37 protein-coding genes and 1 other annotated feature (1 of these 38 running past the window's edge) are annotated in these 47,146 nt (G+C 57.9%); of the genes, 24 read left to right on the forward strand and 13 right to left on the reverse strand.

From position 1 onward, the window contains the following. Nucleotides 1-1,861, forward strand: the 3' portion of a protein-coding gene (locus NRS07_RS20085; protein ID WP_259213853.1) for a hypothetical protein. Its footprint begins 8 nt before the window's first position; the window shows 1,861 of its 1,869 coding nt (coding positions 9-1,869); the start codon falls outside the window, past its left edge; the stop codon is at nucleotides 1,859-1,861. A gap of 82 nt (nucleotides 1,862-1,943) precedes the next feature. On the opposite strand, the gene NRS07_RS20090 is transcribed toward NRS07_RS20085, so the two are convergent. Further along, a complete protein-coding gene (locus NRS07_RS20090; protein WP_259213855.1) occupies nucleotides 1,944-4,202 on the reverse strand; it encodes a VIT and VWA domain-containing protein in 2,259 nt (752 codons plus the stop codon). Continuing rightward, complete coding sequence (locus NRS07_RS20095) at nucleotides 4,199-4,621, reverse strand: MerR family transcriptional regulator (RefSeq protein WP_259213857.1); 423 nt, start codon at nucleotides 4,619-4,621, stop codon at nucleotides 4,199-4,201. The genes NRS07_RS20090 and NRS07_RS20095 overlap by 4 nt, the downstream gene beginning before the upstream one ends. Nucleotides 4,622-4,918: 297 nt before the next feature. Between NRS07_RS20095 and NRS07_RS20100 the strand changes: the two genes are divergently transcribed. Beyond that, nucleotides 4,919-5,662 (forward strand): hypothetical protein, encoded by a 744-nt coding sequence (locus NRS07_RS20100; protein WP_259213859.1) that lies wholly within the window; start codon nucleotides 4,919-4,921, stop codon nucleotides 5,660-5,662. 62 nt (nucleotides 5,663-5,724) lie between these two features. After that, on the forward strand, nucleotides 5,725-5,973 hold the full coding sequence (locus tag NRS07_RS20105) for an Imm74 family immunity protein (RefSeq protein WP_259213860.1): 249 nt from the start codon (nucleotides 5,725-5,727) through the stop codon (nucleotides 5,971-5,973). A 415-nt stretch (nucleotides 5,974-6,388) separates the two neighbouring features. Here the strand turns inward: NRS07_RS20105 and NRS07_RS20110 are convergent, their stop codons facing one another. Both NRS07_RS20110 and NRS07_RS20115 read right to left on the reverse strand, forming a co-directional pair. After that, entirely contained in the window at nucleotides 6,389-6,544 is a 156-nt protein-coding gene (locus NRS07_RS20110) for a hypothetical protein (protein ID WP_259213861.1), read from the reverse strand. Between the two features lie 362 nt (nucleotides 6,545-6,906). Next, nucleotides 6,907-7,308 (reverse strand): relaxase/mobilization nuclease domain-containing protein, encoded by a 402-nt coding sequence (locus NRS07_RS20115; RefSeq protein WP_307729958.1) that lies wholly within the window; start codon nucleotides 7,306-7,308, stop codon nucleotides 6,907-6,909. A gap of 808 nt (nucleotides 7,309-8,116) precedes the next feature. Here NRS07_RS20115 and NRS07_RS20120 point away from each other — a divergent pair. From NRS07_RS20120 to NRS07_RS20130, 3 genes are all read left to right on the forward strand, one after another. Beyond that, nucleotides 8,117-9,267 (forward strand): IS3 family transposase gene (locus NRS07_RS20120; RefSeq protein ID WP_259211202.1). Its coding sequence is split into 2 segments (ribosomal slippage): nucleotides 8,117-8,363 and nucleotides 8,363-9,267, totalling 1,152 coding nucleotides; the frame shifts between segments, so codons are not numbered across the junction. Nucleotides 9,268-9,274: 7 nt separating this feature from the next. Further along, nucleotides 9,275-9,757 (forward strand): hypothetical protein, encoded by a 483-nt coding sequence (locus tag NRS07_RS20125; RefSeq protein WP_259213863.1) that lies wholly within the window; start codon nucleotides 9,275-9,277, stop codon nucleotides 9,755-9,757. Next, nucleotides 9,754-10,221, forward strand: a complete 468-nt coding sequence (locus NRS07_RS20130) for a hypothetical protein (RefSeq protein WP_259213865.1) — start codon at nucleotides 9,754-9,756, stop codon at nucleotides 10,219-10,221. The genes NRS07_RS20125 and NRS07_RS20130 overlap by 4 nt, the downstream gene beginning before the upstream one ends. A gap of 3,040 nt (nucleotides 10,222-13,261) precedes the next feature. Here NRS07_RS20130 and NRS07_RS20135 read toward each other — a convergent pair. After that, nucleotides 13,262-14,320, reverse strand: coding sequence for a ParB/RepB/Spo0J family partition protein (locus tag NRS07_RS20135; RefSeq protein WP_259213867.1), 1,059 nt, complete (start codon nucleotides 14,318-14,320; stop codon nucleotides 13,262-13,264). A gap of 33 nt (nucleotides 14,321-14,353) precedes the next feature. Then, a complete protein-coding gene (locus NRS07_RS20140; protein ID WP_259213868.1) occupies nucleotides 14,354-15,469 on the reverse strand; it encodes a ParA family protein in 1,116 nt (371 codons plus the stop codon). A gap of 2,429 nt (nucleotides 15,470-17,898) precedes the next feature. Here NRS07_RS20140 and NRS07_RS20145 point away from each other — a divergent pair. After that, the gene (locus NRS07_RS20145; RefSeq protein WP_259213869.1) at nucleotides 17,899-19,266 is read left to right on the forward strand and encodes a replication initiation protein; all 1,368 of its coding nucleotides are present in this window, start codon (nucleotides 17,899-17,901) and stop codon (nucleotides 19,264-19,266) included. A 271-nt stretch (nucleotides 19,267-19,537) separates the two neighbouring features. Here NRS07_RS20145 and NRS07_RS20150 read toward each other — a convergent pair whose 3' ends face one another. After that, on the reverse strand, nucleotides 19,538-19,792 hold the full coding sequence (locus tag NRS07_RS20150) for a hypothetical protein (protein WP_259213870.1): 255 nt from the start codon (nucleotides 19,790-19,792) through the stop codon (nucleotides 19,538-19,540). A gap of 528 nt (nucleotides 19,793-20,320) precedes the next feature. Between NRS07_RS20150 and NRS07_RS20160 the strand changes: the two genes are divergently transcribed. From NRS07_RS20160 to NRS07_RS20245, 17 genes are all read left to right on the forward strand, one after another. Further along, nucleotides 20,321-21,882 (forward strand): IS3 family transposase gene (locus tag NRS07_RS20160; protein ID WP_259213846.1). Its coding sequence is split into 2 segments (ribosomal slippage): nucleotides 20,321-20,777 and nucleotides 20,777-21,882, totalling 1,563 coding nucleotides; the frame shifts between segments, so codons are not numbered across the junction. 198 nt (nucleotides 21,883-22,080) lie between these two features. Continuing rightward, nucleotides 22,081-22,193, reverse strand: a sequence feature (AL1L pseudoknot). A gap of 579 nt (nucleotides 22,194-22,772) precedes the next feature. Continuing rightward, on the forward strand, nucleotides 22,773-23,342 hold the full coding sequence (locus tag NRS07_RS20170; protein WP_259213871.1) for a hypothetical protein: 570 nt from the start codon (nucleotides 22,773-22,775) through the stop codon (nucleotides 23,340-23,342). A gap of 8 nt (nucleotides 23,343-23,350) precedes the next feature. Then, a complete protein-coding gene (locus tag NRS07_RS20175) occupies nucleotides 23,351-23,998 on the forward strand; it encodes a lytic transglycosylase domain-containing protein (protein ID WP_373889886.1) in 648 nt (215 codons plus the stop codon). A 712-nt stretch (nucleotides 23,999-24,710) separates the two neighbouring features. Beyond that, complete coding sequence (locus NRS07_RS20180; protein WP_259213872.1) at nucleotides 24,711-25,088, forward strand: TrbC/VirB2 family protein; 378 nt, start codon at nucleotides 24,711-24,713, stop codon at nucleotides 25,086-25,088. Between the two features lie 3 nt (nucleotides 25,089-25,091). Then, entirely contained in the window at nucleotides 25,092-25,412 is a 321-nt protein-coding gene (locus NRS07_RS20185) for a type IV secretion system protein VirB3 (protein ID WP_259213873.1), read from the forward strand. Nucleotides 25,413-25,444: 32 nt separating this feature from the next. Further along, a complete protein-coding gene (locus NRS07_RS20190) occupies nucleotides 25,445-27,970 on the forward strand; it encodes a VirB4 family type IV secretion/conjugal transfer ATPase (RefSeq protein WP_259213876.1) in 2,526 nt (841 codons plus the stop codon). Between the two features lie 9 nt (nucleotides 27,971-27,979). After that, complete coding sequence (gene virB5, locus NRS07_RS20195) at nucleotides 27,980-28,702, forward strand: P-type DNA transfer protein VirB5 (protein WP_259213878.1); 723 nt, start codon at nucleotides 27,980-27,982, stop codon at nucleotides 28,700-28,702. Nucleotides 28,703-28,749: 47 nt separating this feature from the next. Further along, complete coding sequence (locus NRS07_RS20200) at nucleotides 28,750-28,986, forward strand: hypothetical protein (RefSeq protein ID WP_259213879.1); 237 nt, start codon at nucleotides 28,750-28,752, stop codon at nucleotides 28,984-28,986. A gap of 12 nt (nucleotides 28,987-28,998) precedes the next feature. Next, the gene (locus NRS07_RS20205) at nucleotides 28,999-30,051 is read left to right on the forward strand and encodes a type IV secretion system protein (protein ID WP_259213880.1); all 1,053 of its coding nucleotides are present in this window, start codon (nucleotides 28,999-29,001) and stop codon (nucleotides 30,049-30,051) included. A gap of 318 nt (nucleotides 30,052-30,369) precedes the next feature. Then, nucleotides 30,370-31,197 (forward strand): virB8 family protein, encoded by an 828-nt coding sequence (locus NRS07_RS20210; RefSeq protein WP_259213881.1) that lies wholly within the window; start codon nucleotides 30,370-30,372, stop codon nucleotides 31,195-31,197. Between the two features lie 11 nt (nucleotides 31,198-31,208). Further along, entirely contained in the window at nucleotides 31,209-32,045 is an 837-nt protein-coding gene (virB9, locus tag NRS07_RS20215; protein ID WP_259213882.1) for a P-type conjugative transfer protein VirB9, read from the forward strand. Beyond that, nucleotides 32,042-33,418, forward strand: a complete 1,377-nt coding sequence (gene virB10 / locus NRS07_RS20220) for a type IV secretion system protein VirB10 (RefSeq protein WP_259213884.1) — start codon at nucleotides 32,042-32,044, stop codon at nucleotides 33,416-33,418. The genes virB9 and virB10 overlap by 4 nt, the downstream gene beginning before the upstream one ends. Next, nucleotides 33,415-34,455: a P-type DNA transfer ATPase VirB11 gene (gene virB11 / locus NRS07_RS20225; protein ID WP_259213885.1), complete on the forward strand. Its 1,041-nt coding sequence runs from the start codon at nucleotides 33,415-33,417 to the stop codon at nucleotides 34,453-34,455. The genes virB10 and virB11 overlap by 4 nt, the downstream gene beginning before the upstream one ends. Further along, entirely contained in the window at nucleotides 34,421-36,685 is a 2,265-nt protein-coding gene (locus tag NRS07_RS20230; RefSeq protein ID WP_259213886.1) for a type IV secretory system conjugative DNA transfer family protein, read from the forward strand. The genes virB11 and NRS07_RS20230 overlap by 35 nt, the downstream gene beginning before the upstream one ends. Nucleotides 36,686-36,833: 148 nt before the next feature. Further along, nucleotides 36,834-38,276 (forward strand): LPD7 domain-containing protein, encoded by a 1,443-nt coding sequence (locus NRS07_RS20235; RefSeq protein ID WP_259213887.1) that lies wholly within the window; start codon nucleotides 36,834-36,836, stop codon nucleotides 38,274-38,276. Continuing rightward, nucleotides 38,273-39,244: an OmpA family protein gene (locus tag NRS07_RS20240; RefSeq protein ID WP_259213888.1), complete on the forward strand. Its 972-nt coding sequence runs from the start codon at nucleotides 38,273-38,275 to the stop codon at nucleotides 39,242-39,244. Before NRS07_RS20235 ends, NRS07_RS20240 begins: the two co-directional genes overlap by 4 nt. A 110-nt stretch (nucleotides 39,245-39,354) precedes the next feature. Beyond that, nucleotides 39,355-39,993: a TraX family protein gene (locus NRS07_RS20245; protein WP_259213937.1), complete on the forward strand. Its 639-nt coding sequence runs from the start codon at nucleotides 39,355-39,357 to the stop codon at nucleotides 39,991-39,993. 58 nt (nucleotides 39,994-40,051) lie between these two features. Here the strand turns inward: NRS07_RS20245 and NRS07_RS20250 are convergent, their stop codons facing one another. From NRS07_RS20250 to NRS07_RS20275, 6 genes are all read right to left on the reverse strand, one after another. Beyond that, nucleotides 40,052-40,366 (reverse strand): YkgJ family cysteine cluster protein, encoded by a 315-nt coding sequence (locus tag NRS07_RS20250; RefSeq protein ID WP_259213889.1) that lies wholly within the window; start codon nucleotides 40,364-40,366, stop codon nucleotides 40,052-40,054. Continuing rightward, a complete protein-coding gene (locus tag NRS07_RS20255; protein WP_259213890.1) occupies nucleotides 40,363-40,758 on the reverse strand; it encodes a hypothetical protein in 396 nt (131 codons plus the stop codon). Before NRS07_RS20255 ends, NRS07_RS20250 begins: the two co-directional genes overlap by 4 nt. A gap of 10 nt (nucleotides 40,759-40,768) precedes the next feature. Further along, nucleotides 40,769-41,701 (reverse strand): hypothetical protein, encoded by a 933-nt coding sequence (locus NRS07_RS20260; RefSeq protein ID WP_259213891.1) that lies wholly within the window; start codon nucleotides 41,699-41,701, stop codon nucleotides 40,769-40,771. A gap of 363 nt (nucleotides 41,702-42,064) precedes the next feature. Next, complete coding sequence (locus NRS07_RS20265) at nucleotides 42,065-42,433, reverse strand: hypothetical protein (protein WP_259213892.1); 369 nt, start codon at nucleotides 42,431-42,433, stop codon at nucleotides 42,065-42,067. 186 nt (nucleotides 42,434-42,619) lie between these two features. Beyond that, the gene (locus tag NRS07_RS20270; protein ID WP_259213893.1) at nucleotides 42,620-45,238 is read right to left on the reverse strand and encodes a DNA phosphorothioation-associated putative methyltransferase; all 2,619 of its coding nucleotides are present in this window, start codon (nucleotides 45,236-45,238) and stop codon (nucleotides 42,620-42,622) included. Nucleotides 45,239-45,527: 289 nt separating this feature from the next. Then, a protein-coding gene (locus NRS07_RS20275; RefSeq protein ID WP_259213846.1) for an IS3 family transposase occupies nucleotides 45,528-47,089 on the reverse strand; the annotation gives its coding sequence in 2 pieces (ribosomal slippage) (nucleotides 45,528-46,633 and nucleotides 46,633-47,089; 1,563 coding nt in all). Nucleotides 47,090-47,146: the final 57 nt, after the last annotated feature.

Genomic DNA, 47,146 nt, shown 5'->3' on the forward strand with positions numbered 1-47,146 from the left:
AAAAAAATCGATGGACGGTGTCGTGGCGACGATCGAGCGACTGACCAATGAGACGCCCTGCCCGCTGCATCTTCGAAACACATTAAACAAGTATCTGTATCAGGAACACCTATTTGAGGGTGCGAGACCAGGAGGGCGCAGCGGTAAAGCCAGAAAACTTGGGCAGCTCCGCGGCCCGGACACAGACAACCTCGTACGCAACTTGCTCGATCTCGACGCGCTCTTCTTTGGAGAGACAAACACGGTGATCGACATCGTGACCGGAGAGATGAAGGCGAGCGACCTACATGACAAGCTCGATAACGTCGAGCGGAGCATGCGGCAACGCCTTGCGATATACGGATACTGGCTGGACCGTATCTCATCTGCGCGGGCCGCCTTGGCCGATCCTACAACGAACCTGCGGGTCGACAGACTCGACGAGAAATTGTCGGTTGCCAGCCGCGCCGGCGCGCAGAACATTCCCCCTTTCGCGCTGCAGGCGCTGCGGGTGCAAGAAGCAAGCGAAGCGCAAGCGCGGCGGGGGCCCCCAAGCGCGAGCGATTATGTCGAACGCGCCGACGCCTATCTGGCCTTGGGCGACCTGGTGAACGCGGACCGAAACGCCTGTCTGGCCATCGAGGTCGACCCTGCCTCATCACGCGCCTGGTTTATTCGCGTGGCGGTCGGACTTCGACGCCGGCGATCTGCAATGCGATCCTTTCATCAGAAGCGGATGGAAGCTCAGGAATGCGCTGAACCCCTATCGGCGCATGAACAATGGGCGCTCGAGGAAGCCGACGAGGCGGCCGGTGATGCGTGGGAACATCAGCGCGCTCTGGATGCAATCCTTCCCCAAGCCATCTTGCATTGGCCAATGGAAGGGACGCGACGCGCGCACAACAATCTATGGAGACAGGTGCGGGATTTATTCGTCGCGCGAATGTTCTCCATCGCTGTGCATGATGTCCTGCGCGCCGGCGCGTGGCGCCAGTGGGCGTCTCTGAATGGACTGGAGCCGGAGTGGGAACTCGAGCAACAGAAGCACCCCTATCTGCCAAGCACTGAATCCACAGAAAACAGCCCATTCACCGCAGAGGACACACATGCCATTTCTAACCTTCTAGTTGCCTACGATGACAAGCCGCGCGAGTTCTTCGAGTTTCTCGAGGACGGCCGCATCGCCACTGATTTCCGTCTATTCCACCTTCGCTACGTCCTGCGAATGGGAGGCTGCGACGCGCATTGGGCCAGGCTGCGGACGTCCGTTGCGCAAAGCCCATTGGAGTGGCAGGCGGATCATCTGATGAACGATCCGTCGATTGCTAAACTGTGGCAGTTGCATTGGTGCCGACAGGGCGACTCGCCGGCGCTGATGCAGTCCTACACAAACTGGTTTCGAAAAACGCAAGCACATAACGATGGTCGCTCCCGTCATCTCTTGTTGCGACAGTACGCGTATCTCTTTCACTATCAATTCGCGCGTCGACAGTTTGATCTGTGCGGCGAGGCCGCCGCGAGCGCACTGGCCCTGTACGAGGGCGCTGAGAAGCTGGACGCGTGGTTTGGTGACGTTCGGCATCCCTACGACGCCTCAATCGGCATGCCGCTTCATCATGTCGTGTATTGGGAATATCTCGCAGCGATCGCCGCGGTCGAGCAGCGCAGGCAGGGGGGTGCATTGTCGCAGCAAGCGCAAGCGATACTGGCTCATGCCGACCGTTGGCGAGCTAGATTTTCGAAACACCCCCAATGTTTCTGGACGGCCTCCGAGGAGTACGAGGGCGGCGGCGGCGAAGACTGGCCCGAACCGCCGTACGGAATCGATTTGCGCCTAGCAGATAGTTGGGCGGAAGAAGCGCATGCCGTCCCGATTGACTGACCTCGAGGAAGGAGACGACATAGATCCTGGCAGCGCCTTCGCCGCTTTATCTGCGCAACATATCGCCATACCGACGATCGCGCTAATCCGCGCGTCGGCGCAGGAACGCGGGGATGTCATGTGGCTTGGGATCGGCGCTCCGCGCGTCATACGCCCGAAGCGCAATGGCTAGGACGCGTTGCTCCAAGTCAGGCTCTGACGAGTCGCCCGTCCTGGCGGTCATGCGCAGTATGGTCTTGAACATCCGCCTGGCGATGGCGTCGGAACGCATGCGCTTGACCAACACAGCGACGAAGGACTGGATGACATCCGATTCGGGAAACCCATCCGTGACGACTTGGCGCAGTTCCTCAACCACCTGCGTTGGCAGATCAGCGGAAAGCGCGTCAAGCGACGTCGTTGATAGCCCAGCCGCGCCGGCGCGAACCAGATCTACGCCGACGGTCTCGGCGAAACGACGCAGGGTGTCGCGATATAGATAGCGCGACCCCAGCGCAGGCTTAGCACGCAGGAAAGCCGGAACTTCATAGTGGTCGACCGAGTCCCGCGCAAGCATCAGCGGGGGGGAGGATTCTTCGCGTCGCCACACCGCCGGCTGACGCGCCGATTGCGACGACACCTGGATGCCAAGGCCGCCCCATCCCGCTGGAAGCATCTGTGCAACCGTGCGCAGCGTTGGCATCACAAGGGCTTTGTCGGCGCCTTCGCGCCGGTGCACCAGCACCAGATTGGTCGTCGCGTCAACCAGTTCATAACGCAACGCCAAGGCATGCCGTTCCGACGGCGCAAGCTCGTCCATGCGCGCGGCGGCCGCAACCCGCGCCAATGTATCGCCCTCAACGGGAATCGCGTTGATCGGCACGCTCATCTCACGCGCGTCGCCCGCGTGCTCGCACCAGCTCAGTTTGGCGCCAGTAGGATATTCAGCAAAGCCGGCGAACTGGTGTATTGTCTCACCGCGGAACACAACCCGAGCCGGCTTACACTGCCAGACGGGGGCGCCGGTCCACGCCACCTTGACGTCGCGCACCGGCGCCCGGCGCATGCGCCGGAACATCCTCAGTACCGCTCCCTGCACCTCGCAATCAGCCGCGGCCAGCTCGCATGCGCCGCCGGTTCGCCGAGCCAACGAGTGCAACAAGCTCGACGCAGGCGCACTGCCGATGCCGACCGCAAATACACGCTGCCCAGCCTGCTCGGCGCTGGCGATCAAAGCGTCCGCTTCCCAAACATCGCCGTCTGTGATGAGCAAAATGTCTGCGTCGTATGGCTGCCCAAGGGCGAAGGTCGACAACAGCGCCCGTTTGATTTCCGTCCCGCCCATGTCGGCCTGCGTGGCCGCACTCCACTCACTGGCCCTCTTGACGGCGCGCGGCGTCGTAGCCAACAGCGAGCCGCTGAAATGCCTCACCTCACTGCCAAAGCAGCTGAAGCTGAAGCTGTCCTCAGGCTCTAGGCGGCTCAGCACCTCATGCACAGCTTGCCGGGCTGCGGCGATGCGGTCGCCGTTCATCGACCCTGAGCAATCGATCAGGATCTTCACATTCAAGGGGGTTTCGGCCGACGAATCGTCGTGAACCGGACAGAAGCTGGCAAGCGCCACGTATCCGTCCCCATCCCTTCCGAACGTCGAGACCGACCTCCCGGCCAGACCGTCAGCCAACAGTACGAAGTCGCGATCCAACCGGGCGCCATCGTGCAAAGAGATGACCACGGATTCCTCGGCGCTCTGAACCGACATGCCATGCGACGGTGAACTCAACTCCGCGCCCGCGATATCTCCATAGAGGCGAATGCGCAGCGAGAATGGATGTTCCGCCAACAGGTCGGTCAGCGGCTCCTGATGCGGCTGCAGGCCCGCCGAGCGCGCATCGCCGTAACGTGGACCGATTACAGTCGGGACGACCAGCCGCACGTGGCCTTGCGCGAACGACAGTAGCCGCGCATAACGAAAGCGAACGATGCCCTGCTCACCCGGCAGCAAATTGCCGACATTGACGGTATGGATGCCGTCGGCAGCCCGCTCAACCATCAGCGCCGAGTCACCAGCTTCGAGCGCGCCTTCGTATCGACGTTCAGCCTCCGCTTTGGCGGCGACCACGCCCTCCAGCACCCTCTCTCCGAGCACGAACTCCACGCCGAGCAGCACCGCATCCCACGGTATCGGGAAGGTATACACGGCTTCGACACTCACCTCACTGGCATTGACGTAACACTGCTCGATGGCCAATTCGAACAAGAGCCCTCGCACGCTGCCGTCGGCGCGCACCGATCGCAAGACCGAGGAATGAAGTCGACCATGACGAGGCATGGACGCATCACGAAGCTGGACGATACTCATACTGGCGGATCCTCCTGTTGAATCTGTTCGAACGCGGACATGACGGCCGCGAAAAACCGACGAGTCTGCTCTAACGACAAGCGCGCGATCGTCGGGTTAAGCCTAACCTCGACTCCCTCCGCGACCACCAGATGACTCCAGACCTCGACCGTCCCGGCACGGTTGCCCGGGACGGTCGGCGGTTGACCAGCTTGGTCCAGGAGCTCACGGACGCGCTCAAGCGACAAACCTGCGTGCGTCCAGCGCCGCACGCTCAGCAACTGTTCAAGGTGGCGTTGCCCGTAGCGCGCCGCCCGGGTTTCCCCATCCGGCCTATCCACTAGTCCGATTTGCATGTAATACCTGACCGTCCGCTTTGGCAGATCCGTCAGGATACATAGCTCATCGATACTAAATTCCTTGCTATCGGCTGGCGTCATTGTGTTCTCCCCGCCCTGTTCGCTGATGGGATCAAGATCGGGCGCCTCTCAATTATGTGACAGTACTTTATAACAGTAGAACTGTCAATAAATAGGAGCGCATCGGCGGTGTAGTTGCGCCGCCTGCGTAGTCATCACGCCTGTCCCGTCCATCCTTACGGCACCGCCCGTCTGACGTGACCATCGGTTGCACCTTATCAACAGCAGTAATTGCCTAACAGATTAGGCTTTTCGTACGCAGCTACCCCTGCCCAATAGCAGGGGCTGTCCACGACAACGATTGCTAGACCACGGAATATGAAAGATCTCACTGCGGAAAAGCCGTTTCCCGAAACGTCCGTTCAGATGCTTGCCACCGAGCGGGATACCGCGTTTTTTTGGTCCGGAAAAACCCACGGTATCGGTGGACAGGATCGGGCGGCGGAGATTGCAAAAGCAGCGAACGGTACGACGCTTGAGATGACTCTTGCCAAACGAGGCATCATCCCGCCCGTGGCCACATCCGACAATAAGGTTGAGGTGGCAGAGTGGTGGGCCAAGGCCTCAGCAGACTATGCGACCGGGGCATCCGGGGCCGTACGTGTTGTGCTAGGTGAGAAGCTGCGTGAAAGGAATGTCTGGGAGACGAAGGAATTACCAGCTTTAAAAGAAAATGTCCGCGTCACACGCATCGTCGCAATCGACCCTGCCACCCAAAAGGAAACCGTGCTGTTCGATCGATCCGCGGAAGCTTTACGTCACCAAGCAGGCGTCGATCAGAACCGAGCAGCGCCAGACATCCACCACCGTGCTGCGCTCGCCTTTGCACACGAATCACAGGAAAAAGCCGTCAAACAACATCCAACCTTGGCTGGCGCGTACGCGGCGATGACAGTTATCGAAAAGCAGACGCATGCCTCGGGACTCACCATCGAACAGCAGACCAAGGTGGTCGCCGCCGCACGCGAAAACATTGCCAAAAATATCCAACAGGGACAATATCCTGATGTAAAAATTCGTGAAAAGCACGAAGTTGTTACCGAACACGCCCGGGAACGCTAACCCACCTTTTCACGGTCCATCCAGACTACTAGAACACGATCATTCATCTTGAAGGAGGGGTTATGATTTTAAATGTCGACCGCGGCCATATTTACGTCCAGCTTGGCGAAAAGACCGCTACGATTCCCGGCGAAATGTTTCTCCCGGACGATGGGAAGATGGGCTTTGTGGTTGCGCTCAACCAGGTTGACTACTGGGATCCGAAATCCGCGAAGCAACCAATCTCATCCGCAGAGCTCGCAGCCATTGTCGAGGATATTAAAGCTGAGTTCGCGAAGGGCGGTCATACCGCCGAGTTCGAGTGGGACTGACGCATAGGTTTGTTCGTCTCGCTCGTCTGTATTCGCGCTGCAGCATGATCCGCGCGGAGGCGGCATCCAGCATCCTGGCATTCCACCGGGCCGAGCGTGCCTTTTCGCACAAACATCCAAATAGCGGTGCTCACGATGCTGGCGGCCTCTGTGCAGGGACCGCCAGCTCGCCGTCCGTACCAAACGCACCGCGATAACTGTGCTCTTCTAATCCGACCGCCTGTCTTCTGAATGGCCCTTGGTCATCGATGAGCGCGCCGTGCGCCGTGCGCCGTGGTCTGAACCTGCTCGCCTCGGGGCTCGGTGCTGAATGCACCTGTGAGACGCCGCCTCAACTGATGTCGCTCCGTATCGATCGACGGCATGGTCTGAACAAACTTCCGGATTGTCGCCGCTAGGGTGTCCAGGGGCTCGGTCAGCCGGCTGGAGTGTCTTCCATCCCGGCCAGCCCCTCCTGAAGCTGCAGGAGCGCGAGTTCGCGGCTGTCGCAGGTCATGCTCGGCGCCACTGTCTCGTCCCATACCCTCAGGTGCATGCGCCTGCAGAAGCGCTTGAGCTGGTCGTCGGTCATGAACCACATCGAGTCGGGACACGTCTCGCATACGGGCGATGGCAATGGACGGCGCATCGAAGTTAGATTTCTCAAGACCGGACTGATATACAGCGGCTGCGCGTTGTCCGGCGCGGACCCGCGCTGCGTCGAGTCTGTCGTATTCGGGTGGTGCATTGGGTTGCTCCGCATAGGAAAGAACTGTGTTCTCTAGGGCTATGGCTGCGTTCAGCCAGGCGCTTCGCACCACAAGCTACCGTTGCTTGATGCAAGCTTCCCACGCTTGCTCGCCCACGGATCGGCCGCTGGCTACAGCAAGCAATTCTTCGGCCGCCTCCCTGATGCGCGCTGTCTTCACACGTGGTACCCGCGGCGGCGGCCGGTCATCTCCCCGCTCGATATGACGCACGACGCTCTTTTTCCGCCTTGCGCACGACGCCGCGCGCGGATCTCGGCGTGGCTTCGGCCTCAATACCTTGATCGCGCATTTCACGCGCGAAGGAGTCGCGCCAGTCCTGCAGGTCGGCCTTTCGGGGGGTGAGTCTCCTCCCGTCGAATCCGGATATCCTAACGCTCAGGTGGACATGCGGATGCGGCTCGTCCGTATGCAGGGCGAACACGTATTCGTGGTTTGCGCTGAAAACGCTTTTTGCGAATCTTCGCGCCGCTGTGAGAACCGCCGTTTCCGGCGTACCTTCGGGCATCGAAAGCACAAAGTGCATGGTGTCGCGCCGATTTTTGCGGGGAGGCGAACTGTCGATGTCATCGCAACACTGTCCAAACAGATCCCGGACTGCTTCCTTATCGCCTAATACGTTCCACGGTCGGTTTCTAACTTGAGCCGGCGTTGCGCGAGATGTAGCTCAGGTGCGCCCGAATATGATGCGCGCCTCGTCCAAACCTGTGATCTTTACTATCACTTCCGGACGTCGTTTCGCCCCGCGGCCGGCTCTGGACCGGAGGTTTCCCGTATTGTTCACCTTCGCCGAGCACGCCCGCCGGCGAGTGCGGAGTCGAGCGCGTGTTCCGCTTCGATAAGTGACATCAATCTGCTCTCCATGACCGGCGGTTGGCCCGCACTAGCGCTCTAATGGCTCGTCGCGTCGCCGTGATCTTGACCGACAGCTCCGCCAGCCTGTCGAGTCGTACGCGCTCGTTCTTGAAATATGCCTCATCCAAGCGCCGCGCAATTTGATTGATGTTGCGTCCGATCGCACCGAGCCACGTGTGTTGGCCTCGATGGTCGGCAGCTCATGTTCCGAGAAGACAGGGTGACGCATCAGGTTGGACTGTATGAGAAAACTGGTCCATCGGCTGAACGACATGCCCTTCTCTGTCGCTCGTTCGCTCGCTGCTTTCATCAGAAATACGGGCATCCATACCGTTTTGCGCCCGAGACTTTCCTCACCCGGATTAGCCGCAACCAAGGATGATTTGGCATCGCCCTTCGCTTTGGACTGGATCGGCTGCTGTTCGCAGCTTTCTAACAACTGGTACAGGGCGAGTCGCAGCAGCTCCGATTCTGAGACGCCGTGAATCGCCACGACTATCGTAGACACTTCTGACCCATAATGTCGGGCACAAGGAGAAGATATGAGCGGTAAGCGGTACACAGAAGAGTTCAAGATTGCAGCGATCAAGCAGGTGGCGCAGGGCGGTCACCCACCGAGCGAAGTAGCGGCGCGGCTCGGGATAAGCATTCATAGCCTCTACGCTTGGACGAAGCGCTACGGCGTGCCTGAGACGGAGCGCAAGGCCGTCGATGCCCAGGCCGACGAGATGAGGCGCCTGAAGGCCGAGCTCAAGCGCGTCACGGAGGAGCGTGACATATTGAAAAAAGCCGCGGTGTACTTTGCCAAGACGTCCGGGTAAGGTACACCTTAATTGCTGAGTTACAGGACCAGTTCCCGGTGCGTCGGCTGTGCAAAGTGCTCGAGGTGCATCCGAGCGGCTTCTATGCCTGGAGTCTGAACCCCGAAAGCCGTCGCACCAAAGAAGACAAGCGCCTTCTGGTTTCAATCAAGGAATCGTGGCTGGAAAGCGGCAGCGTGTACGGCTACCGCAAAGTCAGCGACGACCTGCGCGAGCTCGGTGAGCAATGCGGCGTCAATCGCGTCCACCGTCTCATGAGGTCGGCCGGGTTTCGTTCGCAAACCGGTTACGCCAAGCGGAAATACAAACGAGGCGGCGCCCCTTCGCTGGTGGCGCCTAATCATCTACAGCGCCAATTCGACGTGCAGGAACCGAATCGGGTCTGGGTGACGGACATCACGTACATTCGCACTTACGAAGGGTGGCTTTATCTGGCCGTTGTACTGGACCTGTTTTCGCGTCAGGTGGTCGGCTGGTCGATGAGTTCTCGAATTGACCGCGAGCTGGCGATGAATGCGCTCTTGATGGCCGTCTGGCGTCGGCAACCCAAGAATGCAGTGATGGTGCATTCCGATCAGGGCAGCCAATTCAGTAGCTACGACTGGCGCGACTTCCTGGACGAGCATAACCTGCAGCAGAGCATGAGCCGACGTGGGAACTGTCACGATAACGCCGTGGCCGAGAGCTTCTTCCAGCTCCTGAAAAGGGAACGAATCCGACGCAAGACCTACGGCACTCGGGAAGAGGCAAAGCAGGATGTCTTCGATTACATTGAGATGTTTTACAATCCAAAGCGCCGGCACAGCTTCAGCAATGACTTGTCGCCGGTCGAGTATGAAAAGCAGTATTTCAAGCGGCTCGCGAGTGTCTAGGAAACTCGTGGCGATTCACTTCAAGCTGATGCAGCAATATCACGGCTCCCATGAAGAGTTCGACTATTTTCTCGTTCCGACGGTAAAGGATAAAAAGCCCATGGCAGACACCGTGAATACCATTCGTGTTCTCTCCAGCATTGGGGTCCCACGCCAAAAGGTCCGGATCGTTTTCAATAGGGTGGACGTCGAAGATGTCATCGACACCGAGTTCGCCCCGCTGTTTGGATTGGCTGAACTAGAGAAATCGTTCACCCTTAACCCCGGGGCCATCATCTACGCGAATGAAGTGTTCGACAGGTTAAAAGAGGTTGGAAAATCGCTCTGTGAAGTCTCAGGGGATGCAACGGATTACCGGGCAAAGCTTCGCCAGGCGCGTGACGATGAAGAAAGGGCCTTCTGCCTCAAAATGGTGGCGATCAAACGTCTCGCGATCACTGCGACCAAGAACCTCGATGGTGTGTTCAACACAAGCTTTCCCGCGGTATGAGGGAACCGGTCACTTCTCGCGAAGCGCTGATCGCGGAGATATTGGGCGAATTGGACGGCTTGCTGACCCGGTCTGAAGAGTTACCCAAGACCCTCGCGGAGGGCGAACGACGGCTTGTTTTAGCCGCTCAGATCCTGGAAAAAGCGGGCCTCAACTATCGATTGGCAGTGACCAGCTTCACTGACGAGGCCAAGACGGCGCTTACGGAACACGCGCGCGATCAGCTCTCGGAGGTGGCGACGCTTGCCGCGGAACTTCAACGCAAAGCGGTATACGAAGCGGTGCGGGTGGCTGTCCAGCGCGAGACGTCTGAGTTCGCGGTTCGACTAGATGCATTTCTAAACCAGCGCGGGACAGTCGCGCAGCGCGTCGCAGACAGCAATCTCCGTGGCCATGGCCTCACTGCCTTGGTGAGCTCTGTCTTGACGGCGGCACTCTTACTGTGGGTCGAAACGTTTAGCTGAACAGTGAATAAGGCTGAATAGACACCCTCGGCGACGTGTAGGCATAGATCGCGGGCTATCGAGCGGCCTCGCATGCATCACAGCGCCTGCCACCGATGTCAACATAAAGTCCTATCGGAAAGGCTATCGTCAACAACATGACCGATCACAGCGTAATCTCAACCTACGCAGCTTCTCCATCAATGCATACGATCGTCCATGAAACGCGTGATAAAGACGACCACGCCAAGCTGTTCCATCACGCTTTGGCGCCGTAGCACCCGGGGAAGAGCGGCAAGGCACGGCACCAGGAAGTGGACGCGAAGCCTCCTGTGTTTATAAGCAGCTTATATTCCCGTCGCGTCGCTCCGTCTCAAGGCGAGCTGGATTGCGGGGAATTATTTGTCGATCGTGTCGTGCATCAAGGGTGCCGCCATTTATAAGCTGCTTATATGTTACGAAAATAAAGGCAGTCTCGGCCAGGGTACCCATGTGCGACGAAATGATTTCCAAATGCTGCCGTCTGTAGCGGCCGATTTCTGCGCCCAGCAGCTCAACGCTCCTCAATGAGGTTGGCGGATACGGCCGGTGCAAGTCGCCTGCGTTCGCCGCCGATCGAATTATAAGCTGCTTATATTCCCTCCTGAGCAGTCCCTGCATGATCGACGCGGCTAGTTTCGCAAAAGACTCAGTGGCGCCCACGTAGGACGTTAAACTTTATAAGCTGCTTATATTCTGAGTGCAGTGTTTCGGCGGAGTCCGCTTGCGCCTCTCGGCTTGCGCGCGTTGGGTCTATTCCATGCTCGCGACACCCGATCGATAGTGTACTGATCCACGTTGCGCGCGACGCGTAATGTGTGTCTGTAGGTACATCGGAAACTTTCTGAACCAGGGCCGCGCATGCGCCTCCATCCTGCTCCGATTTATAAGCTGCTTATAGTTTCCTGCAGCGCGGACATCTACCTAACCCTGCATGCGTGGCCCCACCAGTGTGGATACTCTCTGGACTGACGAACGCAGAGACACACGTCCGATCATCGCTAGCGAGCGAACTGCGGATCTGTTAAAGCGCCTGGTCTGGACTCATCGCGAGGGCGATTTGCGCATGTCCGCGGAAGAACGTGTGGACCGGTAATTGAACGAGCACACGCCTCTCCGACGTGCAGTCTATCGATGGTTTTCTGATCGTTTCCCTAGCAAGGCAGCCCAGATTACCCACACAACATCGAGCGGCACCCTCTCAACAAACTTGCTGGTAGGCTGCGCCGAACTTAACGCAACTCACCTGCCGTGTTTTTCGTTGGTCGCAGTTATAAGCAGCTTATGTCAATCTAAACTGTTGAATACAAACACTTTTCTTCCTGAAGGGGAGATTAGATAGGTTTGATCGTCTTCCATACGCATTCCGGCATTGATCCTAGAACGGGTGCCATTCCTAAAATGTTCATTGTGGAAAGTTCGTGGATCCGTTGTCGATCATCGAAGCTTGCAGACAAGAAGTGACTGGCTGCAACCTGTCACATAAGACGAGTGGAAGGCCGTGCTGGCCGATACAAAGTGTCGCCGGGTGCAGTCCGATTATGGAAGGGTTGGTCCCCGTTGGCGCTCACCTTTCGTCCGCATTTTCGTGTGCGACTGGAGCTCCACGACACTGAAGCGATGGTTGTGCTCACCAAAACTAGTGACCAAATGCATGGCTGGCGGGGCGAACGAACCCTGTGAGCGAAAACGAGCCGTTCAGTATGGCGAGGAAGTTCAAAATATTCGCGCTACCCCAGCGTGTACCATGTTCAATCGTGGCTCCGGCCTCAACGACACGACCTAATCTTGTCGATCGGTCATTCAGCGACAGAACGGGTGAACGCGTGAGCGTTACCCCCAGAGGCATCGTTTTGAACGAAGCGTGTCGTTAAACGATCTCAGCGCCGCTGCGGGTCCCCGCGCAAGCTCACCTTACCATCCCGCGTCCGTCACTGCGCTTCCCGTTACCCTTGCAGCGTCTACGGTGGGGGAGCCTTGCCGGCCATCTTCTTGGTCGGACTACATGCCGGCCTGTTTCTTCCCTTTTCTCTATACCGGCGCTATAGCTTTGTCACGCCTTACAGCGATTTACCGCTATTTCATACCTATCCTAATAAGTCTCACCTATTACGGATACTTAGCATCTGGGAATACATCCGCCAGGGCATCACCCCGGCGTCCGGTACTGTCACGTTTGCTGCCGCGTTTGGTTGTAGAACGTTACCAGGTTGGCAATCGGGTTCAGCTTGTCTATGCGAGCATCGCATTCTTGACTAGGCTGCCTCTATCCCAAAACTTCGCCTGCACGTAGATGCTCACCTTTCGACTGCACCAGGCGACGCCTATACGCTTGTGGGCCTTGAGTAGACCATCATCCTTCCAATGCATCGCATTGAGCGCGCTACGCGCCTTCCAACGCCGTTACCGGGCTTGATCGAGAGCCGATGTCCGATCGGCACTCCCTGTAAAGCCTCACCTTTCGTGTGTACAGTCACCGTGGGAAGCGTGTAAATACAGGCAGTAGGTGGAGCGTGAATGTCGAGGATCCGCGTCCTACCTAGTGCTGAACGCAGCGACGTGCGGTCGCCTGGGACGCATCGTGGCTGAGCGGTTGATTCGTATTCGACACCGGATGGGGAGTGGGCGTGCTTGCATGTGGATCAATGCCGGCTGATGAGATCGGGCCTGACACTGGCGAACGTGAGATGATGGCCGATTCGCAGCGCATGGGCAAGGACGACGGCGACTAACGCGACCGCGCCGCCGGGGGTCGATTAATTTCGTTCCTGACGATGCATACCAACGACGTTGCTCCGCATTCGTTCGTCGAAGCGTTTCTCGGGAAGCTCAGCGGAGGAGGCGAGCCGTCCTCGTCGAGTGATGAGGGAGCGCAGTACCGACCTCGCAGCTGGAATCGCATGAAGATCGATCGCGACCGGTCTGAAGGTCAGAATACAACGAAGGCGCCAAATGGCGCCCTCGTTGAGCTGCTGGTTGCGCATGAGGCGTACCGCTTAGCGATGCGCTGCCACCTAGGATGTCAACTGTTCGATTTGCTCGACTTCTGCTTCTTCGGCAATTCAAGCGTCACGGCAAATTCGCGCAGCGCGGCCATGGCACTTTGCAGCGCCATCTCGACGTCGACGCCATCTTCAACCTGGATCAGGATGTCACGCGACTTCACCTGGACATGAAACGCCGATTCACCATTCTTGTCATTGATGGTGCGTGGAACGGGCGCTTTCGATCGTACACGCTTGGCCTCGAACGGTTTAAGCAGTACAGCGCGCAGCTCCGATTGATCCATGTGCGGCCGGTCGATGAGCGTTTCGACGGCGCGAACGATGCTGTCTTCGCCGGAGGGATGCCTGGCCAACACTTCCTTGATGACCCGGGCCTTGCGGTAGGTGATCAGTTCAGGATACTTGGCCATCAAGTCCAGCACCGGTTGCGGCAGGTCGAAGAGGCTCAGGCACTGGGACACGCGTGCCTGGGTACAGCCGAACACGGTGGCGATGCCCGACTGTGTGGAGGCATAGCCCTCTTTGAGCGCGGTTTGGTAAGCTAGGCCGCGCTCATAATCGGACAGCTTGACGTTGCTTTCGTTGTGGACCAAGGTCGCCAGGCACGCGTCTCGATTCGACAACGTCACTACCCGCGCATCGAGTTCGGACCAGCCAATCAATCGTGCCGCCCTGACGCGACGGTGACCTGCGATCAGTTCGAACTTCCCGCTGTCCAGAACCCGAACCGTAATCGGCTCGTCCTGACCGCGCCCTTTTAAGGTTTCGCCCAGCAGCTGCAGTTCAGACTCGTCGTATTTTTTTCGTGGCTGATACGGAGAGTCGACAATCATATGCAGCGGAACACGCTGCGGGCTTGCCGAACTGATCTCATCGTCCGCTGGCACATGGGCCGGCACGTCGCTGCTCGACTGCGGCTGTTGCTCCTGATTGTCGTTCAACAGGTCGCTCAAGGACTTCGACGGCCCACTCGGCAGGTCGTTCATGTGCATTGGCGCCGCGGTGCGTCCGGTAGCTCGTAAGCGCTCGGCCAAGGAAGCGTTGAAGTCCGCTTCGGATTGTTGATGTTTCGTCACAGATACTCCGTTTTGGTCAATGACCGCTGCTGCTTACGCGGCGCGCGAGCTGTCCTTCTGAGCATTAGAACTGAACATGCCCATTCTCTCGACGAGCTCACGGGTTGCCGCGCGCAGTTCGTCGGCGGCGATACTGGTCGGCCGCGCCAATGCCAGCGGCAAGCCATCATCTTCGTCCAGCACTTTTTTGAATTCCTCGCTGGTGCTGATCTGGTTGTCCATCCACGCTTCCGGGTACTTGCTGGTCAGTGCAATGACCTGGGCCGCCACCCGCACCCGTTTGGCATCGAAGAAATTACCCAGTACCGACAACTGCGGGAACTTGCTATGGGTGTTTTTCATCTCGCCGATGACGTCAGCCAGATACGAGACCGATTTCGTGCTGTAGCGCTCCATCGACACTGGGGCAATGGCAAAGTCGCTGGCCAGCAAGGCGCCGCGTGTCGTCTGATTCTTCGCGGGAGGCGCATCGAACATCACGATGTCGTACTGCGACAGATTGAAGTTGGGGTTGCGACCAGAGATGCCTTCGTCGAGCCAGCGCGCGATCGCCAGCTCGGGCTTTTTGCCCATGATCGCATCTACGGTGAACAGCGCTTCCAGGCGGTCAAGCGTCACTTCTGAGGGAATCAAGTGCGGGCCGTTCTCGCCGAACGGCTTTTTGATGACTTTCGAGAGCGGCTGTATCTCGCCGTTTTGTTGCCATTGTGGCAGCAGATGTCCCAGGTGATATTCGACGCACGTCGATTGGGCCAGTCCGGCCGCCGCAGCTTCTTCCGGTGTGAGTTCCGGGTCATAGCCAAACGAGATCGTCAGATTGGCCTGAAAGTCGAGATCGATGACCAGGACCCGAAAGCCCATCAAGGACAGGATGCAGGCAATGTTTGAGCTAATGGTCGTTTTTCCAACACCCCCCTTGGGGGCATAGACCGTCAGAATACGCTTGACCTTGGGAGTCAAATTATATTTACGTGCCCGATGGGTTGCCAAATCAAACACGTTTTCGACGGTAAAAATCCGTGTCTTGGGCCCGCTGCCACCCTGGCGTTCAATTTGCAAACCGGCTTCGTCGGCGTCACGACGTACTGAGTCGACACTGATGCCAAGCAGTTTAGCAACCCCTTGTACCTTAAATGTTTTACGTCCCAAGTCGGTCTCCCGAAATTCGATTTCGTAATTTTCTCTCAACTTACCCTTTCGGTGCAAGGGAAAAATCTCAATGTGAAGTAAAAACCTTGCATGGGGATGCTGTAGCCATGTCCATGACTTTTCCTTGCAACGAAGGATCTCTCCCTCGGGATCAGTGGGCTTGTTAGGTGAGCTCAAACAGGGACGCAGACGTTTATTCGACGATTTGGACGTGTTCCCACCTACAAACTGTCTTAACCTCGCTATGAGGTAACGCATCGTTGTGAAACCGTGCGATATGCCTTGCGAAACAGCCATTGATGAAGGTTTGTTGGCAAAGGTGAGTGCCTACAGGGACTCGGAGCCGATGATGATGAAGCTGGTCAGCCGTTGGGGAAGTCGACAGTAACCTGTAGGTGAGAGCTAACAGGGACCGTGAATGAAGCGTTCGGTGCTGTGGATTGAAGTTTGAACGTCATCAGCATGGTGACTTAGGGTCAAGGTGAGTGGTGACAGGGACATGGGCGACAATGATCTTGTTGGTCTTGTGCTATGGGGCGTAAGCGTGCGGAACCTGTTGGTAGGGTGAGTTCGTCCTGGACGACCTAGCGTCAGGGATCTTGGGCACGATCAGGGATTGGGTTTTGTAGCGACGCCGAGCGTCAGCTTTGATGGCCTTGGCGATTAAGCAAAATGTGGGCTTCTCATGATGAATTGAGAGGTTTTTATTTGAAGAAACAAAGTTAACCCTTGTTTACCTGTTTAAGTTCGCTGAAACGCAGTATCCATGCGGGTTTCAGCAGAATATGGTGAGCCTCCCCGGTGACCTCAGTGAGCTTCTACAGGGACGTGGGTGAGCTCATGCAGGGAGGACGTTCGTCTTGGGTGGGTCGCAGCAGGGACGTCAGGTGAGTGGATTCAGGGAGCAGATGGTGCAAAGGTGAGCATTTCCGGGGACAAAGTGTGATCGATGGTGAGGCTGTACAGGCACATGCTTGTCTAAGGTGAGACTGTCCGGGGACTATGGTGCGGCGCCAGCTTATATACGTCCAGCTGAGGACGAATGTTGATGCGTAGCGACCGCAGTTTTCGACAGCTATCCCTTTCATCCTTGTCGTTCCTGGTACCAGGAACGATCGATTAGTTAAAAAGGTGAGCTTTTACAGGGAGTGGCTGAGCGATGTGCGGTTCTTGGAAGACGAAGTGCGGAGCTAGGCCACTCCGATGACGGTATGCGTCGATCATGTAGACAAGGGTATCGACGCTGGAGTAGCGCCGATGGTCACGGATGAAGCTGCGGGACTGTGTGAGGGTCAAAATGGCTTATTCAGTGGTCGCGAACGGTTTGCGCGAACGGGCCGCACTGAGCGAGCCAGCTTGGACCTTGCGTACGTTGTGGTCGGGGTGGAACACGAAGAATGACTTTTTGGCTTTGGCATCTATGGTCCTCGTGTTGCTTCCTCAGTTGCATGCGGATGTGGTGCTCGTGGTAAACGCTTTAATTAAGGGTGTCGCTCGGCCGGTATTGAGAGGTTTTTATTTGAAAAAACAAAGTTAACCGCTGTTGACCTGTTTACGCTCTGTGAAACGTAGTAACCATGCGGGTTCCAGCGATTTTAGGTGAGACTATACAGTCACCTAGGTGAGGCTGAACAGGGACATGCGTGAGGGTGCCCAGGGATGGTGTGGCTGTTGAGTGAGCCGACGCAGGGACTCAGGGTGAGTGCATTCAGGCAGTTAAATTGCTTGAGGTGAGTGCTATCGGGGACCGTATGAGCGTAAAGGTGAGTCTGGACAGGGACTAGCGCGGACAAGGTGAGCTTTTTCAGGGACATTTGAGAGGCGTGCACTCTCATTGCCTTAAAGCGAGCGTCCTTCGTGATCTCTGGATAAACCAGCTCCTCAACTAGATGGCCTTTATGGTGAGCTTTCACGGGGGGGCCAAGAGGAGCAAACAACTTAAAGGTGAGCGTGTATAGGGACGCGGCTGACGGTCGTTTGACTGGGTGATACTGGCATGGCTGAGTTAGTAGAGGCTGTATAACTCTCCAACCAGATGGGTATGACATGCTCAAGTCGTTCTGTCACTTTTTCACGCCCGGACTGGAAACGATTCGTCAGCGCTGGTAGCGCCGTCGATGTTTCGCTATCACCGACAGGTGAGTGTCCACAGAGAGTCGGCTTGCTGCTTCCACGTCTGGTAGGACCACAGTGTTTTCTTGAAACGAGGGATCGCTTACCTCAGTACGGTTTGAAAAGGTGAGAATGTTCAGGGACTCAAAGGCGCTATTGCCCTTAGGTGAGGTTCAACAGGGACGAGACGATTGGTGAAAGTGCTGGGCTCACCGTTGCAAGGGTGAGTATACTTGACTCACGTATGGGAGCCCATGCAATAATGCGCGTTGGCAATGAGTTAGGTAATGTCTGGGTGAGACAGGGGGGGGGATCGCATGGCAGAGAAGGCCAAGGGAACGACTGCCAATGCGGCTGAGATCGTCGATACCTCTGCCAAGTCAGTCGCGCCTCGTACCGAACTCGAGATCCGCAAGTCGAATGAGGCGATTGGATTACGGGTTGTTTCGGGTCGTCTAACGCTCCTGAACCGCAAAGTGTTCAACGTCCTGATGTACCATGCGCAGCGCATCCGTAAGCTGGGCCAGGACGCACCGATCGACACGCCTGCCGCTCAAAAGTACTTCTGGGTGCCGCTTTCAGTGCTGGCACGCAATGCGAGCTACGATAGCCGCGATATGCAGTTTCTGCGTGAGCAAATCTCTGAAATGCAGGATATCAAGCTTCTGCTCGAGACTGACCGTCAGTGGACCAGCGAACGATTGATCGCATCAGTCACCTTCGTCAATCCAAAGGGTTTGCATAGTCGTACTGGACAGGTCTGGGTCGGCTTTGCGTTTCCGCCTGAAGTGCATGAAAGCGTCATGCAGCCGGAAACCTATACCCGGCTCAGTATTCACTATCAAGGACTGTTAAAGTCCGGAACAGCGTTAGCCTTATACGAGCTGTGCCGTCGCTACGCAACTAATCCCTCGAAGTTGACCTCGACCTATTCTGTAGAGCACTGGTACGGGCTTCTTACGGGCAATCCGGTGCCTGAGAAGGCAGAGGATTTGCCTGAGTACAAATACTTTAAACGCGATGTCCTGAAAAATGCGATCGCGGAGGTCAACCGCGTCACTGACATCGACGTCGAGCTAATTGAACACAAGCTAGGTCGTCGTGTCCAGCAACTGCAGTTTCGCGTCGAGTTCAAGCCCGATACCCAGCAAGAATCGCGCGCTCCCTTCACCATTGATCTTACCTTACTTGAAAAGCTCATGGGTTTGGGCATGTCCCAGCACGAGGCCAGCAATGTTATTGGCGAATATCCCGATGAGAAAATTGGGCAAGCCCTCGCGGTGGTCGATGCCCGGGTCAATTCTGCCAATGGTGGTCCGATCCACTCGAAGGTGGCGTATTTGCGCTGGGCCTTAAAGAGTGAAGCCAAACTTCCGGACAAGAAGACGGGGCCACGACTCAAGACGGGCTCGGCGGCTGAAGGGCCGACACTGCTCGAACGGTTCTTGACGGCGCGGGCCAAGCTGGCACTCGATGTGTTTACGGAAATGGACGCTGAACAGCGCAGTGCGACCTTTGAGCAGTTCAAGGCGCAAGCCAGCGGCAAGGTGCCGGCATTGGAAAAGGCGCTCGACAAGGGGGTCACGCGCACTGCCCTTAGCCTGTGGTACGCCGATGCGTTGTGGGGTGAACCAACCGTCGAGAGCTTGTCGCATTTTGCGGACAAGAATCAAATGCTGATGTGACCTAAGTGTCGCGGGGTAAGCGCTCACTTCAGCGCGGATGGTATGTATAGTTCGCGAATATCAATTGAAAACACTTTTAATGACAGCGGCTGGTATCCGCCTGCGCCTGGCGGTTAGGAAGTGCTCACTTTGAATGGCTGTTACGATTTGGACGCCGGGAGGACTTTGCGCACTGTGAGCAACAAAGGAGCATCCATCTTTTCCCTGCCGGGCTTATGTCCCAACAGTCGTCGTCTAGTGTGGCGCTGTTTTCTGGCGCTGCCCAAGGTATTCAGGGGGCCTGAATAATGCGTGTCATCGCAGCGAGTATGAGGCGCTCTTGCTTCAAGTTCAGCCCCTTATCGCTAACAGAAAATGGACCGACACCGTTTCGATGCTGATTGAGCAAGTGTCGAAATTCCCACCGGTTTATTTCACCGCTGTACATCGCGGTCGCAACCTTGGCCCGATACGCTGACGAACCTTGTTTGAATTCGTTTCTGAGATAGCGGTATTCGCCGGCGTGGATTTCATCGAGTTCGTGCATTAATCCTGCAAGTGCAATGAAGGATATAAGCACGGCCAGGATTAGTCTTTCTCTTCTGGTTTGCATTGTTCCCCCCCCGGCTTGGACCTGATGAGAAATTATTTGGCGACGTGCTGCGGCGCGAAAGCGCAGTGCACTAGGTTCGCCGGTAGCGCCCACGCTAAGATGTTACACATGTCATCTGTAGATGTAGATACTCCATCGTAAGCAAGCATGTTCGCGATCAGAAGTTCGGTTTATATCTGCAATTTCTCCTGCACACAGGGGTAACGGGTAAATCGCCCCGGCTTTCGTAGAGGCGGGTCGGTGTGAGTCAGTCCCGGATGACTTGACTGCGCAGTTGCGCGTACTAGTTCGGACACGGTGCGTTCACGTCCAGCACTTTGGTGAGTATGACCTTGCCAAGCACGACGCTGCGCAGTCCGGCCCGACGCATCAAGCGTCTTACGGTGTAGCGTGTCACATCAGTACCCCCCGGTGTCAGACTAGTTGTCGCCTCTAGATTTCCCCCAAATATAGAGGTGCAAGATGAAGGCAGTGTACTCACCGGCATTTGTAGAACAGGCACTGGTCAAGGTATTCTCGCGTGGCGGCAGGAGCGTGCAGGCAGTCGCAGACGATATCAACGTCAATTACCACACGCTGAAAAATTGGATGGTGAGGAAAGCAGTGGCAGAGACGAATACCCCAGCGGCAAAAGAGAAGCGTCCGCAGGATTGGAGTGCCCAGGAGCAGCTGGTGGCGCTGCACGAGACCCACGGCATGACGGGCGAGACATTGAACGCGTGGTGCCGAGAGCACGGCGTTTTTCCTCATCATTTGAACGAGTGGCAGGCGGCGTTTTGCACCGATAGAAAAACGGGGCCGCAGGATTCGAAAGCGCTACGCGCGCTCAAGGAGGACAACGATCGACTGCAACGGGAGGTGCTGCGCAAGGACAAGGCACTGGCGGAGGCGGCAGCGTTACTGATCCTACAAAAAAAGTTCCGGGCGCTCTGGGAGGACGAGGTCAAATGACCTCGCTGCCAGAGCGCATCGCAGTGATGGCCCTGGTCGCAGAATCGGTCGAAGCCGGTGCGCGCCAGGACAAGGCGTGCGCTGCGATCTCGTTCAGCGAGCGCACGCTGCAACGGTGGCAGCGTGACGTACTGCGCGGCGACCAGCGGCCGGCGCGTGTGCAGGCGCCGCGAAACCGGCTCAGCGCGCTTGAACGCAGTCAGTTGCTCGCTGTCGCCAACTCCGATGAGTTCGCGAGCCTGCCGCCCAGCCAGATCGTGCCGCGCTTGGTCGATCAAGGGGTGTACCTGGCCTCGGAGTCGACATTCTATCGGGTGCTGAAAGCGGAGAATCAACTCGCCCATCGAAATGCCGAACGTCCCGCACAGGCTCGTCACAAGCCGCGTGCGCTGGTGGCGACCGCCCCTGGTCAGCTGTACAGCTGGGACATCACGTATCTGCCCACGCCCGTGAAGGGCGTCTATTTTTACCTCTACTTGTTCATGGATATTTTCAGCCGCAAAATCGTGGGCTGGCAGATATACGACGTGGAAAGCAGTGAGCTTGCCGGCGAGGTTGTGCGTGACATTTGCGAACGGGAGAACATTGCTCCGGAGCAGGTCGTACTGCATTCGGACAATGGCAGCCCGATGAAGGGCGCAACCATGCTGGCGACCCTGCAGGCGCTGGGCGTGATGCCCTCATTCAGCCGCCCGTCCGTGAGCAATGACAACCCCTTTTCGGAGTCGTTGTTCAAGACATTGAAATATCGGCCCATCTATCCACGAAGGGCCTTCGACAGCCTGTTGGCGGCACGGCAGTGGGTCGGTCGCTTTGTTCATTGGTATAACCACGAGCACCGCCACAGCGCGATCCGGTTCGTGACCCCGGCACAGCGCCACGCAGGCCTGGACGCGGCGTTGCTACGCAAACGGGACGCGGTGTATCAGGCAGCAAGGGCTGCGCATCCGGAGCGCTGGAGCGGCAACACGCGCAACTGGGAGCCCGTCTCCATCGTCCATCTGAACCCGGATCAGACCAGCAGCAATGTGACCGAAGTGGACAAAAACGAGCTGCTCAAAAAAGCGGCATAACAACTAATTCAGGCGACAACTAGCTTGACAGTCACCGGTACCGTCACGGCGTAACTGTCGCCATACCTTGCCGCTGTAGACCTGCAGGTTGGCGTGCCAGACTCGCTTGATCTGGACACTCAGGCTCTCATCGCTGCACCGCTGCGCATTGCAATGCCGATTGCGCGTGCGTGCAGAGAGACGCCAGTAGCCCGAAGGCACGACTTGCGTGACATAACAGATCGACTCGACGTTGTTGGCATGACGGTGTTATCGATAAATACCTTGACGACGTACAGCGGCGGTCGAGCTCCGCCTGAGCGAAATCAGCACTTGCCAGGCGCCGGATCTCGTCAGCTTTGCGCAGCTCATGCAATTGTTACACGCTCCTGTTCGGCGGTCGTCCGACTCGGATGTCGGCCCGTATCGGTCTCTTGCTGGCGTACCCAACGGCGCAGGATTTCAGGTACCCAGCCGAACTTGGCAGCGGTCGATGTGTTCGCTGCCCACTGCAACGCGAACCATCGAATCGTTTGATCCATAAGCTGTAGGCCAGGCTGGGCAAGCTCGGGGCAGCTACTAGACCGATCATCTCCGCCCACGCTTCCGCCAGGTCTTTTTGACCTTTGGGTAGTAGACGTTTAAGCACGAATCGATACTGACTTGCATTGATGCTCTTATGCGCGAATCAGACTTTCGAGTGTAGACCTGGCTCAAGCAAGCATTTCAATCATCTCTTGATTTTTTTAATCTTCAGTCTACTAAAACAAGTTTTTAATACGCTTGGTCAGCGAAAACAATCTTTTTACGCAACAGACGTGGTGAGGTCTAGCGCCGCGCTTGTTGGCGGTACGGGAAGGTTGATGCCTGCTCGTCTCGTTACGTTTTTTGGCCTCTACAGGAGATTAGGGATGAAACTCGGTTTGCTCATGTGTGGCCTTATCTTAATCATTCCCATAGGATCGGTGCGTGCATCAGACCACGGTTGTACGGTCCTGTTGTGCATGGCCAATCCAGCTGGTCCTATGGCAGTGATGGAATGCGTTCCGCCGATCAAAAAACTGTTCCGCGACCTCGCGCGAGGTAAAGCCTTTCCTAAGTGCGACATGGCTAGTGCACCCGACGCGCCAGGGGGGAAATCCTGGGTCCAGCATGGAACATCGTTCTATGACCAATGCCCTGCTGGTACGACGGCGCTGGACGCTGGTACTTATGCCGTGCGCCAGGGCGTCAGCGCGAGCTACTACCTCGGTATTGGGGAGGGGGATGACCCCTACGGTGAGGACGCAGGCGCGCTACGCAACAAGGTATGCGTTGGCAACCGCGTCGGTGAGACAACGCTCGCAGTGGGCAATAGCGACGGCACGGCCGCGCTGCCGGCTAGCGTATTTGACCAGGTCGTCGTCATCGCTCCAAGTCCCCAGCCGCATCACGTTGATGTGTACGTGAACTCAACGTTCTCGCATCGCGTGCGCTGGTAACTGCGTCGATGATCGAATTTTATGCGCTCGCACAGCAGTGCGCTCTGGCCGTGCATCCTGCCACGATGGCCGCCGTCGTCCGCGTCGAATCGACCTTCAATCCGTTCGCCATTGGTGTCGTTGGCGGTCGCTTAGCACGTCAGCCGACGAACAAGGCCGAAGCTGTTGCCACGGCGAATGCGCTGACCGCTGCGGGTGTGAATTTCTCGCTGGGGATGGGACAGGTAAACCGTTACAACCTGTCCAGGTACGGATTGGATTATCAAAGTGCGTTCGAGCCATGCGCAAATCTGAAGGCGGCCTCGCTCATCCTTCAGGAATGTTACCGACGCGCCAAGGCGAAAGGGATGACCGATACCAGCGCCTTGCAAGCGGCGTTTAGTTGTTATTACAGCGGCAATTTCTTGACAGGTTTCACAGCGGATTTCAAAGGCCAGCCGAGCTATGTCCAGAAAGTACTCAACAGCGCAGTAGCAGTCGGGGTAGCTGGGCAAACTCTGCCGATCCGTGTGGTTTCAGGTGTAAATGCGACGACAAAGCGACGTGTCAGCACCGTTGTTCACAACATACACCAGGCTCCGGATCAGCGCCCGAAGCACCCCGATAGTGCAGGAAATTCTAGCGCTCCACGTGTGTCGGTCATGGTGTACCGCTAGCACCTTGAGATTCAATTCTATCGGCGAAGCTGCCCATGGCGCTAACGCGCCTCAGGACTGCCTCCCAGCAACAACGCCGAGTGTCAGACAGTAAGGGACGGGTGCGCGGTGCACCTGCAGCTCCAGAACTCTTGCTTTGTCCTGCCTGCCAGAACGCACGGCAAGCTAGTGTGGCATCGCATTGTCGAGTCTTCACTGTACCCCGCCTCGCGGGCGACGACATGCAATCGGCGACTGGCGATGAGATCAGGCAAGTCGGGATCAGGTTCAGCGTCGATCACAGCGCAATATGCTGCAGTTCTCCGCGCGCCTGTTGCATTACCTCGAATTTCGCAACTGCAAATCGTCTAAGTTTGATCCAGCTAAATACATGGGTTTCCACCAGAAAACACACTACGACCATGATGGCATCCAGCCACGGTGGAGAAATGCGAGGTCTGCCAAAGAAATCGGATGAACATCATTAGTGAAGCTGAACTCGTTCTCATCGTGCGAAGCAAGGTAGTCAAAAGCCTGCACATTACCCAGACCGATGACGGCAAGTTTCGAATCACGGTGCACCTTAGGAATTAGGAGCAAGGCTAACACTGATGACATTCCGCAAACCGCCACGTGAGAGGGCCAGCCTGGACCGATTGGCAAAGCACATACAGGAAAAGTTCGTAGGCATACCTAGCATCATCCTTACTCTTTATTCTGGAGAGGCAACAAAATGAACATCCGCACGAAGATTGGACAAGTCATCAAGACGGGCCGCAACTTTGTCGCTGTTGACAAAGCACGACACGGCGAGACGGACCGGCGCGCAGCGCGTTCGATGGTTCTGATGGCCCTATGCGTTGTCGCCGTCGCCCCTGGCGTTGCGCTGGCGGGGGGAGGTAGTCCATGGGACTCGATGGGCGACGAGGTACTCGCCATCTTCACAGGTGGCCTGACTCGTACCATCGCCATCATTAGCGTCATTGCCTGCGGTATCGCCGCCTTGGCCGGCAAGTTGTCTTGGGACTGGGCCATCAAAATCATCGTTGGCATCGTGCTCATCTTCGGTGGCGCATCACTGGTCGACTACTTGATTGCAGCGGCGAGCTAGACCATGGATGACGGCGCGCAAGACGTTTATACCGACGAGCTGTTCGTGGGCTTGACGCGCCCCACTACCATGTGGGGCGTGCCGTATACCGCGTTCGTCATCGAATTCATGGCGACCACGTTGGTTTTTCTGGCGGTGGGCAACCCCTTGTACCTGCTGCTGGCGGTGCCAATTCATGGCGTGCTGTACGCCATTAGCGCCAGCAATCCGAAAGCGTTCGATGCGATCTTCATGTGGCTCAAGACCATCGGACGCTGCCGCAACAGTCGCTTCTGGGGAGCCGCCAGCTTCTCTCCAGTCTCTTATAAAAAGTGGGAAAAATAGTGTCGGCATCCCGAAGATACGAAGGAGAGAGCATGGCTGCAGCAGCGTTCAAGTACGCCGATGAAGCTCAGAAAGAAGAGCCCGCCGGTAAGGATTTTATCCCCTATGCGGGGCATGTGACCGAGTCCGTCGTCAAGCTCAAGACGGGTGATTACATGATGACCTTGCGCCTGCAAGGCGCCGCGCACGAAAGCGCCGACGCCCGCGACATCAACATTTGGCACGACCAGCTCAACAACCTGACCAGGAACATTGCGTCGCCCAACGTGGCTCTGTGGGCCCATGTCGTGCGCCGTGAATACGGTGAGTATCCGGGCGGCGAGTTCGAGCCGGGGTTTGCGCGCGACCTCAACGACAAGTATCGCGCCCATCTGGCCGGCCAGCGTAGCCTGATCAATGAGCTATACGTCTCCGTGGTCTACCGACCGCAGCCGGTCAAGGTCCTCAAAATGTTCGACTTCATCGGCAAGAAGGCGAGCGCCGAGCTGGCTGAGCAACAGCGCGATGAGCTGGAAGCGCTGCATGAGATTGTCGATACCGCTTTGGCAGGACTGGATCGCTACGAGCCGGAGATACTTGGCTGCTACGAGCGTAACGGTGTGATGTTTTCCGAGGTGCGTGAATTTCTCGCCTTCTTGGTGGACGGCGAGTGGCGACGCCAGCCACTCACCTTCGCAGAGATGGCGGAGCATTTGGCGACGTCGCGCCCATTGTTTGGCAAGGGCGGCTTGCTTGCATTGAAGGGGCCGACGCTCACCCAGTACGGCGCCATCCTGAGCATTCAAGACTATACGTCGGTCACCTGTCCGGGTCTGATGAACGACTTGCTGAGCATGCCGTTCGAGTTCGTGTTAACGCAATCGTTTACCTTTTTGAGTCGTCCGGTCGCACTTGGCCGTATGAAGCGCCAGCACGCCCGCATGGTGAACGCTGGCGACGTGGCCACCTCGCAAGTCGATGCCATCGAAACAGCGATGGACGATCTGGTGTCTGGCAAGATTGTGATGGGCGTGCATAACTTCATCTTATTTATCCGCGCCGACGACCAAAAAGCATTGGCCGAGCACATCGGCGATGCGGGCAATGCGATTTCGGACGCTGGGATGAAATGGTATCGCGAGGACATGGGTATCGCGGGTTCGTTCTACGCGCAGTTGCCAGGAAATTTCGCCTTCCGGGTCAATGTGGGCGACATCAGCAGTCGCAATTTCGCCGGCTTCAGCTCTTTCCATAACTATCCTATCGGACATATTCGCCACAACCAGTGGGGGCATGCCGTCACCGCGTTTCGCACCGTGTCGGGCGCCCCGTATTACTTCAATTGGCACAAGGGGGAGGATGGCTCCGAAGCCAAACGGGCTGCTGCGCTCGACCCGAACCACAAGGACCTCGCTAATACCATCGTCATTGGTAAGTCCGGCACCGGCAAGACAGCGCTTCAGATGTTTCTGCTAGCGCAGTCGTTAAAATTTAATAATCCGCGGCAGAAAGGCGGCAACAAACTAGCGGCGGTGTTCTTCGACAAGGACCTCGGCGCCTCGGTCGGCATTCGCGCCTTAGGGGGGCGATATTTCCCACTCAAAAACGGTATTCCGTCGGGCTGGAACCCGTTCCAGCTCGAGCCGACCGAGCGCAACCTGAACTTCCTCGAGAAGCTGGTGCGTCGCTGCGCCTACCGGGCCGACCGTCCGTTTACCCCGAGCGATGAGAAAACGATCTTTAACGCGATTCATGGCGTGATGAGCACGCCACAATCTATGCGCCGCTTCAGCGCGGTGCTGCAATTCTTACCGATGGGCGACCCCGAAGGCATCCATGCCCGCCTGTCGCGTTGGGCTGGCCGCAACGCGCCGCTTGGCTGGCTGTTCGACAATGTCGAGGACACCCTGAACGTTGACGACACACCGATCCTGGGGTTTGACGTTACGGAATTTCTTCCGAACGACGAGACGCGCGAGCCGACGATGATGTACCTGTTTCACCGGGTCGAGACGCTGCTCGATGGGCGGCGCGTGCCAATCTTCTTTGATGAGTTTGGGCAGCTGAGCAAGGACGCCAGCATGCGCGAACTGGTCGAGAACAAGCTGGTGACGATCCGCAAGCAAGATGGCTTCCTCATCATGGGTACGCAGATGCCTGGCCAGGTGATCAAGAGCCCGATCGCCGACGCGATCATCCAGCAGACCGCCACCAAGATCTTTCTGCCCAACCCGGAAGCTGACTACGACGAGTACGTCAACGGTTTCAAACTCACCGAACGGGAATTCCAGATCATCAAGGAGTTCGGGGAGAAATCGCGTTTATTCCTCGTCAAGCAAGGCGGCAATTCGGTGGTGGCGGAATTCAAACTGCGTGGCTTCGATGATGAGCTGGCGGTGTTGTCGGGGAACACTGCCACCTCGAATCTCGTTGAGAGACTGGTAGCCGAACTCGGTGCAGATCCGGCCCGCTGGCTGCCTGAATTCCACCGGATCAGGAAAGGAGGCGCCGAGCCGCCACCAGCGGCGCAGGTGACCGAGGCCTCGCACCCGCGAGAAACGACTGTTCAACAGGAATAGGAGCGTGACATGGAACGATGGTTCAAGAGTTTGGCGACAGCGCTCGTCCTTGGCGCCGCCAGTCAGGCGCAAGCGGGCATTCCCGTGATCGATGCCGCATCCCTAGCGCAATCCGTTCAGCAAGTGCTGGCATGGGGCAAGCAGTACGCACAGATGGGGCAGCAGTACACCCAACTGGTGAATTCCTATAACCAGGCCGTGACGACACATAACAGCCTGAACGGCTCGCGCGGCATGGAGTCGCTCGTCAACAACCCGGCCGTGCGGCGTTATCTGCCGAACGAGTGGAACCAAACGATGAACTTGCTGAATTCGCCGGGGGGGTACACCGGCCTGCAAGGCAAGATTAATGGAATTCGCGCTGCCGCTCAGATCACAGGAATTGGCGATACCAGCCTTGACCCGGCCAGTGCGGCTGGCAAAGCATTCGTTGGGGCACAGAACCAGGTGGCGATGAACCGCGCTCTCTCAGAAGAAGGATATAAGCAAGCCAGCGACCGCATCACCTCGATCCAATCGCTGATCGACAAAATTGGAGATGCGCCTGAAGCAAAAGACGTGGCTGACCTGCAAGCGCGTATCCAGGCAGAGCAGGTCATGGTGCAAAACGAGCTGGTCAAACTCCACTTGATGGCGCAGTTGCAACAGGCTCAGCGCGACATCATGACTCAGCAGGCACGAGAGATCTCAATGAAAGGGGCCAAGGGTCCAGGCGGCATTCCCCGGTTCTAAATGACTCAGGCGGCACCGCCGTCTGAGCCGTCACTTAGGAGTACTTGATGAAATTCATAATGATTGCGACTGCGCTCACTTTTTGTATATCTGCGTGCGAATTCGATTCTGTTCCACATGTTGCTGATCCCAAGAACGTCGTGGTTGATGGGGAACCTATGACGCAGCGTGCGTTTGTCGAAAAATATTGTATCGGCAAACCGCTGAATGAGACTTGTATAAAAGTTCAGAGCGCTTTGTCTGCGAGCAATGCTAAAAGTAAAACTGGCGTTCCACGTTTTTAAAGGTGCCTGAGCATGCCTGCGCCAAGCGACTTTCACTTTTACGAAGACACGTTTTCGAAGCTGAACGTCGCTCTAACAACTTACGTCGGTGATGTCTCCGCCAACGTAATTGGAGCAGTCAGCGGAGTGGCCTACTCGATGCTGATAATTTACGTAATGCTCTGGGGCTGGACAATGCTGCGTGGCATGATTTCAGAGCCAATCACCGATGGTATAGCTCGAATTGTGCGTCTTGCTGTCATCGTAGGGATCGCGCTCAACACCGGCCGGTACTCAACTTACATTTCGGATTTTCTCTGGAACACGCCTGAAGCGATGGCAGGCATCGTGGCGAGCGGTTATTCGGATCCCGATACCAATGTGCAATACCTCGACGGGTTAATGTCAAAATTATACGATCTTGGCAACGGATATTACGAAAACGCGTTTGCGAGTGGGGGAATGATCCCCGATCTTGGGCTTTTGGCGGCGGCATTTCTGATATGGGTTGCTGCAGTAGCAGCAACAGCTTATGCAGCCTTCTTGCTGGCTTTGTCAAAAATGGCGTTAGCGATTCTTCTGGGAATCGGACCGATTTTCGTTCTACTTCTAATTTTTGACGGCACAAAGCGTTTTTTCGAGGCGTGGCTAGGACAGGCCCTTAACTACGTTTTCTTAGTGATCCTGACTGCTGGCGCTATCAAACTTATTATGACCATCATAGTGCAGTATCTGAACGTCGCTGCCGGTGGTAGCCCGGCTGCGCTTACTGTCGAACTCGCAGTCCCGGCCGTAGTTATGTGCCTGATAGCCGCCCTCGTAATGATGCAGCTTCCCTCGATCGCGTCGGCCCTGGGTGGTGGCGCCGCCATTAGCACATTAGGTGCTGCAGGCTGGACTTATGGGAAGGCCACGACAGCAGTGTCTGCTCTGAGGCCCACCTCTCTTAGGCGTTCGCTCAATCGTGCGGCATCGGATGTACGCGTTGTCGGCGGAGGAGCTAAAGCAGTGGGGAGGGTACCGATGAGCGTTTATCGCAAGATCACGGGGGGCCGCAAAAATACGGTCAAGGCTATCGGTTCCTAAATCCACCAACAGCGGCGATTTTGCGAAGCGCAACGATGCCATTTTATCGCGCGTCATTTTGCCAAATAGTATAGGTCGCAGCGCGAACTACGCAGTATTGCAGTCGGCTTGGACTACACAAGGAGTCTTGCATGCGCTTGACACATGGATTTTTGGCAGCCCTCTGCCTCCTCTTGGCTGGGTGTGCGCTCACGCCGCCGAAGCCGCCTGGCTGCGAGGGCGAATTCAGGCCGGTGAACATGCCGGCTGCGCAACAGGGCGCCGCCCGATCGATTAGCCGGGATGACAGTCTGGCGATGTGCACACAGGGGGGCGGACATGCTTACCAAGGTTGAAAAACAGAATTTCGATCAGTACCTGCGCGAAGCACAGTCGTGGGAGACAAATCGGCTGATCCACGCTGAAAAATCGAAAAAGCTAGCCTGGTGCGTTGCGGCGATTGCCGGTGGCATCGCGTTCGTGTGCGCGATCGCCATCGTCGGATTGACGCCTTTGAAACAGACGGAGCTGCGCATCGTCCGGGTCAACGAAACAACCGGGTCCGTGGATGTGCTCAACGAAATTCCGGATGCCAGAACCACCTACGATGAAGCCATTAACCGCTACTTCGCTGGCCAGTACATTCGTTTTCGCGAAGGCTACTCACGCAAGCTGGCGGACGAGTATTACGCTAGCGTAGGAATCATGAGCGCGGGCGCGGAGCAGCGACGTTATGGTGAAGGATTTAATCCCAAAAATCCGCTCTCTCCCCTAAACGTCTATGGTCATAACGCGCGGGTCAAGGTCCACATCAAGGGCTACTCCTTCCTCAAAAAGGACGTGGTATTGGTGCGCTACTGGAAGGAAGTCGAACGTAGTGCATCGGAAAAGCCGGCAGTGACTCATTGGGCGGCGACCGTCGTGTTCAAGTACTCGGGCGCGCCGATGGCGGAAAAAGACCGTGAGATCAACCCCCTGGGTTTCCAAGTGACCGAGTACCGCAATGACCCGGATACGGTGGTCACGGCCGAGTCCGCGCCGTCGACAGTCGCAATGCAGGCTACGCCGCCTGCCAATAATGCTCCCACGATCTTGCCGGGCGTGGCGCCGCTGACGCCTCCGGGTCAGGTGCCGGCGATCGCGACGCCTGCCAGCCTTGTGCGCTAACGGTGAATGACATGAAACGATTCTTGTTCGTCGCCTTGCTGCTTCCCACTCTGGCCTGGGCTGAATTGACCCCTCCGAAAGGAAAGCTCGATAGCCGGGTACGGATTGCTGACTATCACCCGGCCGAGGTCTATAAGATTCGCACCTTCTATGGCGTGTCGACGCACGTCCAATTCGGCGAGGGCGAAACCATGTCCGATGTTGCCATTGGCGACAAGGAGGCCTGGGAGGTCGAGCCTCGTAGCAGCCATCTGTTCATCAAGCCGAAAGCCCAGAATGCCGATACCAACCTGACCGTCGTCACCAACAAACGCGTGTACCAGTTTGTACTCGTGGTCGAGTCCCGCGGTGCGCGCGATGACAAGGCGTGGAGGGACCCGGACCTGGTGTATTCACTATCGTTCCGCTACCCGGACGAGGAAGCGGCCCGCTTGAGTGCCCAGGCCACGGCCGCCCAGACCAAGGCTGTCCGAAACGAGCTCAAGGACAAGATGGTAGAGGCCAAGCGGCGCGACGAGAACCGCGATTATTGGGTTGCCGGTGCCGAAGAAATCAGCCCCACCGCCGCGCGCGACGATGGCCGTTTTATTTACCTGACGTTCAGCCTGAATCGCGACATGCCGGCCATTTACGCGGTCGACGACGAGGGCGTTGAGTCGCTCATCAATACGAATGTCGAAGGCAACGACATCGTCGTACAGCGCATGGTTCGTAAGCTCATCCTCCGCAAGGGGAAGGCGGTCGCTTGCGTCGTCAATAAGAGCTTTGACCTCAATGGCGGACGCGACAACACCACCGGCACAGTCGCATCGAATGTCGAGCGGACCATCAAAGGAGCGCGCCAATGAGCTTTTGGGACAAGCTAAAGGGCAGTAAGAAGCCTGGTCGGCACGTGGACATGCAAACGTCAGAGGCGCAGCCGGAACATGATTTGCCCGATATGGCAGCGCACGTGCATGACGACCCGACCCTGGCCGACGCGATGCAACAGGCGCGCAGTGGGCGTGCTCGTGAGAGCGACCCTGTCTTCGAGCAGCAAGTCGAAACCGACGGTCTGCCGTCGGTGAACCGGCGCAAGGGCAATAACAAAATCGTCAACGTGCTGGGCATCGTGGTGATTCTCGGTGTTGGCGCGGCCATGATCGTGGCCGTGAATGGCAAAAAGCTGACGGTGAAAAAGAATTTGGCGGATGCGCCCGAGAAGGTCGTCAACAATCTGCCCCCATTGATGGTGCCTCCGCCACCGGCAATACAGTTCGCGACGACGACGCCCGATCCATCCGCCATTCAGTTGACCGGTGGGCCGCATCCGAGTGTCTCGGGATTTGCCACCGCACCTGGCGCGGTCGGCGCTGACCATCCGATCGCATTGCGGCGAGGCGGCAAGCAACCCATCGATTGGCGTGAGCGCAAACGCGTCGGTTCGCTGATCGTCGATATGGACGGAGGCAATCGCGGGGCCGCTGGCGCTGGCGTTGTCGACAGCGGCGGGGGCGGGAGGGCGTTCCCTGTGCGCGCCGAGGGTGCGAGCTTGGCAGGGCAAGCAGCCATGTTCGCACCGTCTGCTGGAGGCGGCGGTCGAAACGAATTGGCTGCGCGCCTCGAGCCCGCGGAAATGAAAGGTGTGTCGGCGGGCCTGCTGCCTGACCGGAACTTCCTCATCACGAAAGGGACGTCCCTGGACTGTGCCATGGAAACTGCGATCGACACCACGCTGCCCGGCATTCTGACCTGCCGGCTCACGCGTGACGTGTACTCCGACAACAGTCAAGTCTTACTCTTGGAACGGGGCACCCAGTTGGTCGGTGAACAGCAGGGCAATGTCCGTCAAGGCCAGGCCCGGGTATTTGCGCTGTGGAGCCGTGCCAAGACGCCTAACGGGGTCATCGTGAACCTGAATTCGCCGGGTACGGACGCGCTGGGACGCTCGGGACTGGAAGGCTGGGTGGACAGCCATTTTGCGGATCGCTTCGGCGCTGCCATTTTAATAAGCTTAATTCAGGACACCTTACAGGCGCTGATCGCGCGGCAACAAGCAAATGGTGGCACGGTGGTGTACGGCGGTACGAGTGACGCCGGGGCCAAGGTGGTGGAAAAAATCGTCGAAAGCTCGGTCAACATTCCGCCGACCATCATCAAGAACCAGGGTGATCACATCCAGGTCATGGTGGCGCGCGACTTGGATTTTTCGACCGTGTATGGCCTGCGGAGCAAGCGTTGAGCGTCGACGTACAGAGTCTGCGCCGTGCCAGCATGGCCGGGGCCGACGCACCCGACATGCTGTATCAGTACCTGTCTCCACTACGCGCCTATTTGGCCGACAGCAATAACACGGAAATCGCCGTCAACCGTCCTGGCGAACTCTGGACCGAGGGCCGCCATGGGTGGCAGCGTCACGAGGCGCCCGAGTTGACTCTGGAAGCTTGCATGCGTCTGGCGCTGTTGATTGCCAATTTTAATAACAAGGCGATCGATAACGGCAAACCGGTGCTGTCGGCGGGGATGATCTATGGCGAGCGAGCCCAGGTCTTGATTCCGCCCGCGTGCGAAGACGACACCGTCTCGATCACGATTCGCAAGCCGAGCATGATCGACAAGTCGGTCGATGAGCTCGCTGCCGAAGGCGCGTTCGACGAATGGGAGCCAAGCCGCGACGGACTGGCGCCCTTCGAGCAGGAGCTGTTGACGCTGAAAGACGAGCGGCGCATCAAGGAGTTTCTCGATCTGGCCGTGCGCAAGCGTCGCAACATCCTGGTGGTGGGCAAGACCGGCTCCGGCAAGACCACGCTGGCCAAGAGTCTGGTGCGTAGCATTCCAGCCGACGAACGCCTCATCACCATCGAAGACGTGCATGAGATGTTCTTGCCTTACCACCCGAACCGGGTGCACTTGTTTTATTCCCGCGAAGACGAGGGCGGCGCCAAAGTCAGCCCGAAGCAGGCGCTCGCCTCTTGTCTGCGGATGAAGCCCGATCGCATCTTGCTGGCCGAGTTACGCGGCGACGAGGCATGGGAATTCATCAAGTCGATCAATACCGGCCATCCCGGATCGATCAGCACGATGCACGCCAACGGGGCCTATGAGGCCTTCGAGCAGCTGACGGCGCTCATCAAGGATTCGCGCACGGGCGCCCACCTCGACAGCACCTATATCCGGCAACGTCTGTTCACGACGCTCGACGTGATCCTGTTCTACGACAAGTACAAGTTGCGGGAGATTTATTATGACCCTGAGTTCAAGCGACAGCAGATGGCGTAAGCCATCGCTGATCGTTCTCGGCTTGCTGGCGGCGTGCGTGTTGTGGGCTTACCTTGGTGGCGGCATCTTCATGGTGGCGCACCGGCACAAGTTCGAGGATGCCACGCCGCTGACGCTGTACCAGTACTGGGTGTATTACGGCGCCGAACAATCGGTCGTGCGCTGGCTGATCATTTCCGCGGCGATCGCGTTCGTGGTGACGGCCGCCCCCGCGTTGCTGCTGCTCAAACCGGCAAAGCGCAGTCTGTTCGGCGATGCGCGTTGGGCCAAGTCCGCTGACATTCGCAAGGCGGGTTTGCTGGGCACCAAAGGCATCGTCGTCGGCCTATACCGGCGCACCTATCTGATGTTCGAGGGCAGCCAACACGTCATCTTGTCGGCGCCGACGCGCAGCGGCAAGGGTGTGGGCATCGTCATTCCGAATCTGTTGACTTGGTCCGACAGCGTGGTGGTGCTCGACATCAAGCAAGAAAATCACGGAATTACCAGCGCCTATCGGCGCAAGTACGGCCAACCCTGCTTTCTCTTCAATCCCGCGGCCGCGGACTACCGCACGCACCGGTACAACCCGCTCGCCTATATCAGCGAGGATCCGAATTTCCGCATCGACGACACCCAGAAAATCGCCAACATGCTGTTCCCGGATCAGCAAGGGGTCGATCCGATCTGGACCGCGACGCCGCGTTCGCTGTTTCTCGGGATTGTGCTGTACCTGCTCGAGACGCCGGGCAAGCTGGTGACGCTCGGTCAGGTGTTGCGCGAATCGCTCGCCGATGGCGATGGGGCTAAATATTTTACGAGCATCATCGCGGCGCGCAACCTTGGCGAGCGGATTGCGCAAACCGGTGCCCAGGATGCGGCGCTGCAGGCTGCGCGGGACGTAGAAGCGATTTTGGCTGACAAAGGTAAGGCGCCCCAACACCATCCAAAATTGTCCGACATGGCGGTATGGCTGCAATTGAGTCCGCCCTATCGCGGCGCGGTGGCCGAGGCGCTCGAGCTGGCCCGCAAAGACCAGGCCAGAACCCCAGACCTTATCGCGCTGGCCGAGGCCATGCCGATCGATGCCGCGTCCTGCAAGATCGGCAAGGGCCTGTCCGGCGCCTGCGTGCGGGCACTGAACTCGTATATCTCGATCGCTGCCGAAACGACCCGCGCCGGCATCATGACCGGTTTTCGGTCGCGCCTCGAGCTGTGGTACAACCCGCTTGTCGACGCCGCCACCAGTGCCAACGATTTCGATTTGCGCGACGTACGCAAGAAGCGCATGTCGATCTACCTGGGTGTCACCCCGGACAACCTGGACCGGATGGCGCCGCTGTTAAATCTATTCTTCCAGCAGCTGATCGACTTGAACACGCGCGAGCTGCCGGAACAGAACGCTGCCCTCAAATACCAATGCCTGCTTCTGGCGGACGAATTCACCGCCATGGGCAAGATTCAGGTGCTGTCGAAAGGTATTAGCTACATCGCCGGATATGGATTGCGCATGCTGCCGATCATCCAGAGCCCAGCCCAGGTCGTCGAGGTGTATGGCAAGCACGCGGCCGAAACGTTTACGACCAACCACGCCCTGCAGATCGTCTTTCCACCGAAGGCCACGGAGTCCGAAACTGCGGAGTCGATCTCCAAATGGCTCGGCTATCAGACGGTCAAAGGTGTGTCTGAATCGAAGGGTAAGGCACTCTTTGCCAAGCGCGAGAAATCCGAAAGTATCTCAGACCAACGACGGGCCTTGTTGCTGCCGCAAGAAATTACAAGCCTGGGCAAGACATCGGAAATCGTTGTAGTCGAGGACTGCCCCCCAATCCTAGCCCACAAGATCCGCTACTACGAAGACCGCACCTTCGTCGATCGCCTGAAAACCGTGTCGCCATCGCTCGCCGCCTTAGGGCGCAAGCTGCCCAACCAACAGCAGCTCAAGGAAGCGATTCGCAGGGGAGAGCTCGGTGCGCCGGTACCATTGATCGACCTTGAAACCCATCACCAGACAGTGGGCATAGACACAGGGTTCCACATGCAGCCTCCCGGGACAGGGCAGGGCGGCGTGTTGATCGCGACCACCGAGCGCGCCGTGACGGCTGACGACGTACACGGGCTGAACGCACTTGCCTTGACGGACTTCGTCGTTGACTTCTCGGCGGTTGAGGTCCCCAAGGGCGAACTCGACGAGGTGGCGTTGCAGGCCTATGCGGATCAACTGTGCAGACAAGCTGGTGTTGCGGTCTGAGCGCCGTTTTTGAAAGGATACGGTCATGCCGGTACATGGAGACGATGTCGATCGCGCGGGCCGGCGTAAGGGCCAAACAAGCGCGAGGCAAGGGAGCGCTGCGCACGAGCGGCAGGGGTACGAGAGCACCCCGCAAGAGCGCGAGCCCATGCGGGAGCTGCACAAGGCCATGGCGATGGCGCTCAAGGGGCGCGCTAGGTCGGAACCGATCATTGTCAGCGGCATTCAACAACGGGCCGAGCTCTACGAAAAAGCCTATGTGCACGCCAAGCAGGCAGCGATCAACACGGTCGCGCGGGACGCCGCGCCAGCCGAGCGGTACGCGCGCCAGGGCAAGGAACCGCGCAAGCCTGATGTCGACCCGCTGACTCCAGAGATGGTCGCGAAGCTCGCTGCCTTGGATGCACGCCACTACGGCAAATTGCACGACCCCGCACATCGGGAAACCGCTGCGCTAGCCATGGCGAGCACCGCGCGCTTGAGTGCCGGTTATCGCGCGGCCTTGGCCGGGATGGCGCCGCAGATAGCTGGCGCGGTCCTGACGGCGATGGGCGCCGCCGAACAGGACAAAGTTGTCGCGCCGCTGCGAATCAATCGCGTGGGGAATGACCAGACAGTCGCGGAGCAGCTGGTTTTCAACTGCATCGAACAGGTCATCAAACACAAGCGGGGGCGGCATGCCGGACACGGCGACGGTGAGCGCGCGGCGCCAACGGGTGCTGACCAGAGTCAACCGAAGACCATGCGGGCGCACGCCCCAGGAAATAATCAAGTCGCCTCCGACGAAGTGTTTACCGCTTCGAAGGACGATGCTCGACCGATCGTGCCGGTCGACATCGAGACCACCTACCTGCGCGTCGGTACCAGGTTTTACCACCCAAAAAACACGCAGGTCGTGGCGTTCGAGGACAAGGGTAACAAGCTGGAGACCCACTCCAATAGCGAACAGATCGCTACGGCCATGATAAGCATTGCGCGGGCGCGCGGCTGGGACGAGATCAGGGTGTCGGGGTCCGAGACCTTTCGCAAGGAAGCGTGGTTGGAAGCGGCGGCCCATGGCATGCACGTCAAGGGCTACACCCCCAGCGATGTCGACAAGGCCGCGTTGGCAAAGCGCACCGGGTATGTTGAGGCGAGGCGGGCGGGACCAGGTGGCAAGGTGCCCGGGGCCGAAACGTCGCCTGTCGCTGTACAGGCGTCTGCGGCTGGACTGTCCGGCACGGATCAGCTGGAGAACGTGGGGAAGCAGGGGACGGCAGCGAAGGCCGCGAACGCCGCGAACGCGCATGGGGTAGGCGAGCGGCAGGCCCGGACGGGGGAGGGGCTGCGCGCCCAAGCGTTTGCGAGTCGACCGCCCGCGGAAGCGATCGTCGATCATCCCGAGCTGGCCGGTACCTATGCCGCCCTGGCGTCGATGAAAAAAAAGGCCATTGCCGATGGCCTGAGCCCGCAGCAGCGTGCCGTCGTTATGGCGCGCGTCGAGGCCAATCTTGTCAACAGTATCGAGCGCGGACAGCTGCCGGAAGTAAAGGTGCGCGAACAGGTCGAGCTCCGCTCCGAACGTACCGAGGCCAGGGAGAGAAAACGATGAAGGGCACATCTCTCATCGCGGCAATGGTCGCCGCGACCTTGTTGTGTGCGTGTGCGCGACTTCCCCCGCCCGGCGCACCGACAACGCGTGTCAGCGCCGACTACGACGCGACGGGCGACGTGGACGGTGTGCGCGCCTTCGTCTATGGAAAGCGTACCGAGCTCGCATTCCCTAGGCGGCCTGTACGGCTGACGGTACACGATGAAAACGGCGTAGCGGTTCCGTACCAGCGTGAAGGATCCTATTATCGTCTGTCGCGCAAACTAGACCGTTTTACGGTATGGGCCAATACACGCGTATTGTCGTTCAGGCCCGTCACTGGGCGGGTCGCGCTGGTCACAGCAGCGATGCCGGAATCAGCAGGTCGAGTACCGCTCTCAACCCAGCCAAGGGAGGAGGCGCCGTCCGCGCGGTCCCCGGTGACAGTGAGTATGGAACCGGGTCGAGAAGACGATGCGACCGCCCTGTTGCGCCTCTTCGCCGCCCAGCAAGATCAGGTACGCCGCGCGATCGCAGGAGCGATCAGCACCGCCGAGACCAGGTTCTTGCAAGGGCGCTTGGAGCGTGTAAAGCATCGATTTAACAGCGCCGCCGCGGTCATGATCGGCGTTCGGTTCGACACGGGAGCCACCAGCTTTTCTGTGGATGATCGAGTCGCACAGACCTTGGTCGCGGCGGCCAAGGCCGCAGAACGGATCAATCTGAGGGGACGTACCGATGCGCGCATCGCGGGAACGGACGATCCGCGCATCGCCCGTGGCCGGGCGCTCGCAGCGCGCCAGTTCTTCATTCGGCATGGCATCGACGCGGCCAAGATCAGGGTCTTCGCTCAGTCGGCTGGCGATTTTATTGCACCTGCCGGAACGGAAGAGGGGAGGGCTTTGAACCGTCGCGTCGACATCGAGTTTGTTGATCCTCGCTATGCGACACTGCAGCAGGCCGATTCGCTACACGTGACCGCGCCATGAGTGGCCCAAGCCTGGCTGCGCCGGCAACGCGAACGCCAGCGCCGGCAACGCGAACGCCAGCGCCGGCGGCGCCGGCCCCGCTGACGATCGCGAATGGTAGCTTGGAAGCGATGAAGTGGTGCGCGCTGATCTTGATGACGCTCGATCACATCAACAAGTACCTGTTCAATCACACCATACCAGCGCTGTTTGCCCTTGGGCGCATTGCCATGCCCCTGTTTGTCTTCGTGCTCGCGTACAACCTGGCACGGCCTGGCGCGCTGGAAAAGGGCGTTTATCGGCGCACTGCCACACGCCTGGCGCTGTACGGCCTGCTGGCCTGTTTACCCTTTATCGCGCTGGGCAAGGTGCACGGCGGCTGGTGGCCGCTGAACATCATGTTTACGTTGTTGGTCGCAACCGTCGTCATTGGCTTGATGGCCAAGGGCGGCCGGCTCTGCACCACGTTGGCCATCGGCGTGTTCATCGTCGGTGGCGGATTAGTCGAGTATTGGTGGTTCGCAGTGGGCTTGGCGGTCATCTGCTGGAGGTATTGCGCGAGGCCGGCCACGTCGAACCTTGTCGCTCTCGTCGCTTGCTTCGGAGCGCTCTGGCTCGTCAACCAGAACCCGTGGGCGTTCGCGGCCCTGCCATTGATTGTGGCCGCCCCCCGCATCGAGCTATCCATGCCAAGGCTTTCACAGATCTTCTATCTATACTATCCGGCGCACTTGGGCGTACTATTTGTGGTTTCCAAGTTCATGCATTGAAGGGGAGGAGCGATCGCATCACGCTGCATGCGTCGATAGCGCAGCTGGCCACCGGGTGTCATTCTTGCCGTGCGTGAGGCAAGGCGATTGCGCGGCCCTGCAATTGATCCTCGAGTCGAGCACTCAATGTCGTACAGGCCTGCAGGTTCAACGCCACATAGATCGGCCACGTCATGCGAGATTGGAACAGCTCGTCGAAGGTTTTCTCGACATTGCACACGTCAGGGCGCTGGGCGTAGATGCCACAGCGTCCCTGGGTGTCGTTGTAATGCCGGCAAGTGCCGTCACCTCGGTTCAATCCAGCTGTCTGTGGCATCAGCTCAACGGACCTGCAGCACGCCCCGCAATTATTGCAGGGAAACGCTTTCCTCATATTTCGATGCTGGTGACCTGAGGATTACGTAGGTCGACCAGTAATTCACGCGCGCCAGCTAGGGGGGACTCTTTCGTGACAGCCACGATCGCGGCCATCGCATTCGATGCCAACTCGGCGTTACCTTCCGCCAGACCCTTGTCGAGACGTTCAAACATGCCGTTGATGACACCAGCCCGCTCTTTAAATGCGCCATCGAGATAGGTCTTCAAGATTGCAGCATTTTCTTCGATCATCTTGATGTTGATATCGCGCGTCGCGCGGATCGATTCGCGTTTCGTTTGCTCGACTTCGGCAGTGAATTTGTACTGGCTCCAGGCGTCAACGATTTTGTCGAGTGCTTTACTGGCGTCGCCGACAACGGGAGCAGCTTTGGTTAGTGTACGGAGCATAGTGATCCTATCAGGACAGTTCGGCAGAGCCGGAAATTTTCGCTTTGAGGTTGGCGACCGCCGCACCGTCCTCTTCCATGATCGCGATATCGAGCAGATTCTTCAACCCTTTACCCACCATCACCATCGTCGCAAAGGCTTCCGGATCGCTATCGTCGTCCACCTTGACTGCATCGAAGCGTTTCGCGACCCTGCTCAGGGCAGACGATAATTCCTTCGCGTTCGCACGCAGTGCCGACAGCGCTAACGTTACCTTTTTCAACTCTGCAATTGCTGTGTCTGCCTTCGCCTCATAGGCGCGTGCTTGGGTCAATGCTTCTTCTGCTTTGCTAGCCATCATGAAACCGCCGATGGCTAACGCGGGGCCGAGGACGATCCCGCCTAATGCAATGGCGCCGCCAGCCATGCCAAAGCCGCCGGCGCTCAGAGCGCCGCCGCCGAGCCAGGCCAGCGTGGCATTGGTGGCTGCCGCGCCACTCAAGCCCGATATCATGGTGCCGGTCGAGGCGGCAGCGAGGGTCCCCACCCCACTGTATGCGCCCATGGCCGCCAAGGCGCCGCTCGCGGCACCAAGGCCCAGTCCCTTTTCGATCTCGAGCGATTTCAGCACCAGGCGTTCCATCTGCTTGAGTTCGTCGAGTGTGATCTGGACATTAAAGCCCTTCAACACAGACTTGGCGTTTTTGGAACGCTTGATGACGTCGACGAGATGCTTGATCTGGTTGTTGAAGATTGACAGCTTCACGCGACCAAGCTTCTCGAATGCGGTATTGGTCTTGTCGCGATCGGCGTTGATGGCTTCTTCTGCCTCTTCATAGCGGCGGCGTGCGCTCTTGCCAATCCGTTCGGCGTCTTCGAAGTCGCTCATGGCGCCAATCCCCTTGACGACGCCGGTAGTGGCCAACAGGGCAGCGGCGCCCCAAAGAATGAGTGGTACTGGCATGTTTTCGGCCCGATGATCAGTTAACTAGCGCGTAAGTAGTATTGCGCAAGAGAAAGATATGATGTTACAGCATCTGGAACGGATAGGCTGGTGTCATCACGGCGCTGCCCTGATTTATGCGGGGTGGGTGGAATCTGTTGCGTGTTGGCACAGTGCGCCATGCTCACGGTTGGAAGGCAATCGGGAGATCGCTGTTGCCTTAAGTGCAAGAAAGTAGAACTTCCAGTTAGTTGATTTTAGATAATAATTTCGGTTCGACTATCGGACTAGCTATTGTCTTCAATTGCACGCAATATCGACCAAATTAACATTTATGAAAACACCTATAACGCTCATCTATTATCTCAACGCGCATCGGATCAACTACGCGCGCTCGCCGACGACCTGGCTCGGGTGACACTCTCCCCACCACACAGCAGGGTGATCAGCGTTGCCGACATATGTCGGCTTTATGACGGCGTTTCCCGGAAAGTTTAACTTCGTCAATGGGATCTTCCCCAAAAGAATGAAAAAGTTATTTATCGATTGAGCGTAGAGGATAATCAGATACTTCAACGTTTCGAGCAAGCGCGCGAACGAATTACGCCTGACGATAAGGCGGTAATATCGCTTGCTAGATTCAACAGGTTTCAAACGCACAGCAATACGCTCTATGTCGGCGCCTCTCAAGATCTTTGCGTGCGATTGGAATGGCATTGCGGAATCAAACGCCCGGAAAACTTTGCGCTTCATTTAAGTCGTTGGCTTCCGGACGAGCTGCGCGAGATCCCAAACCTTGGAGTACTGGTCACTTTCGGGACTTGATTTGAGCCATGAGCTGGCTGCGCAAGCCTTGGAAGACGCCATGTGGACAGAATGCGCACCGTTGTTTGGACGGCAAGGAGCAAAGTAGGGCGGGCACACCCGGAGATTGATTTTTTAGGCACCTTCAGCATCGATGGGCGCCGTGCTGAATACCGCCACCGATCTATCGATTCTCGGCACTCTCATCCCTGACGCATTGGTCGTCATCCGCACAAATTGCCGCGCAGGCGTCGCCGAATAACTGACGTGGATGGGTCGATCCTTACCATAAAAATAGAGTCGGTCGAAGGGCGTATTGGCGGCCACCCATAGCGCGACTTCCTCCATGTCTTCGTCGGCCACGACAAAGTCGCAAGCGGCGCCGAGCCGGTCACAGATTGGACGACCAGTACGCGTCAATTCGTGCCCTGCGTGCTGGTCCAGTTTGGGCGCGATACGGCCCGGAATCACCCGCGCGAGTTCAGCCGAGCAGAAACCATAGGTCAGTTCGACCATCCCGAAATAGTCGACCACGGGATCGATCACCTGACGAGCCAGGTCATGTAGGGCAGTGTAGGTAGCCGGTTGACGCGGACGGTTAGGCAACCCTGTGCTGGCCTGGGTTTCGCCACGCTCGATGAAGTCGCGGTAGGTAAAATGTCCGCCGCACGCCTTATCTAGTTCGGGCAAGTTCGCGCTGCGCACGAGTGCAAATCCATCGATTTGCCAGCGGCGAGATTCGAGCTCAGCTGCGAACTGCGCGGTAGTCCGATCCTCGTTGATGAGCTCATTCAGATCAGCGCGCACCAGCTGGTCTTCGAACGCGAGCTGGTCAGCATAATTCAGGCATTCCTCGTTGATGAAACGCGATTTCCAGAATAAACAGGGAGACGGATAGGCCTCGCTCCCATACTCAAAGAGGTCCAGATCGAGTTCACGCAGTTTGACCTTGACCCGTCGCGAGAGGGCCGGAATAGGGCTGTTGTCGAAGTCGACGTAGCTGGACAGACTCATTTTGCCTGAACGGATGTGGATTTTTACGAGGTCGAAGTCGGACAGTTCGCCCACCAACATGGTGGCGCAACCGATATAGATGCGCAATAACGCCGGCAGTCGAGGCACAAGGCTGGTGTGCAGTTGTAATGAGTGGCTCTCTACCAGCCACCCCAAGCCATACTGGGATGCCGTGACACAGGCCGCATTCAGTCTTTCCAGATCAGTTAGCTCATGCAAGATCGCGCGCGCGTTGCATTGCCAAGCGCGGTAGTCCCCGAAGTGATATCGCACATCGCGTTGCAGCGTCGGATCGAGGTCACGATACGGCTGGCGCTTACCAAACTGTCCCAAGGCCGCGAACACGAGCAGGTCATCGACCTTGGCTTGCTCTGCACTACGCACCTCGGCTTGGTCTAAATACTTGGCAACGAGACTGAGCGCTTTGTTCAGCGACAGCGCCGCAATGCCAAGTCCGTCCGACAGGGCAGGTGTGAGTTCGTCGCTGAGTGGCGCACGACCCAGACCGAGGTGAACCTGCCATAGGTCGCGCAACAGCTCGCCATGGGCCGCAACGAGCGCTTCTTCGCGCGACGGTTTCGGAGCGCGCGGCTCGGCTATGCGGGATGGACGGGGTGTTCGAACCGGGGTGCGCCAGGCGCGCGCTGCATCGCGCCGACGTCCGCCATAACGCCGTTGCAGAAACCGTTGTTCCAGGAGTTTGTCCCTGAAGACAAAAAAGACGCCGGGCCCGACTGCGACCGCCGGTTCATCCAGGACGTGTTCGATAAAGTCACGCAGCTGGACCTGTGAAAAATATTTCTGGAAGGTGTTGCGTGAGGTGAGGTAGCCGTCGCGATGGGCCCGTCCATCCGGTGGTTGTGCACTAGCCAGCATGGCCGCCACGGCTAACACTCCACGAGTCAACGCATAGGCGCCGCGTAATGCTTCCATCCGCTCATCAAGGTCCTCGATCACGTTAATCACGAAGCCGAGGTTGACCGTATCGGCGACCTGACGTGCCGCCTCGGGACGATAATGCGGGTCCCAGCCTGCCGCCTCAATCCCGTTCTCAAGCAAGGCACGCAGGTCGTCTCCTTTGCCGCAACCGTAGTCAAAAAAGCTGTGCTCGAAATTGATGAGTTCGTGGCGCCAAAGCGCCTGTACGGGCGCCGATAGGTTCGTGCGTGTCAGCGCAGTCAAATGGCGCTGGACCGGGCCCGTGATCGCGCTGGCCTCATCGTGGGGGGCAGCTACGTTGGCGAGAGGAATGAACTCCTCACCATCCAAGGCGTAGCCCTTGGAAGCGATTTGCTCTAGCCACTGTTCATGGAAGCCGATGCGGCTAGTATCTTCGAATAGTCCTAACGCTTCGGCAGTGTGCGTTAGCGCCGACCACTGCGCGATGCGCGGATCTGTCGATGGCAGTAGGGTTTCCTTGCGATGCAGGACGGGTGGGTTACGCGATTGGGTGTAATCCCGGAAGACCACACTGGAGGTCTGTAAGTGGACACGCCAGCTCTTACTCAAAGTAGGGAAGGGCGCCGCGTCGAAATCGTCGTAGGCCAGCAAGGACAGCTGTTCGGTCGAAGCGTGCATTTTGACGACATTGACATGCTCACCTATGACCAATCCAGCAAGAGACGCAGCCCGCTCACATGCAGCGCGTAGCGCCTCAGGCCAAGAGCTGAGCGCTGTGATATGCGCATAGAGATGATCGACGACATGCTTCCCGACCAACCCTTGAAATGGTTTTTGCATGAGCTTGCTCCCAACTGCATACCGGAACATGGCCTCGACGGCAGACACGTCTAGAGGGCAGCATTGTCGTTGCTACTATCCGACACGCGGCTGTATTGAGTTTAGCTGCTATTCAGCTAGATTGACTTAGACCACGTAAACAAGACCCTTTACTTTCCCTGATGCAAGATCTGAAGCATAAGACGAATCAGCGAGTGCAGCGCCACCTTGGTCAGGTCGAGAAGACCTTACACAGCGACCGGGAGGCGGTCCCGGTGACTGTCAAGCTAGTTGTCGCCTGAATTAGTTGTTATGCCGCTTTTTTGAGCAGCTCGTTTTTGTCCACTTCGGTCACATTGCTGCTGGTCTGATCCGGGTTCAGATGGACGATGGAGACGGGCTCCCAGTTGCGCGTGTTGCCGCTCCAGCGCTCCGGATGCGCAGCCCTTGCTGCCTGATACACCGCGTCCCGTTTGCGTAGCAACGCCGCGTCCAGGCCTGCGTGGCGCTGTGCCGGGGTCACGAACCGGATCGCGCTGTGGCGGTGCTCGTGGTTATACCAATGAACAAAGCGACCGACCCACTGCCGTGCCGCCAACAGGCTGTCGAAGGCCCTTCGTGGATAGATGGGCCGATATTTCAATGTCTTGAACAACGACTCCGAAAAGGGGTTGTCATTGCTCACGGACGGGCGGCTGAATGAGGGCATCACGCCCAGCGCCTGCAGGGTCGCCAGCATGGTTGCGCCCTTCATCGGGCTGCCATTGTCCGAATGCAGTACGACCTGCTCCGGAGCAATGTTCTCCCGTTCGCAAATGTCACGCACAACCTCGCCGGCAAGCTCACTGCTTTCCACGTCGTATATCTGCCAGCCCACGATTTTGCGGCTGAAAATATCCATGAACAAGTAGAGGTAAAAATAGACGCCCTTCACGGGCGTGGGCAGATACGTGATGTCCCAGCTGTACAGCTGACCAGGGGCGGTCGCCACCAGCGCACGCGGCTTGTGACGAGCCTGTGCGGGACGTTCGGCATTTCGATGGGCGAGTTGATTCTCCGCTTTCAGCACCCGATAGAATGTCGACTCCGAGGCCAGGTACACCCCTTGATCGACCAAGCGCGGCACGATCTGGCTGGGCGGCAGGCTCGCGAACTCATCGGAGTTGGCGACAGCGAGCAACTGACTGCGTTCAAGCGCGCTGAGCCGGTTTCGCGGCGCCTGCACACGCGCCGGCCGCTGGTCGCCGCGCAGTACGTCACGCTGCCACCGTTGCAGCGTGCGCTCGCTGAACGAGATCGCAGCGCACGCCTTGTCCTGGCGCGCACCGGCTTCGACCGATTCTGCGACCAGGGCCATCACTGCGATGCGCTCTGGCAGCGAGGTCATTTGACCTCGTCCTCCCAGAGCGCCCGGAACTTTTTTTGTAGGATCAGTAACGCTGCCGCCTCCGCCAGTGCCTTGTCCTTGCGCAGCACCTCCCGTTGCAGTCGATCGTTGTCCTCCTTGAGCGCGCGTAGCGCTTTCGAATCCTGCGGCCCCGTTTTTCTATCGGTGCAAAACGCCGCCTGCCACTCGTTCAAATGATGAGGAAAAACGCCGTGCTCTCGGCACCACGCGTTCAATGTCTCGCCCGTCATGCCGTGGGTCTCGTGCAGCGCCACCAGCTGCTCCTGGGCACTCCAATCCTGCGGACGCTTCTCTTTTGCCGCTGGGGTATTCGTCTCTGCCACTGCTTTCCTCACCATCCAATTTTTCAGCGTGTGGTAATTGACGTTGATATCGTCTGCGACTGCCTGCACGCTCCTGCCGCCACGCGAGAATACCTTGACCAGTGCCTGTTCTACAAATGCCGGTGAGTACACTGCCTTCATCTTGCACCTCTATATTTGGGGGAAATCTAGAGGCGACAACTAGTCTGACACCGGGGG

It is taken from the genome of Massilia sp. H6, assembly GCF_024802625.1.
Lineage (GTDB): Bacteria > Pseudomonadota > Gammaproteobacteria > Burkholderiales > Burkholderiaceae_D > Telluria.

Excerpts from the sequence above, each read along its gene's own strand:
- NRS07_RS20150 (WP_259213870.1), bottom strand. The coding sequence starts at position 19,792 with ATGCACGAACTCGATGAAATCCACGCCGGCGAATACCGCTATCTCAGA.
- NRS07_RS20230 (WP_259213886.1), top strand. The coding sequence starts at position 34,421 with ATGACCCTGAGTTCAAGCGACAGCAGATGGCGTAAGCCATCGCTGATC.
- NRS07_RS20100 (WP_259213859.1), top strand. The coding sequence starts at position 4,919 with ATGAAAGATCTCACTGCGGAAAAGCCGTTTCCCGAAACGTCCGTTCAG.
- NRS07_RS20095 (WP_259213857.1), bottom strand. The coding sequence starts at position 4,621 with ATGACGCCAGCCGATAGCAAGGAATTTAGTATCGATGAGCTATGTATC.
- NRS07_RS20265 (WP_259213892.1), bottom strand. The coding sequence starts at position 42,433 with ATGAAGCGCAAAGTTTTCCGGGCGTTTGATTCCGCAATGCCATTCCAA.
- NRS07_RS20180 (WP_259213872.1), top strand. The coding sequence starts at position 24,711 with ATGAACATCCGCACGAAGATTGGACAAGTCATCAAGACGGGCCGCAAC.
- NRS07_RS20145 (WP_259213869.1), top strand. The coding sequence starts at position 17,899 with ATGGCAGAGAAGGCCAAGGGAACGACTGCCAATGCGGCTGAGATCGTC.
- NRS07_RS20130 (WP_259213865.1), top strand. The coding sequence starts at position 9,754 with ATGAGGGAACCGGTCACTTCTCGCGAAGCGCTGATCGCGGAGATATTG.
- NRS07_RS20255 (WP_259213890.1), bottom strand. The coding sequence starts at position 40,758 with ATGCTCCGTACACTAACCAAAGCTGCTCCCGTTGTCGGCGACGCCAGT.
- NRS07_RS20185 (WP_259213873.1), top strand. The coding sequence starts at position 25,092 with ATGGATGACGGCGCGCAAGACGTTTATACCGACGAGCTGTTCGTGGGC.
- virB9 (WP_259213882.1), top strand. The coding sequence starts at position 31,209 with ATGAAACGATTCTTGTTCGTCGCCTTGCTGCTTCCCACTCTGGCCTGG.
- NRS07_RS20205 (WP_259213880.1), top strand. The coding sequence starts at position 28,999 with ATGCCTGCGCCAAGCGACTTTCACTTTTACGAAGACACGTTTTCGAAG.
- NRS07_RS20200 (WP_259213879.1), top strand. The coding sequence starts at position 28,750 with ATGAAATTCATAATGATTGCGACTGCGCTCACTTTTTGTATATCTGCG.
- NRS07_RS20235 (WP_259213887.1), top strand. The coding sequence starts at position 36,834 with ATGCGGGAGCTGCACAAGGCCATGGCGATGGCGCTCAAGGGGCGCGCT.
- NRS07_RS20170 (WP_259213871.1), top strand. The coding sequence starts at position 22,773 with ATGAAACTCGGTTTGCTCATGTGTGGCCTTATCTTAATCATTCCCATA.
- NRS07_RS20105 (WP_259213860.1), top strand. The coding sequence starts at position 5,725 with ATGATTTTAAATGTCGACCGCGGCCATATTTACGTCCAGCTTGGCGAA.
- NRS07_RS20250 (WP_259213889.1), bottom strand. The coding sequence starts at position 40,366 with ATGAGGAAAGCGTTTCCCTGCAATAATTGCGGGGCGTGCTGCAGGTCC.
- NRS07_RS20240 (WP_259213888.1), top strand. The coding sequence starts at position 38,273 with ATGAAGGGCACATCTCTCATCGCGGCAATGGTCGCCGCGACCTTGTTG.
- NRS07_RS20190 (WP_259213876.1), top strand. The coding sequence starts at position 25,445 with ATGGCTGCAGCAGCGTTCAAGTACGCCGATGAAGCTCAGAAAGAAGAG.
- NRS07_RS20270 (WP_259213893.1), bottom strand. The coding sequence starts at position 45,238 with ATGCAAAAACCATTTCAAGGGTTGGTCGGGAAGCATGTCGTCGATCAT.
- virB10 (WP_259213884.1), top strand. The coding sequence starts at position 32,042 with ATGAGCTTTTGGGACAAGCTAAAGGGCAGTAAGAAGCCTGGTCGGCAC.
- NRS07_RS20090 (WP_259213855.1), bottom strand. The coding sequence starts at position 4,202 with ATGAGTATCGTCCAGCTTCGTGATGCGTCCATGCCTCGTCATGGTCGA.
- NRS07_RS20175 (WP_373889886.1), top strand. The coding sequence starts at position 23,351 with ATGATCGAATTTTATGCGCTCGCACAGCAGTGCGCTCTGGCCGTGCAT.
- NRS07_RS20245 (WP_259213937.1), top strand. The coding sequence starts at position 39,355 with ATGAAGTGGTGCGCGCTGATCTTGATGACGCTCGATCACATCAACAAG.
- NRS07_RS20260 (WP_259213891.1), bottom strand. The coding sequence starts at position 41,701 with ATGCCAGTACCACTCATTCTTTGGGGCGCCGCTGCCCTGTTGGCCACT.
- NRS07_RS20210 (WP_259213881.1), top strand. The coding sequence starts at position 30,370 with ATGCTTACCAAGGTTGAAAAACAGAATTTCGATCAGTACCTGCGCGAA.
- virB5 (WP_259213878.1), top strand. The coding sequence starts at position 27,980 with ATGGAACGATGGTTCAAGAGTTTGGCGACAGCGCTCGTCCTTGGCGCC.
- NRS07_RS20110 (WP_259213861.1), bottom strand. The coding sequence starts at position 6,544 with ATGACCGACGACCAGCTCAAGCGCTTCTGCAGGCGCATGCACCTGAGG.